The 57,671-nt window shown below is 41.7% G+C and carries 57 protein-coding genes, 1 other RNA gene and 1 other annotated feature (1 of these 59 running past the window's edge); of the genes, 18 read left to right on the forward strand and 40 right to left on the reverse strand.

Annotated elements, in window-relative coordinates; translation table 11 throughout:
* Nucleotides 1-444: 444 nt before the first annotated feature.
* The 9 genes from BET01_RS07320 to tadA all read right to left on the reverse strand — a co-directional run bounded on the left by BET01_RS07320 (nt 445) and on the right by tadA (nt 9,204).
* Entirely contained in the window at nt 445-1,164 is a 720-nt protein-coding gene (locus BET01_RS07320; RefSeq protein WP_120196291.1) for a CvpA family protein, read from the reverse strand.
* An 11-nt stretch (nt 1,165-1,175) separates the two neighbouring features.
* A complete protein-coding gene (locus BET01_RS07325; protein ID WP_120196158.1) occupies nt 1,176-2,009 on the reverse strand; it encodes a Cof-type HAD-IIB family hydrolase in 834 nt (277 codons plus the stop codon).
* Nucleotides 2,010-2,021: 12 nt separating this feature from the next.
* The gene (locus tag BET01_RS07330; protein WP_120196159.1) at nt 2,022-4,493 is read right to left on the reverse strand and encodes a tetratricopeptide repeat protein; all 2,472 of its coding nucleotides are present in this window, start codon (nt 4,491-4,493) and stop codon (nt 2,022-2,024) included.
* Nucleotides 4,494-4,522: 29 nt separating this feature from the next.
* On the reverse strand, nt 4,523-5,119 hold the full coding sequence (recR, locus tag BET01_RS07335; protein ID WP_120196160.1) for a recombination mediator RecR: 597 nt from the start codon (nt 5,117-5,119) through the stop codon (nt 4,523-4,525).
* A gap of 2 nt (nt 5,120-5,121) precedes the next feature.
* Nucleotides 5,122-5,478 (reverse strand): YbaB/EbfC family nucleoid-associated protein, encoded by a 357-nt coding sequence (locus BET01_RS07340; RefSeq protein WP_120196161.1) that lies wholly within the window; start codon nt 5,476-5,478, stop codon nt 5,122-5,124.
* A gap of 30 nt (nt 5,479-5,508) precedes the next feature.
* Nucleotides 5,509-7,077, reverse strand: coding sequence for a DNA polymerase III subunit gamma/tau (dnaX, locus tag BET01_RS07345; protein WP_120196162.1), 1,569 nt, complete (start codon nt 7,075-7,077; stop codon nt 5,509-5,511).
* A 13-nt stretch (nt 7,078-7,090) separates the two neighbouring features.
* Entirely contained in the window at nt 7,091-8,170 is a 1,080-nt protein-coding gene (locus BET01_RS07350) for a 6-phosphofructokinase (protein WP_120196163.1), read from the reverse strand.
* A gap of 215 nt (nt 8,171-8,385) precedes the next feature.
* Nucleotides 8,386-8,647, reverse strand: an RNA gene (gene ffs / locus BET01_RS07355) — signal recognition particle sRNA large type.
* A gap of 68 nt (nt 8,648-8,715) precedes the next feature.
* Nucleotides 8,716-9,204: a tRNA adenosine(34) deaminase TadA gene (tadA, locus tag BET01_RS07360; protein WP_120196164.1), complete on the reverse strand. Its 489-nt coding sequence runs from the start codon at nt 9,202-9,204 to the stop codon at nt 8,716-8,718.
* A gap of 69 nt (nt 9,205-9,273) precedes the next feature.
* Here tadA and BET01_RS07365 point away from each other — a divergent pair, with 69 nt between their 5' ends.
* On the forward strand, nt 9,274-9,969 hold the full coding sequence (locus tag BET01_RS07365) for an anaerobic ribonucleoside-triphosphate reductase activating protein (protein WP_120196292.1): 696 nt from the start codon (nt 9,274-9,276) through the stop codon (nt 9,967-9,969).
* 25 nt (nt 9,970-9,994) lie between these two features.
* Here BET01_RS07365 and BET01_RS22005 read toward each other — a convergent pair whose 3' ends face one another.
* On the reverse strand, nt 9,995-11,641 hold the full coding sequence (locus BET01_RS22005) for a hypothetical protein (RefSeq protein WP_243117150.1): 1,647 nt from the start codon (nt 11,639-11,641) through the stop codon (nt 9,995-9,997).
* A gap of 117 nt (nt 11,642-11,758) precedes the next feature.
* On the opposite strand from BET01_RS22005, the gene nagB reads away from it, so the two are divergent.
* From nagB to BET01_RS07415, 7 genes are all read left to right on the forward strand, one after another.
* Nucleotides 11,759-12,484 carry a glucosamine-6-phosphate deaminase gene (gene nagB / locus BET01_RS07385; protein WP_120196165.1) on the forward strand — a complete coding sequence of 242 codons (726 nt, stop codon included), beginning with the start codon at nt 11,759-11,761 and terminating at the stop codon, nt 12,482-12,484.
* A gap of 394 nt (nt 12,485-12,878) precedes the next feature.
* Nucleotides 12,879-13,682: a hypothetical protein gene (locus BET01_RS07390; protein ID WP_120196166.1), complete on the forward strand. Its 804-nt coding sequence runs from the start codon at nt 12,879-12,881 to the stop codon at nt 13,680-13,682.
* Nucleotides 13,675-14,532, forward strand: coding sequence for an ABC-2 family transporter protein (locus BET01_RS07395; protein WP_120196293.1), 858 nt, complete (start codon nt 13,675-13,677; stop codon nt 14,530-14,532). Before BET01_RS07390 ends, BET01_RS07395 begins: the two co-directional genes overlap by 8 nt.
* Nucleotides 14,486-15,496, forward strand: coding sequence for an ABC transporter ATP-binding protein (locus tag BET01_RS07400; protein ID WP_120196167.1), 1,011 nt, complete (start codon nt 14,486-14,488; stop codon nt 15,494-15,496). Before BET01_RS07395 ends, BET01_RS07400 begins: the two co-directional genes overlap by 47 nt.
* A 63-nt stretch (nt 15,497-15,559) precedes the next feature.
* A complete protein-coding gene (locus BET01_RS07405; protein ID WP_120196168.1) occupies nt 15,560-15,964 on the forward strand; it encodes a bacteriohemerythrin in 405 nt (134 codons plus the stop codon).
* A gap of 171 nt (nt 15,965-16,135) precedes the next feature.
* Complete coding sequence (locus BET01_RS07410) at nt 16,136-16,555, forward strand: HIT family protein (RefSeq protein WP_120196169.1); 420 nt, start codon at nt 16,136-16,138, stop codon at nt 16,553-16,555.
* 37 nt (nt 16,556-16,592) lie between these two features.
* Nucleotides 16,593-17,144, forward strand: a complete 552-nt coding sequence (locus BET01_RS07415; RefSeq protein WP_120196170.1) for a TIGR01440 family protein — start codon at nt 16,593-16,595, stop codon at nt 17,142-17,144.
* A gap of 109 nt (nt 17,145-17,253) precedes the next feature.
* Here the strand turns inward: BET01_RS07415 and BET01_RS07420 are convergent, their stop codons facing one another.
* The 6 genes from BET01_RS07420 to metG all read right to left on the reverse strand — a co-directional run bounded on the left by BET01_RS07420 (nt 17,254) and on the right by metG (nt 25,535).
* Nucleotides 17,254-18,921, reverse strand: coding sequence for a peptide ABC transporter substrate-binding protein (locus tag BET01_RS07420; protein ID WP_120196171.1), 1,668 nt, complete (start codon nt 18,919-18,921; stop codon nt 17,254-17,256).
* Between the two features lie 203 nt (nt 18,922-19,124).
* Nucleotides 19,125-20,858, reverse strand: a complete 1,734-nt coding sequence (locus tag BET01_RS07425) for an oleate hydratase (RefSeq protein WP_120196172.1) — start codon at nt 20,856-20,858, stop codon at nt 19,125-19,127.
* 144 nt (nt 20,859-21,002) lie between these two features.
* Complete coding sequence (rsmA, locus tag BET01_RS07430) at nt 21,003-21,875, reverse strand: 16S rRNA (adenine(1518)-N(6)/adenine(1519)-N(6))-dimethyltransferase RsmA (protein ID WP_120196173.1); 873 nt, start codon at nt 21,873-21,875, stop codon at nt 21,003-21,005.
* 24 nt (nt 21,876-21,899) lie between these two features.
* Nucleotides 21,900-22,667 carry a TatD family hydrolase gene (locus tag BET01_RS07435; RefSeq protein WP_120196174.1) on the reverse strand — a complete coding sequence of 256 codons (768 nt, stop codon included), beginning with the start codon at nt 22,665-22,667 and terminating at the stop codon, nt 21,900-21,902.
* Nucleotides 22,668-22,712: 45 nt separating this feature from the next.
* Nucleotides 22,713-23,468, reverse strand: a complete 756-nt coding sequence (locus BET01_RS07440) for a TraX family protein (protein WP_120196175.1) — start codon at nt 23,466-23,468, stop codon at nt 22,713-22,715.
* Nucleotides 23,469-23,558: 90 nt separating this feature from the next.
* Nucleotides 23,559-25,535, reverse strand: coding sequence for a methionine--tRNA ligase (gene metG, locus BET01_RS07445; RefSeq protein ID WP_120196176.1), 1,977 nt, complete (start codon nt 25,533-25,535; stop codon nt 23,559-23,561).
* A 61-nt stretch (nt 25,536-25,596) separates the two neighbouring features.
* Nucleotides 25,597-25,885 (reverse strand) — a binding site (T-box leader).
* A gap of 141 nt (nt 25,886-26,026) precedes the next feature.
* Between metG and BET01_RS07450 the strand changes: the two genes are divergently transcribed.
* A complete protein-coding gene (locus BET01_RS07450; protein ID WP_120196177.1) occupies nt 26,027-27,847 on the forward strand; it encodes a DUF885 domain-containing protein in 1,821 nt (606 codons plus the stop codon).
* Between the two features lie 57 nt (nt 27,848-27,904).
* Here the strand turns inward: BET01_RS07450 and BET01_RS07455 are convergent, their stop codons facing one another.
* The 3 genes from BET01_RS07455 to BET01_RS07465 form a co-directional block, all read right to left on the reverse strand.
* Nucleotides 27,905-28,441, reverse strand: coding sequence for a GerMN domain-containing protein (locus tag BET01_RS07455; RefSeq protein WP_120196178.1), 537 nt, complete (start codon nt 28,439-28,441; stop codon nt 27,905-27,907).
* Between the two features lie 27 nt (nt 28,442-28,468).
* Nucleotides 28,469-28,918, reverse strand: coding sequence for a MarR family winged helix-turn-helix transcriptional regulator (locus BET01_RS07460; RefSeq protein WP_120196179.1), 450 nt, complete (start codon nt 28,916-28,918; stop codon nt 28,469-28,471).
* A gap of 107 nt (nt 28,919-29,025) precedes the next feature.
* Nucleotides 29,026-29,553, reverse strand: coding sequence for a spore maturation protein (locus BET01_RS07465; RefSeq protein WP_120196180.1), 528 nt, complete (start codon nt 29,551-29,553; stop codon nt 29,026-29,028).
* Between the two features lie 114 nt (nt 29,554-29,667).
* On the opposite strand from BET01_RS07465, the gene BET01_RS07470 reads away from it, so the two are divergent.
* The gene (locus BET01_RS07470) at nt 29,668-30,027 is read left to right on the forward strand and encodes an arsenate reductase family protein (RefSeq protein ID WP_120196181.1); all 360 of its coding nucleotides are present in this window, start codon (nt 29,668-29,670) and stop codon (nt 30,025-30,027) included.
* Between the two features lie 113 nt (nt 30,028-30,140).
* Here the strand turns inward: BET01_RS07470 and BET01_RS21845 are convergent, their stop codons facing one another.
* Nucleotides 30,141-30,701: a hypothetical protein gene (locus BET01_RS21845; protein WP_207667582.1), complete on the reverse strand. Its 561-nt coding sequence runs from the start codon at nt 30,699-30,701 to the stop codon at nt 30,141-30,143.
* Between the two features lie 112 nt (nt 30,702-30,813).
* Here BET01_RS21845 and BET01_RS07480 point away from each other — a divergent pair, with 112 nt between their 5' ends.
* Entirely contained in the window at nt 30,814-31,881 is a 1,068-nt protein-coding gene (locus BET01_RS07480) for an undecaprenyldiphospho-muramoylpentapeptide beta-N-acetylglucosaminyltransferase (protein WP_120196182.1), read from the forward strand.
* Between the two features lies 1 nt (nt 31,882).
* Here BET01_RS07480 and BET01_RS07485 read toward each other — a convergent pair whose 3' ends face one another.
* Genes BET01_RS07485 through BET01_RS07550 form a run of 14 tightly spaced genes read right to left on the reverse strand, consistent with a single transcriptional unit; the run spans nt 31,883 to nt 43,709 of the window.
* Entirely contained in the window at nt 31,883-32,425 is a 543-nt protein-coding gene (locus tag BET01_RS07485) for an RNA polymerase sigma factor (protein WP_120196183.1), read from the reverse strand.
* 17 nt (nt 32,426-32,442) lie between these two features.
* The gene (locus BET01_RS07490; RefSeq protein ID WP_120196184.1) at nt 32,443-32,859 is read right to left on the reverse strand and encodes an HIT family protein; all 417 of its coding nucleotides are present in this window, start codon (nt 32,857-32,859) and stop codon (nt 32,443-32,445) included.
* A gap of 23 nt (nt 32,860-32,882) precedes the next feature.
* Entirely contained in the window at nt 32,883-33,503 is a 621-nt protein-coding gene (locus BET01_RS07495; protein ID WP_120196185.1) for a rhomboid family intramembrane serine protease, read from the reverse strand.
* 50 nt (nt 33,504-33,553) lie between these two features.
* Nucleotides 33,554-35,056: a DUF6382 domain-containing protein gene (locus tag BET01_RS22010; RefSeq protein ID WP_243117151.1), complete on the reverse strand. Its 1,503-nt coding sequence runs from the start codon at nt 35,054-35,056 to the stop codon at nt 33,554-33,556.
* A complete protein-coding gene (locus BET01_RS07505) occupies nt 35,022-35,447 on the reverse strand; it encodes a TadE/TadG family type IV pilus assembly protein (protein WP_120196186.1) in 426 nt (141 codons plus the stop codon). The genes BET01_RS22010 and BET01_RS07505 overlap by 35 nt, the downstream gene beginning before the upstream one ends.
* Nucleotides 35,444-35,878, reverse strand: a complete 435-nt coding sequence (locus BET01_RS07510) for a prepilin peptidase (protein ID WP_120196187.1) — start codon at nt 35,876-35,878, stop codon at nt 35,444-35,446. The genes BET01_RS07505 and BET01_RS07510 overlap by 4 nt, the downstream gene beginning before the upstream one ends.
* Nucleotides 35,879-35,889: 11 nt before the next feature.
* A complete protein-coding gene (locus BET01_RS07515) occupies nt 35,890-36,813 on the reverse strand; it encodes a hypothetical protein (protein WP_120196188.1) in 924 nt (307 codons plus the stop codon).
* A 19-nt stretch (nt 36,814-36,832) separates the two neighbouring features.
* Complete coding sequence (locus BET01_RS07520) at nt 36,833-38,719, reverse strand: DUF5702 domain-containing protein (protein WP_120196189.1); 1,887 nt, start codon at nt 38,717-38,719, stop codon at nt 36,833-36,835.
* Complete coding sequence (locus BET01_RS07525) at nt 38,719-38,904, reverse strand: Flp1 family type IVb pilin (RefSeq protein WP_120196190.1); 186 nt, start codon at nt 38,902-38,904, stop codon at nt 38,719-38,721. Before BET01_RS07525 ends, BET01_RS07520 begins: the two co-directional genes overlap by 1 nt.
* 15 nt (nt 38,905-38,919) lie before the next feature.
* Nucleotides 38,920-40,182, reverse strand: a complete 1,263-nt coding sequence (locus BET01_RS07530; RefSeq protein ID WP_120196191.1) for an immunoglobulin-like domain-containing protein — start codon at nt 40,180-40,182, stop codon at nt 38,920-38,922.
* Between the two features lie 9 nt (nt 40,183-40,191).
* Complete coding sequence (locus BET01_RS07535) at nt 40,192-40,908, reverse strand: type II secretion system F family protein (protein WP_120196192.1); 717 nt, start codon at nt 40,906-40,908, stop codon at nt 40,192-40,194.
* Nucleotides 40,909-40,918: 10 nt separating this feature from the next.
* Nucleotides 40,919-42,139, reverse strand: coding sequence for a CpaF family protein (locus tag BET01_RS07540; protein WP_120196193.1), 1,221 nt, complete (start codon nt 42,137-42,139; stop codon nt 40,919-40,921).
* Nucleotides 42,140-42,151: 12 nt separating this feature from the next.
* Complete coding sequence (locus tag BET01_RS07545; RefSeq protein ID WP_120196194.1) at nt 42,152-43,156, reverse strand: P-loop NTPase family protein; 1,005 nt, start codon at nt 43,154-43,156, stop codon at nt 42,152-42,154.
* A 16-nt stretch (nt 43,157-43,172) separates the two neighbouring features.
* Nucleotides 43,173-43,709 carry an A24 family peptidase gene (locus BET01_RS07550; protein ID WP_330512578.1) on the reverse strand — a complete coding sequence of 179 codons (537 nt, stop codon included), beginning with the start codon at nt 43,707-43,709 and terminating at the stop codon, nt 43,173-43,175.
* A gap of 382 nt (nt 43,710-44,091) precedes the next feature.
* Between BET01_RS07550 and BET01_RS07555 the strand changes: the two genes are divergently transcribed.
* The 4 genes from BET01_RS07555 to BET01_RS07570 all read left to right on the forward strand — a co-directional run bounded on the left by BET01_RS07555 (nt 44,092) and on the right by BET01_RS07570 (nt 47,609).
* On the forward strand, nt 44,092-44,493 hold the full coding sequence (locus tag BET01_RS07555) for an ArsR/SmtB family transcription factor (protein ID WP_243117152.1): 402 nt from the start codon (nt 44,092-44,094) through the stop codon (nt 44,491-44,493).
* 72 nt (nt 44,494-44,565) lie between these two features.
* On the forward strand, nt 44,566-44,784 hold the full coding sequence (locus BET01_RS07560; protein ID WP_120196196.1) for a YaaL family protein: 219 nt from the start codon (nt 44,566-44,568) through the stop codon (nt 44,782-44,784).
* A 34-nt stretch (nt 44,785-44,818) separates the two neighbouring features.
* On the forward strand, nt 44,819-46,735 hold the full coding sequence (gene glgB, locus BET01_RS07565; RefSeq protein ID WP_120196197.1) for a 1,4-alpha-glucan branching protein GlgB: 1,917 nt from the start codon (nt 44,819-44,821) through the stop codon (nt 46,733-46,735).
* A gap of 124 nt (nt 46,736-46,859) precedes the next feature.
* Entirely contained in the window at nt 46,860-47,609 is a 750-nt protein-coding gene (locus BET01_RS07570) for a phosphotransferase family protein (RefSeq protein WP_120196198.1), read from the forward strand.
* Between the two features lie 174 nt (nt 47,610-47,783).
* On the opposite strand, the gene BET01_RS07575 is transcribed toward BET01_RS07570, so the two are convergent.
* From BET01_RS07575 to BET01_RS07595, 5 genes are all read right to left on the reverse strand, one after another.
* Nucleotides 47,784-48,194, reverse strand: a complete 411-nt coding sequence (locus BET01_RS07575) for a DUF3783 domain-containing protein (protein ID WP_120196199.1) — start codon at nt 48,192-48,194, stop codon at nt 47,784-47,786.
* A gap of 22 nt (nt 48,195-48,216) precedes the next feature.
* Nucleotides 48,217-49,203, reverse strand: a complete 987-nt coding sequence (locus BET01_RS07580) for a diaminopimelate dehydrogenase (RefSeq protein WP_120196200.1) — start codon at nt 49,201-49,203, stop codon at nt 48,217-48,219.
* A gap of 133 nt (nt 49,204-49,336) precedes the next feature.
* Nucleotides 49,337-49,618, reverse strand: a complete 282-nt coding sequence (gene spoVG, locus BET01_RS07585; protein ID WP_120196201.1) for a septation regulator SpoVG — start codon at nt 49,616-49,618, stop codon at nt 49,337-49,339.
* A gap of 24 nt (nt 49,619-49,642) precedes the next feature.
* Complete coding sequence (gene glgD, locus BET01_RS07590) at nt 49,643-50,764, reverse strand: glucose-1-phosphate adenylyltransferase subunit GlgD (protein WP_120196202.1); 1,122 nt, start codon at nt 50,762-50,764, stop codon at nt 49,643-49,645.
* Entirely contained in the window at nt 50,761-52,035 is a 1,275-nt protein-coding gene (locus BET01_RS07595) for a glucose-1-phosphate adenylyltransferase (protein ID WP_120196203.1), read from the reverse strand. The genes glgD and BET01_RS07595 overlap by 4 nt, the downstream gene beginning before the upstream one ends.
* Before the next feature lie 243 nt (nt 52,036-52,278).
* On the opposite strand from BET01_RS07595, the gene asnS reads away from it, so the two are divergent.
* The 3 genes from asnS (at nt 52,279) to BET01_RS07610 (ending at nt 56,686) form a co-directional block, all read left to right on the forward strand.
* On the forward strand, nt 52,279-53,670 hold the full coding sequence (gene asnS, locus BET01_RS07600; protein WP_120196204.1) for an asparagine--tRNA ligase: 1,392 nt from the start codon (nt 52,279-52,281) through the stop codon (nt 53,668-53,670).
* Between the two features lie 78 nt (nt 53,671-53,748).
* On the forward strand, nt 53,749-54,819 hold the full coding sequence (locus BET01_RS07605; protein ID WP_120196205.1) for a metallophosphoesterase family protein: 1,071 nt from the start codon (nt 53,749-53,751) through the stop codon (nt 54,817-54,819).
* Between the two features lie 4 nt (nt 54,820-54,823).
* Nucleotides 54,824-56,686, forward strand: coding sequence for an ATP-binding protein (locus tag BET01_RS07610; protein WP_120196206.1), 1,863 nt, complete (start codon nt 54,824-54,826; stop codon nt 56,684-56,686).
* Between the two features lie 172 nt (nt 56,687-56,858).
* Here the strand turns inward: BET01_RS07610 and brnQ are convergent, their stop codons facing one another.
* A protein-coding gene (gene brnQ, locus BET01_RS07615; protein ID WP_120196207.1) for a branched-chain amino acid transport system II carrier protein crosses the window boundary here: on the reverse strand, nt 56,859-57,671 show its 3' portion. 495 nt of this gene lie beyond the right edge of the window; 813 of the gene's 1,308 nt are visible here — the last part of the coding sequence; the start codon falls outside the window, past its right edge — the gene reads right to left on this strand; its stop codon occupies nt 56,859-56,861.

A 57,671-nucleotide genomic window follows, 5' to 3' on the forward strand; every position in this document is an offset into this window, starting at 1 on the left:
CTTCTTGTATTCGTTCTGAATTACTCATTCAAAGCCACTCAAACGCGGCTTATTATTTAGAATTTTCAGGGTTTTACATACTGTTCAATCTTCTGTTTTCAAAGTGCTTTGTTGTGTCTCTCGATCAGCAACTCATGTAGTATATCACGCGGCGCTTCGTTTGTCAACAACTTTTGTTATTTTCTTCAATCGACTTTTTTCGACTGCTGATGTGAGGTGTTCTCCATCGGATCTATAATATATCATGTCCCAAAGTGGATGTCAAGGAAATTTGTTGCATTTGTTTGAACAATTTTTTAGATTGTGGTTTTTCTCTTGTATTATGGGCATATTCTGCTGTTTTCCCTTAGCGAATGGGAAAAGAAAAAATCTACAAACCAGGTTATTCCTACCTTTGTTTGTAGATTTGTTTTAATTGCATATTGGATAAATACAACTTTTTCGTTATTTGAGCCCCTGCAGGACCCCTAGAACCATAAGATTCAGGAAGTTATGATTATATAGATAGGAGAGCCACTTGCTGGCTTCGATTTGCCGAGATAACGTAAGTCCCCATGTTGTACCTGAGAATGCGGTTATGAGGATGCAGGCGAGCCAAAGAAAGACAAGACCCTGGACTCCACCTAGCAGAGCCCCTGCTATCTTATTCATTCCGGATATAATAGGAAGTCTTGCTATGATATCAAGCCAGCTTACAATTAACTTCATGGCTAAGTAGACCACCGCAAACAAAATGACAAATCCCACGGAATTCAATATCTTATTTGCAAGGAAGTTTCCAATGTAATCTGTAAACGCTTGCACTCCAAGGAGCTGATACATCTCACTGTTGTTGTTTTCAATCAGAGCACTTTTCACATTCTGAGGTAGCTCAAGCTTTTCGATGACTGTCCGTTGAATGGATGGGACCTCAGAAGTAGTCTCACCTGTGTTATCTTCTCCTTGAAGGCCCACGGATTTTTTCATACTCTCGGATATGGTCTGCTGAAGTTTTGTGTTCTCTTTTATATATCCTGTTACGGTTGGCAATGCAGCACGGACTATGGTAAGTGAAATAATCACTGCCAGCATTGATACAACCAGCCGGATAAATCCTTTGTGATGGCCGTATAAAACCATTCCCAATAGGTAAATACCAGCTAATATTGATAACCAGTTTTCCATATATAGCCTCGTCATAATTGCCTTCCAAATACCAGGCGGTAGATAGCGGCTGCTACCCCGTCCTCATCATTGGTCTCTGTAATATAATTTGCTTCTGCCTTTAGTTCCTCACTTGCATTTTTCATAGCAACTCCAACTCCTGCCATACGAATCATAGTGAAGTCATTTTCGCCGTCTCCAATAGCCATGGTCTGATTTCTAGAGATACCCAGATGATCTGCAAGACGGTAAATGGCTTCTCCTTTTGATGCACCAAGAGCGTTGAGCTCTAGGTTGTTAGGAATGGAGGAGGTAACTAAAATATTATCCCACTTATCCAAATCTGCCCTTAATCTAGCTCGTCCCTCCATATCAGGGAAGAACAGGTTGATCTTCTCTACGGGCTTACCTGATTTCTTAACATAGTCTATGATATTAGGATGTATGTCTCTGGTGTTTTTGACCATCTCCTGTAATGATTCTGATAGACAATAATGGGATAGGTTTTCGAGAAACCTTCGTTCTGTGATTCCTCTTCCTTCTATATAAGGATCATACATGACAGGATAGTCATTCACAAAATTCAGAAGTTCCATGGCCAGCTCCCAGGTGAGCATACGAGTATCAATTACGGTCTCTTTTTCCAGATCATGAATGACAGCGCCATTGGTGGCTATGGCATATCTGATACCTTCTATGCTTTTCAACTCTAACGGTATGCCGTCTGCTGTGCGTCCGGTACAGGGAACAATGATAATTCCATTCTGAATACATTCAGATAGAGCCTTGCGATTCGTGTCTGAAAGCTGTTTTTTACTGTTTAACAATGTTCCATCCAAATCTAGTGCAATAAGCTTAATGTCCAATTTTATACTCCATTAATATATGAAATGTTCTTCTTGTAATACTAGAAGTCCGTCTTTATCGTATTTGGAAGAAAATAGATTCTTAAATCTCTTACCAAAGGATGGTTTCTCAGCCCGGTCTGCAGCTTCTTCAATTAGGCCTTCTGCTGCTGATTTGCTCAGTGAGATACCGTCTTCTTCCATGATTTCAATTCTCTCGTATAGAGCGAGCATACTTTTGCCTGTAATGCTACAGTCTATTTCATTGGCGTAACGGCAGGCATATTGAGCAAACTCATCAATATCCATCTCCTCGTTAGGAGCATAAGAAGCGGCTTCTTCACGTACGGATTGGCTGACTTCCTGGGTATTGGCCCTGCTCTGGGATTCTTTTTTGTTTTTGGAAAAGAACCCTTTCCGGGGAGCTGGTTTTTCTTCTATGGGTTCCTGGGAATTGTAATCTTCTTCAGGGGGATAATTGTTTTCATCTTCGTACCCGTAGTCTTCTTGATAAGCACCTTGAGAGTCATAAGAATCATCATTTTGGCGGAATGAAGGGGCCGCGTAATCAGTCTCAGGCTGTTCTCTTAAAATCTGAGGTTGAGAGATTGGGCGCTGGGGTGATGAAACGGGAGCTGCTTCTCCGCTTCCAATGCACTCAAACTTACTGGCAAGGGCGGAATGCTCTCTGTGAAGAAGCTCCATTTGTTTGGGGTTGTCAATCAAGACGACAATCATTCCACTGGTGTCCTGATCCATGATCTGATTTAATTCAATCAGGGCATCAGAAGTAAGATCTCCAGCTTCCTCTACAATAAGATCTTTTCCTGCAAGTTTATCTGCACAAGACAGTACTCCGCGCTTTGAAAGCCTAGAACCGGTGATCTTAGCAACTGGATTATTTACACCATTTTCCTTATGAATTTGCTTTAAGGCTTCTACTGCCATAGAAAGACCCTTCTCAGGGGTTCTCGCTTCTATCATAAGATGATTTCTTACAGGAGTCTCATCTAGTTCATCTTCCTCATAAAGATCTTCAAACTGTAGATGGTCTGGCTGGGTGTAATTAGACCCTTCCCGAATGGGCTCAAAGAAACTTTCTTCTGAGAATTTCTTTTCTAAGTCGAATGATTCATAGGAAGGTTCTGCCTGGGAGAATGATTCCGACTCTTCATCTGCCGTTGCAGCGGACTGTTCTTCGGCATGCAGGTCGCCTTCTTCGTAACTGTTGGCTTCCCCATAATTGTCGTGATCTAACTCCTGAGAATCCAATGATGCGTATGGAAGAACATCTGATGATTCCTCCAAGTCATTCTGAGACAGCTCTGATTCTTCCATATTATAATGGTAAGCGTCAGATTCCTCTAAATTATACTGGGAATGATCGGATTCTCCTTCGCCATACTGGTAGTTTAATCCCTCTTCCATTACGTACTCAGATAATTCAGATCCTTCTATGTCATACTGAGACAGCTGGGACTCATCTAGTCCTGGGCCTGTCAGGTTTTCTTCTTCGATCATTGGTCCCAAATTGGCTTCCAAGGATTCCTCTTCTTGTGAGAAATAAGATCCTCTTGGCCTTTTCACAGAGGTCATAGGACTGCCGACTCTTCGGATGTCTTCTAAGACTCTTGTGTGTTCCAGCTTTGGTTCCTCCTGAAGGACTGGTTCCTCATAGGATATCTTTGACAACTCTCTTGCCAAAGTTTCCTGAACATCGGCTTCCTCAATGGAGGTTTCTAAGTTGGAGGCTATAGGATTTTCTTCATATTGGAATTCAGGTTCCTGTGGAGCTGACTCTTCGTCGTAATACTCTTCCTCAGGTTCTGATTCTTCTGAAAGCATACTACCACTTCCATATCTCTGTTCCACTGCACGAAGTCTTGCTTCGTATTTGTCCCTATTTTCTACAAGGTCCATCTGATAATGGGTGAGAGGGGCATACTTAATCTTTAAGTCCATAGCCTTATCTACATATTTGCCAAGACCGAACATAAGCATAATCCGGTCACAGGTTTCTACGCAGCGATCAGGCATACCAGCCAGGCTGTATAATTCTGCAAGCTCATATAACCATTTCTCGTCAAGCTCTACACTTGTGTAGGACTCCAGAGAATGAATGAGTTGCTGAGCTGGGGCTCCTTTTGATTTTAAAATCATGTAACGAAGTAGCTGCTGTCTGGGATCATCAGATGCCAGATCACCAAATTCTTTATAATATCCTTCCGCTTCTTCGATATTGCCTTCCTTAATTGCCAACTCTGCTAACTTATATAATAGGCGTTTTCCAATCGGTGCGCGCTCATAAGCCTGTAGGAGTATCCCTTTGGCTTCCTGATATTCTTTATTTTTCTCGTATACCATGGCTACCATGGATAGCAGATTGGTGTTGCGTACTCTTCTCCAGTCAATGGTATCGGCTATTTTCATAGCCGTCTCATAGTCATCTTTGCCGACCAGTTTTTTGATCTGTTCAACCTTTATATTAAACTCGTACTTATCCATTATTTGCATCTCCTAACAAGGCAAATGAGTTACAGTTCGATCCTGCCCTCTAGGGCCCGTAACAATGTAACCTCATCTATGTACTCTAAATCTCCTCCAACGGGTACCCCGCTGGCTATACGGGTAACTCTAATTCCAGTGGGTTTGATCAGCTTGCTGATATACATGGCTGTTGTCTCGCCTTCAAGACTTGAATTGGTGGCAATAATCACCTCTTCTACATCTCCTTGCAGCCTCTGCATCAATTCTTTCAGCTTAATGTCTCCAGGTCCGATTCCCAGCATAGGGGAAATGGCTCCGTGAAGAACATGATAAACACCTTCAAACCTCCCGGTTTTTTCATAGGCAGCTAAATCTCTAGTATCTTCCACCACCATAATTACCTTATGATTGCGTTTTTCGCTCATACAAATAGGACATCGTTCCCGATCTGTCAGGGTAAAGCATTCCTTGCAGTAACGTACATTGCGTTTTGCTTCTGTAATGGCTGAAGCAAGGCCTGACACTTGTTCCTCCGGCATGTTAATAATATGAAACGCCAGACGTTGTGCGGATTTACTGCCAATGCCCGGAAGCTTTGACAGCTCTTCGATTAATTTTGTTATCTGACTGCTATAATAATCCATAATTAGAACGGAAAGCCTCCGCCTAAACCACCGCCAAGCCCTCCGGTAAGCTTAGCCATTGCTGAACTGTTCTCTTCCTCCATCTGGCGGAAAGCTTCATTGGTGGCTGCCATAATTAAGTCCTCTAACATCTCAATGTCTTCTGGGTCAACAACTTCCTGGGATAATTTTACAGATGTCACTTCTTTTTTACCAGATACTGTGACACTCACAGCTCCGCCGCCTGAAGTTGCAGTATATGCCTTATCCTCAAGAGTTTTTGTCGTCTCTTCCATCTGACGCTGCATCTTCTGTGCCTGCTTCATTAAATTGTTCATATTACCAGGCATTGCGCCTGGAAAACCGCCACGTTTTGCCATGGGATTCGTCCTCCTGATTTTCCTGTTTTATTAGTCTTCTATTGTAACTTCCATTAAAATGTTTGTCTTTAAATCTTCCTCGCTGACGTAAATGGTATCCAGGCGTTCGCCTCCGCCGCGAAGTCTTGTCTTAAAGTCAATGGACTTTTTGTAATGATCTTCAACGTATCGTTTCAAATTAATGATAACAGCTTCCCGGCTTCCGATCATGTAATTACTCTGGTCGTCAAAAACAATGCATAACAAGCTTTCTCCGGCAGGTTCCACTACAGTATCCCGAAAACTGGCCCTGATTGGACCTCCTAATTCTCGGGTGATCTTCCCCCACTCGCTGCGGACTAAATTCAAGTCCTCTAGCTGGCCTTTTGGCAAAGTTACACGCTCCGAAGGAGTCATCTCATCTTCTGGGACTGATGCCTCTTTCGGTGTGGCACTTACCACGACTCCATGTTCCATCTGCTTTTCTATCAATTTGATTCTCTCAATGAGGGAGTCTAAGTTCTCTTCCATCTGAGGTCGGGTCAGTTTTATGAGTGCGACCTCAATGAGGACCCGTTTCTGGGAAGCATATCTAAGCTGGTTTGAGAGATCTGAAAATATCCGGATATAACGAAGCAGTGTCTCCTGGTCAACCTGGTTGCTATCCTCTTTTAAGAGGCTCTGGTTTTCCGTTGACATATCAAGTAAGTTATCTGCATCATCAACGGATTTTAGAATGAGAAGATTTCTCAAATACCAGATGAAGTCTACCACGAACTGACCGAGTTCTCTTCCCTGGATTACCATCTCCTCAAGACAGGTAATACAGTCCTTTGTCCGGTTCTCTGTAACTGCACGGAACATCGTTCCAAATACAGTTGTATCCACAGCACCTAGGACGTCTAAGACGTTATCATAAGTAAGCATCTCTCCATAATGGAACGCAATGCACTGGTCAAGCAAGCTTAAGGCATCTCTTAAGGCACCGTCAGCCGATTTTGCGATATAGGTTATGGCTTTTTCTTCTACCTGTATGTGTTCGGCGGCAATAAGTTCCTTTAAGTGATCTGCAATGGTCTCTACTGTAATTCTTTTAAAATCATATCTTTGACAGCGAGACATTACCGTTACCGGTATCTTTTGTACCTCTGTGGTAGCTAAAATAAATATAACGTAGGAGGGAGGCTCTTCTAAGGTCTTTAACAGTGCGTTAAAGGCTCCTGTAGATAACATATGAACCTCATCGATGATATAAACACGGTATTTGCCTTCTGTAGGCGGATACTGGACTTGATCTCTGATCTCCCTGATGTTCTCCACGCCATTGTTTGATGCTGCATCGATCTCTGATACATTAAGAGAGGCTCCGGCTGCGATGTTCTTACAGGTGGAGCATTCTCCGCAAGGACTTCCGTCCTTTGGTTGCTCACAGTTGACTGCTTTCGCAAAGATCTTTGCAATACTCGTCTTACCGGTTCCTCTGGTTCCGCAAAACAGATATGCATGTCCAATACGTCCGGATACGATCTGGTTTTTTAATGTTTGTACGATATGGTCCTGACCCTTTACATCCGAAAAAGACGAGGGACGCCATTTCCGATACAATGCCGTATATGACATGCTGATTGACTCCTTATTCGTCTCCAAAGCTAATGCCTATCATCTTGGCTTCCTTGACAATAGAGCATTGGGGATCGACTGTTTTTAATTTTCCTGCAACTTCGGCTAGCGGCATGCTCACAATATCATTGTTTTGTACCGCAACCATGTTTCCAAATTCTTTGTTTTTAATAAGCATCGCCGCTTCTGCTCCAAGCCTGGTAGACAGCACACGGTCATAGGGACAGGGATCTCCTCCCCTTTGCATATGACCTGGGACGGTGACCCGCACCTCTTGGCCTGTCCGCTCCGTGATCATGGCACCAATTTCGTAAGCGATGGATGGATAGACAACTCCGCTTTTCTTTTTTTCTTTCAGCTCTTTTTTGGAAAGAGCCGCATTCTCTTTTGAAATAGCTCCCTCGGCAACGGCTATGATGGAAAACTTCTTACCGTTTCTCGTTCTGGCCTTAAGGGCCTCAATTACTATATCGAGATCATAGGGAAGCTCAGGAAGGAGAATGATATCAGCTCCTCCTGCAATGCCGGCATGTAAGGTAAGCCAGCCTACCTTATGCCCCATAACCTCTACGATAAAAACTCTGCCGTGGGAAGCGGCTGTGGTATGGATGCAGTCAATGGCATTGGTTGCCACATTCATAGCGCTCTGGAATCCAAACGTCATATCAGTTCCCCATAAATCATTATCAATGGTTTTTGGGAGTGAAACTACGTTAAGCCCCTCTTCACGAAGAAGATTGGCTGTCTTCTGGCTTCCGTTGCCTCCTAATACCACGAGGCATTCCAGTTTCAGTTTTCTATATGTGTGCTTCATGGCTTCCACCTTGTCAAGGCCGTCTGCATCTGGTGTTCGCATAAGCTTAAACGGCTGTCTTGAAGTACCAAGGATGGTTCCGCCTTTTGTCAAAATTCCGGAAAATTCTTCGGGTCTCATAATACGGTAAACCGTGTAAATCAGACCTTTATAACCATCTTCAAATCCTATGATTTCTATATCTTCGAACATCCGGTAAAGTGCTTTTGCCACGCCACGCATGGTTGCGTTAAGGCTTTGGCAATCTCCTCCGCTCGTCAGCATTCCAATTCTCATCATGAAAGCACACCTCTTCTTAGATTAGATTTGTCATTATAAAATAGGTACTATTATACCCATTTTATTCTCAATTATAATACAAAGGGGAATGGCGAGCAAGGGAAAACTTCATTATAATAGAAAAATAAGAAAAATTTAAACTAGATATCATGGAAATGTAAAAGACACCGCAAAACAGAATCTGTTTTCGGCGTCCGATGAACTTTATATTTAATCCGTGCGTCTCACTTTGAACCGCTACCACAGGCGTTACCCTGATAGTTAACTCAGTCCAGGCACCCTCACGGCACACAGTAACATTCATTTAGTGCTGCTGCATTCCTGCCCTGACACGGTTCACGAAGTACTGTTGCGTAAGACCCAAACGTCATCGCCACTTTTCAGGGGCAGCCCTACAGTAGCCGGCCCTGGGTGAGACATCACCCCTGCTAGAGCGGATTGCAGGTACAGGGCACCGCTATCTCCCCGGCTGCACGGAAACTTTATGACATTTTAATGTATAACCGCTGTTAAGTATACATGGTAACATAAATATTGTCAAGGTTTTACAGAGCATTTGCCACTTCCAGTTTCTGTTTTTTCTTTTCCCTTAATTCCCTAAAAAACTGTTTCATGGTCTGGGAACAATCTTCCTCAAGAATTCCAATCTCTGTCTCAACCTGATGATTGAACCGCTCCTCGTGAAGCATGTCCAAAATGGAGCCAGCACAACCTGCCTTTGGATTCATGCAGCCAATCACTACTCTGGGAATTCTGGCCTGAACAATGGCCCCTGCGCACATAGGACATGGCTCTAAGGTTACATACATGGTGCAGCCTTCTAATCTCCAGTCTCCCATATATTTACACGCTTTTTTTATGGCATTGATCTCAGCATGTGATAGGACATTTTGATCGATGGTGCGGCGGTTGTAGCCACGGGCAATGATTTTATCTTCATAAACAATCACGCAGCCAATTGGGACCTCTCCGATGGCACTTGCTTTTTTCGCTTGTAAGAGAGCTGCCCTCATATATTTTTCATCACTGGTCATGGTAATTCCTCTTTGCTTTTTATTATGGTATAATGAAAGTATATCATGAAACAAAGGAATGGTGAAGACATGAAACTTTGCGGTCTCCAAAAAACCACTCTTCTGGACTATCCTGGCCATGTAGCCGCAACCATATTCCTTGGCGGCTGTAATTTCTTATGTCCCTTCTGCCATAACAGCAGTCTGATTGGCGGGGATGTAACGCCTTCTTTTTCAGAAGATGATATTATGGATTTTCTTAAAAAAAGAAAGGGCATCCTGGAGGGAGTCTGCATCACGGGCGGTGAACCTACCCTAAATGGAGATTTAGAACCTTTTATTGAGACAATCAAGGACTTGGGATATCTTGTGAAGCTGGATACCAATGGGCATCAGCCTGAGGTATTAAAAACCCTGGTTTCTCATGGGCTTCTTGATTATGTGGCAATGGATATCAAAGCGGGAAAAGAAAACTATAAAAAGGCTTCTGGTATTGCCAGTATCCGTATGGAGCAAATAGAAAAAAGTGCTGCATTTCTAATGGAGGGACATGTTCCATGGGAATTTCGTACCACCACAGTAAAGGGAATCCACACCAAAGAGGACTTTTTTGCAATCGGGCAGTGGCTTCAAGGATCTTCCCATTATTACCTTCAAAATTATGTGGAATCCGAGGATGTTTTATGCCCTGGATATGAATCTTTTAGCAGAAGAGAATTAGAGGATTTTATTGACATTTTAACGCCATATCTTCCAAATGCATCGCTTCGGGGTGTAACAGAGTAAGGATAGTAAAAAATAGGGAGCTGAATCAGCTCCCTATTTTTATATCCGTGTACCAGAAACCAAACCTTCCATCTTCCACCGGCTGTTCTTTTGACAAAACGAAGCTAGGGAAACCGAACATGGAAGCCATGTATTGTTCATTGCTGTAATAATGACCGGGAACGCCCAAAAGGTAGCGAGGGGATCCGTTGGCATTGAATAGTTTTGCTAAAATTAAGTAACGGTAATTGTAAAATCCATGAAGTAAGAAACTGTTGTTGCCATATACCCAAGAGTCTCTTGGCAAAAGACCGATGTCCTGGGGCTTGATGGTTAGGATCTCACAACCTTCTTCGTAGTCAAACGCAAGTATTCTGGTATGCTCTCGTCTTAGTTTATCCCAGACAACATCATGAGAACTCTCTTCCTGGCCTTCGTTTTTAAGAAGACGTTCCAGGTCTGCCGGGTTTCCAAGGGTCGGTAAAACAGGTTCTTTTACTGGTTCCTCATTTACTAGTTCTTCTTTTAACGGGGCATCGGAACGATAGAGCAAGGTCTTACCGGGTGAAACGGACTCTTCATAGGATATTGCTTCTGCCGGAAGTGCTTCTGCTTCTACCTGACCGGTGGCTCCAGGTCTGTTTGGCTGTGGTACGCCTGGCATTGGGCCTGTAGAAGAAGGTGCTGGCTGTTGCCACCAGCCTGGAATTGGACCCGTGTTAACGGGAGGAGTTCCCTCTTTCCAGCCAGCAGTGGGACCTGTAATTGTGGGGCCTGGAACCGTGGGACCTGTAATTGTGGAGCCAGGAACCGTAGGACCTGTAATTGTGGGGCCTGGAACCGTAGGACCTGTAGTCCTTGGATTAGTTCCTGGAATCGGGCCTATGAATACAGGGCTCGTATTGGGAGTTGGACCTGTGGGTGTTGGACGCGTTATGTTCATTGGTCCTGTCAAAGTCGGGATTGGTTCACCAGGGGGTATTGGCGACGGGCCTGTTGCACCTGGACCTGTCATTCCAGGCATAGTTCCCTGTTGCTGTGCGTCCAATAATGATTCCAAAGGATCTGCTTCTGCAAAAGCACCTTTTGTAATGGCGTCATCCAGAATATCCTTTTTTGCATCACTTTCCAGGGAGGCAACCAGGTTCTCCTCCCGAACTCCTTCCTCAGCGTACTGCTGAGACGTTTCTTGATTTTCTGAAGCTTCGTTGGACTGCAATGGAAATTCTTCTTCAATTTCCTGGACAGCCTTTTTTATCTGCTCCTCTGAAATTGCGGGTCGGTCATCGTCATGATTAGCCTGAGATGCCTTCTGTAATTCCAACTCTGCTGCATGAGCAACTGCGTCTTCCCATATGGTTGTATAAGAGCGCCATGTATTTTTCACGTCGTGGATGGTCAGTCCAAAGCACTGATCCACGGCAATGCCGGAATGCTCGATATCACTTGCTGATACTGCGGCCCTGAATTCTCCAGAACCACCACGTATGAAAATATTACCGAGGTAAATTTCCTGTTCTCCAGCTAATAAGTAAACCCCTATATCATTGCCACCCACATATACCCGTTTAACATTTACCGTAATCTTGCATTGGATTCCTCTAGTCTCTATCTTGGCAAATCCGATGTTTTTTCCTTTGACTCCGCCTTCGTAGGCATAAATATATGAGATTAGTCTTCGATAGTTAGACATGCCACCACTCCTTTATAATTATTTTATGCCGAATGCCATTGCATCTATGACATAAAAATGTTATCCTGTTGAAAGAAATAAATAAAAATTTTTTCCAATTCTACGGAGGAATAAAAAATGAAGCTTTATCGCGCGATGGATTATAACGATATGAGCCGCAAAGCTGCCAATATTATCTCAGCTCAGGTTATCATGAAACCAAACTGTGTACTGGGTCTGGCAACAGGTTCTACACCAGTTGGTATCTACAAACAATTGATTGAATGGTACAGTAAGGGCGATCTTGATTTTTCCAGAGTAAAAACTGCAAACCTTGATGAATACAAAGGCCTTACCAAGGAAAATGATCAAAGCTATTATCATTTCATGCGTGAGAATCTGTTTCGCCATGTAAATATCAACGAAGCATATACCAACATACCTGATGGAACTGAAACAGATGCGAACAAGGAAGCGGCCCGCTATGAGGAGACCATAAAAGAGCTTGGGGGCATTGACTTACAGCTCTTAGGACTGGGACACAACGGACATATCGGCTTTAATGAGCCTTCTGATATCTTTACAAGAGATACTCACATCGTGGATCTTCAGGAAAGCACCATCGAGGCCAATAAGCGGTTTTTTGATACCATTGAAGAGGTCCCAAAGCAAGCTTATACCATGGGAATCGGCACCATTATGAGTGCCAAAAAGATTCTTCTTGTAGTAAGCGGCGAGGATAAAGCTGAAATCCTTCATGATGTCATCACTGGACCTGTAAGTCCACGTGTACCTGCATCCATTTTGCAACTTCACCCAGATGTGATTATTGTTGCCGATGAGGCTGCATTAACTAAGTTTTGATCCCAAAAGGACCATACTACTATACTATGATTGACTTTGTAATATTTGAATGATATGATAACATAAGTTATTTTAAGAGGAGGTGAGACGCATGCAAACGATTTCTATAAGATTAACTTCATTATGGCAAAATCTTCTGTTTATTACTGTGATTTTCTGTAATATCGCACAGTCCGTGTATCAGTGCGCCTTTTTTTACGAAAATCGCAGCGTCTCACCTCAGATTCTGTCTATCGACCGGTAGCTAATTTTGCTGATCCTTGACTGATATTCTGCCCGGACGCGATTCGTACCGGGTTTTTTTGTGCGTTTTTTCGGGAAATAAGGGTACAAAGCGGACATCACTTTGTGTCAATGCGACTTATTTCAGCCACAAATTGGAGGAATTTCAATCATGAATCAGAACAAAAATGTTCTTACCGGCTATGGCTCCCTTCTAAAAGCCATACGCTCCACTATGTCTATTTGTGCAAAACAGATCTTTGACGGCGGCTTCCTGTTCGTAGCAGGAGGTTATATGATTCAGGCCGTCCAGTTTGTTATGCTTATTTTTATCTGGAAGTCTCTAAAGCAAGGGGAAGAATTGATGACCTATACCCTTATGGCTACCATATTACATCAGGAATTAAACATCATTTCTCCTGCCACAGCTTCCCTTTGGGAGGGCTCTGTCATTGGGCGCTTCTTAAGGCCTATACCGGTGGAAGTCAGCTTTTTTGCTGAAACCGTTGGGAAGTGGTGGATCCCTCATTTCCTGTTTTTCGGGCTTCCCTTATGGCTTTTAGCACCGGCTTTTGGCATAAGTCCATTGCCGGCTTCCGCTATGCATGGGCTTTTGGCTTTGATAAGTCTTATCCTGGCGGCATCCCTGGGATTTGCTCTGGATCTTATTTTTGCTTCTTTTGCCATGCATTTAAAAAATGGCTGTTTTGCGGCTTTGGCCATAAGAGAGGCAATTTTCGCATTGTTATCTGGGGAAATGATTCCGTTTTCCCTGTTTCCTAAGGCGGTGGGGAGGTTATTTTCCTTGATGCCCCTTGGGTCTATTGCTCACGGGCCCTTGACCATTTATACAGGTCTTGCAAACAACCCGCTATGGGTACTGGGACTTCAGCTATTTTGGAATCTTGTGTTATGGACCGTGGCAATTTTGTTTTTTAGAAAAAGCAAAGAAAGGATGATATCTTTTGGTGGATAATTTAAAAACGGTTTTTCGATTGTATCGACGGTATGCGGTTATGGATCTTTTATGGCTTCTTCGTGATACCAGATATTTTTTCATACAAGTTTTATCAGATGGGATAAGTGGAGGGTGTACGGTTGCTGGAGTTTATCTCCTGTCACTGAATTTTGATCATTTTGCAGGTATGAAACAGAGTGAGATATTATTTATGATGGGCTACGCTCTTTTTGTAGACGGGATCTTTAATTTATTTTTCATTGGAAATAATTCAGGTTTTATTAGCAGGATCGTGGGCAGAGGTCAGCTTGACCACCTGATCATACAGCCTGTTCCTTTATGGGCAGAGCTTTTGGCACAAGGATTTTCACCCTTTTCTGGTTCCCCACTCTTTTTGTTCGGGACTGGTCTTGCTATTTACGGAGCCATAAAGGCAGGAATTATTATAAATGCAGTATGGCTTTCCATATTCCTTTTCTATGGAATCTGCTCCTGTCTTTTAATTATGTCATTTTTGTATATTATCTCTTGCATGGCCTTTTATGCGCCGGCGGCTGCAGAGGAGATTTCCATGGTGGGAAGGGATCTGTTCTCCACCTTAAAGACGTATCCTTTAGGAAGTATGAATCCGGTAGTGAAACGATTGTTTCTCACGGTTCTTCCCATTGGACTCTCCGCCTGGTTCCCCTCTCTTTTGCTGTTAAAGGCTGGGACAGAAGGAATTACTGCGCTAGCATTTTTGCCGTCTCTGTATCTCCCGGGGGTGACCTTGGTATTTATGCTGACCGTATTATTATTATTTAAGAAAGGTATGAAACATTATGAACGATATGGCTCGCCAAGATACACCGGCTTTGGTTTTAGATAAAGTAACAAAAGAATATTCACAGTGGCAAAGAAGCGGAGAAACAAAAGATATTATAAGGAATCTCTTGCGACCAGAAAAAAGAGTGGTGACTGCCTTAGATCAGGTTTCCCTGGTTATTAATTCCGGAGAATTTGTGGCATATGCCGGGGCAAACGGTGCCGGGAAAAGCACAACCATTAAAATCTTATCCGGCATCCTTACGCCAACGAAAGGAGGGGTGACCGTACTGGGACTTAATCCTTTAAAAGACCGGATTCCCCTTATGCACCGGGTCGGAGTTCTTTTTGGTCAAAGAACCGAATTATGGTGGGATCACCCGGTGATTACAAGTTTCCAATGGAAAAAGGATGTGTGGAATATCCCTGACCAGGTATATGAGAAAAATCTTCAAATGGTTACGGAGCTTTTAGACCTGCCTGATATCTTAAAAACGTTTGCAAGAGAGCTAAGTCTTGGACAGAGAATGCGGGCAGATATTGCCATGCTTTTATTACACGGACCAGAACTGATTTTTCTAGATGAGCCGACTCTTGGCCTTGATGTATTAGCAAAACAGCAGATGATTGGCTTCTTAAAAAAGCTTAACAAGGAGTATGGAACGACTGTAGTGGTCACCAGCCACGACATGGATGATCTAGAGGAGATGGCTCAGAGAGTGGTCTTTATTAACAAGGGGAAAATTGCTTTTGATGGAGATTTCGATTCCCTAAGAAGCGTAATGGGTGGCTTCTATCGAATCTTAGTCACCACACAACCAGGAGTACCTGCTCTCTCTCTGCCAGAGATGAAACTGTTGCATTCAGAAAATGATGTTCATGAATATGAATTTGACCGCACAAAGGTCCCAATCCATGAGGTTTTGGGTAATCTATCTAATTACAGTCAGATTCTTGATTTAGAAATCAAAAAAGCTCCCATTGAAGACGTTGTTGCTAGTCTTTATTTAAGCTGGAAGGAAAATTAGTAGTTGGATTTTTATGGGAAATAGTGTAGAATATCAGTAAAAGATGGGAAACGGAGACGAATTATGGCATATACGTTTACGAAAGATTTAGAAACAGGGAACCAGTTAATTGATACGGAACATCGTCAGCTTATCGACGCAATTAACAACCTATTAACGGCATGTTCTACTGGAAAGGGACGTGCTGAACTGGCGAATACCACAAAGTTTTTGCAGGATTATACTGCAAAACATTTTGGTGATGAGGAGAAATTACAGCTTCAGAGCCAGTATCCTGATTATGCAAACCACAAACGATATCATGAAGAATTTAAGAAGGTAGTTGCTGGCATCTGCCAGAAGCTTGAAAAAGACGGTCCTACTGTTGCATTGGTTGGAGAAGTAAATGGTGCAATCGCAGGTTGGCTGATCAATCACATCAAACGTGAAGATGTTAAGGTAGCAAACCACTTAAAGAGCAAATCCTAATTAAAACTTATTAAAAACAGCAGACTCCTCTTATGTTGCATTGAGGAATCTGCTGTTTTTTTGCATTTTGGAGAAATTCTTTTTCTCTTCTCTTTTAATCCTGATTACTTTTTGATAGAATAAACATTATGTATAAACTACTACACACTCTCAGAAAGAAGGTACATGATTATGAAGGATCCAAACTGCGCATACTGCATGAAGGGTGACCTGGTTGCTAAATTCGGTTATCCCATCTGTGAGATGGAAACAGGCTTTTTATATTTATTTAAGGAGCAAAGCAAAAAGGGCAGAGTTATTCTTGCCTATAAAGATCATGTAAGCGAAATGATCGATATCAGCGAAGAAGAAAGAAATGCATTCTTTGGTGAGGTCTCCAAAGTTGCAAAAGCCATTCATACTGTATTTCACCCAGATAAGGTTAATTATGGAGCATACGGAGACACAGGCTGCCATCTTCACATGCATATTGTTCCCAAGTATAACGGGGGAGACGAATGGGGCGGTACCTTTACCATGAACCCGGACAAGGTTTATCTTACGGATAAGGAATATGAGGAAATGGCTGCTGCCATTCGGGAAGCATTATAAAGAGCAACACATGTTTTTTTAAAGGAAGGGCTAAGTCATGTTAGAAGAACTCAGATTACAGGCATCAAGCGCTGCCAGGGAGCTTTTGGAGGCCGCACATTTAAAAAAGGGTGACTTGGTTGTCATCGGCTGTTCTTCTAGCGAGATCGCCGATCACCAGATAGGCTCTCACTCCAGTGAAGAGATTGGCCAGGAAGTGTATTCTGCCATCTATCAGGTGTTTCACGAGCAGGGAATCTATGTTGCTGCTCAGTGTTGTGAGCATCTTAACCGGGCTTTAATCCTGGAACAGGAAGCCGCTGAGCGTTACAATTACGAATTAGTTAATGTAATGCCCCAGCTCAAGGCAGGCGGATCCTTTGCAACGGCAGCGTATAAGACTCTCTCTCACCCTGTAGCGGTGGAGTGGATTAAAGCTCATGCAGGGATTGATATTGGAGATACCCTCATCGGTATGCACTTACGTGCCGTTGCCGTTCCCATACGAATTGAAACAAAGTATATTGGCTCCGCCCGTGTGGTTGCCGCTCGTACCAGACCAAAATACATTGGCGGAATGCGTGCCTGCTATGATGACACAATTGGATAGAATATAGGAATATGGGTGTTAAAAAAGCTTTAAATGGCGCATGGAATTGCCATTTAAAGCTTTTTTCTTCTCTCAATATGCCATTGCTGTAATTATGATATGACTGAAATTATTTAGTCGCGTACATAAAGAACCAGTATCCATATGGAGAATGCCATGTTCCTTTTATGTCTTCATTCTGCAGATAATAATCATTTGAATAAATAAGAGGACAAACTGCTGCATCTTCCATGATCATTTTTTCTGCCTGATGAAGCTTTTCATAATGTTCTTTCTTATCAGCCGTATCACGAGACTGAGCTAAAACAGCATCCACTTCAGGATTGGAATACTTTCCGTCATTGTTACCACTTGTGGAATGAAGCAATGTTAACATGTTGGAAGGATCATCGTAATCGTATACCCAGCCGCCACGACAGATCTGGAAATCTCCTGCACGACGGGTTGGGGTGAAGGTGGACCATTCTACAATCTTAATATCCATCTTTACGCCAAGCTCGCTCCAGGCATTCTGCAAATACTCTGCAACTGGCTTATTATATCCTGCATCGTTTGTCATGTATTCGATAAATGGAAGGCCTTCCCCATTGGGATAACCTGCTTCAGTTAAAAGCTCTTTTGCTTTTTGAACATCTGCCTCATGATCATCGATGTTGAAGTAATCTCCACCGTTGTTTTTGCGAGTTACTTCTTCAAAAGAAGAATTTTCTTCCACATCTGAAATACCAGGTCCTACAAAATTAGATGCAGGGGTTGCTGTTTCCATCATCAGTGTGTTTGCAATATAACTACGGTCAATTGCAAGGCTTAATGCACGGCGAACTTTCACATTATCAAAAGGTGCCTTCTGAACGTTGAAAATTGCATAGGTTGTCGCCATACGTGGTTCTAGGTGGAAATCAGGATTGCCCTTAACACTTGGAATCTCTTCCGTAGGTACATCACGAATCATCTGTACTTCACCTGTACGGTATGCACTGTAAGCCGCATTGGAATCTTCCATCAGTACGAATTTTATGGTGTTTACTGTGATTTTATCTGCATTCCAGTAATTTTCATTCTTTGCAAATGTAATATGAGAGCCTGGAACCCATTCGATCATCTTTAATGGACCATTAGAAATATAGGTTTCAGGAGTTAAAGACCACTGGTCTCCCTTCGCTTCCACTACATCTTTCTTTACTGGTACCATACTTGCATGGGTAATAATTTTATCAAAATAAACGCATGGAGCGGAAAGCTGTACGACAAAGGTCTTAGGGTCTGTTGCAGAAACACCAAGTGCATCAAGATTTCCTTTGGCTGCCTCCTCATATCCTTTTACCATAGAAAGCATATCGGCTCCATATGGTGCTGCAGTCTTAGGATCTGCCAGATGCTTAAAGGAATATACATAATCTTCCGCAGTCAATTCGGAACCATCACTCCATTTTAAGCCATCTCTCAAATGGAAGGTATAGGTCATTCCGTCATCACTTATATCAAACTTTTCTGCTTGTCCAGGGATAATGTTGTTGTCCTTATCAACCATCATTAAGGTCTCAAATGCGTGCAGAATCATATTCGCACCATCCATGGAAGAGTTTAAAGCTGGATCAATGGTTTCTGGGTCAGGTCCAATCTGTACAGCCAGATCAAGGCCGCCTGATGTGGTGTTTCCTGCTGCCACTGTGCTCTGGGTATTGTTTTGAGCGCCGGATTTACCGGAACCGCCACATGCTGTTAAAACAACACTAGAAGCAAGGACAGCCGCTAAAACGAGTGCCGTTTTCTTCATATTTCTTTCCTCCAAATTTTCTTCTTACGTCCGTCGAACGCAGACAACGCAAATATTAGCATATCACAGAAAATGACATCTTGCAATGTAGGAATTTTGCCCAAACCCCTTTGTTTGGTAGCGTATTAGAGTGATAACGTATCAAAGGGCCAGACAATTTCAACAAGGAACTGTCTGGCCCAAGAGGACACATTGACTTATAATTAACGATATGAGGTTTTTAATGCTTTTACAAGGACCTTAGGATCCATGGCATATGGGGTAACCGGGCATATCTTTTTCTTCACTCCCATCAGGGTATATACTGCTATCCTGGCGGCTCGAACGGAGTATTCTTCGGTAAATACCATGTCGTCTGGTATTTCCACAAATTGACTGACCATGGCAAAGTTAGTGGAACCTTTTGGTACCACATTGGGCCGGTCGGCCATCTTCCTTGGCTGGAACTGAGCGTCGATATAAGGCATCATGCATGGTATGACGTCCACCACATCATGAAGGAGCTCGTCTTTTTTATCCTCCATATGAAGGTGATGAAGAAGTTCAGTAAAAATCTCTTCCCCAGTGCAGTCCTTCATAGGCTTTTTCACATAGTCGCCTTCCTCACTGGTATATAGACCATATCCCCAGAAAATAGTCTGATCCATGGGCTGATTGATAAAATGAGGCTGAGCAGCTACCACAATGCTTAAGAGCCAGTTAGAATCCTTAAAGGTCATTAGCGCACCGCTTCCTGGAACATTGCCAGAGTATCGTTCAATCATTTTAAGAAGCTTATTCCCCTTACTTGTTACCGTAAAGCTTTCCCAGTTCGTTTCATGAACATCTCCAAAGAATGGATACGGATTTCCAAGTCCCGGTTTCTTTACCGCAATCTTGCTCCACAGTTCCCCGGAGATTGGCCTTAATTGCGGGGCAGGCGCAGGCGTGTTTAAATCTCCCAAGGTTGCACTGTCAGTCATACAGGCATTAGTCATAATACAGATATCCTGATCTGTCAGCTCCACTTTTCTTTCCACTCCATAATCCTTTAAGTGAAGAGCTTCTACCGTAATTCCATCACCTTGTGAGAAATCAATATCTTTGACAATACAATTCTCCGAAAATACAACGCCTTGCTTTCTTAAATATAGTTCCAAGGGACGAATCACACTGTCATATTGATTGTATTGGGTTCTCGTCACACCTTCCAAAGTGTCAATTCTTGAAAATTCCAAAATCATCCGACGCATATAGCGACGAAATTCAAACAGACTGCTCCATTTTTGGAACGCAAAGGTTGTCTGCCACATATACCAAAAATTCGTAGTAAAGAAATGAGGCATATCAGCAAACCATTCCTCTATGGTCAAATCATCAAGTTTATGTTCCGGTGTATTCATGAGCCGAAACAATGCCATACGCTCCTTTTGAGTAAATCCCATGGATGAAACATTCAAAATCTTACCATCTTTATCGATGAGCCTGGCCTTTGCAAAGGTAGGGTGAGCATGATCAAAACTTAAGATTTCTTCAGTCACGCTGCGGCCTGAGTGTTCCTGGGATGGGATGGTGCGAAACAGCTCCCAAAAGTTTTCATAGGTCTCTTCATTCAGCATTCGGCCTCCCCGGCAGACAAAACCTTTCTCTGGAGTTCCGATTCCGTCATTGCTTCCTCCAAGTATGTGCATGCCTTCAAAGATGGTGATCTGTTCTCCTGGCATATTACAGTCTCTGATGAGATAGGCTGCACCTGCCAGATTCCCAAGACCTCCCCCTATAAAATATGCTTTTTGATTCTCCCTTTGATTACACTCCTTAGGCTGTCCTTTTGAAAACAACTCTTTTTGATCCTTACGGCTCTTATAATAGTCGTAAGTTTTTTTGGCGGCGATCCCTGCGGCGGCGGTCGCAGCGCCCCATGCGAGTATTTTACCGAGATTCTTTTTTTCACTCATAAGCCATCACTCCATTCTCTAAAATAATTTATCTAATGAGATTATATTATCATACTTCATTTCATCCGTCACCATACATACTTTTACACCGTACAAAAAAACGGCACCATGAATATGGCGCCGAATATAAGGTTTACTAACCTTTTAATTGTTTATTAACTGGGTGAAAAAATTGCTTAAGCCTGCGAATTCTTTCAGGGTTAAGGTTTCTCCACGGACGGAAGGGTTAAGGCCCATGTGTTCAATCGCTTCAATGATCTGCTCTTTTGTAAAGGAGATCTCTGAAGAATTGTTTAACCCATTTTGCAGGGTTTTTCTTCTCTGATTAAAGGAGGCCCTGATCAGGCGAAACATAAGCTTGGGATCTACAACGTCTACTGGAGGAGTCTTGTATCTTGTCAGCCGAATGACGGCAGAACCCACTCCCGGGCGAGGGATAAAGCAGTTAGGTGGTACATTGGCCACAATATAAGGCTCTGCATAATACTGTACAGCCAGGGAAAGGGCACCATAATCCTTGGATCCTGGTCCTACCTGCATCCGATCTGCCACTTCCTTTTGTACCATTACAGTTATATTGTCAATGGGAACTCCTCCCTCGAACAGTCCCATAATAATCGGGGTGGTGATGTAGTAAGGAAGATTTGCTACTACCTTAATAGGACGTCCTTGGTTGTAATCTTGAGTAATTTGATTGATGTCAACTTTAAGGATGTCTTGGTTAATTATGGTTACATTATCATAATCGGCTAGCGTCTCATTTAAAATCGGGATCAGCTTTGTATCGATCTCTACCGCAATTACATGACCTGCTTCTTCTGCTAGATATTGTGTCATGGTTCCGATTCCCGGTCCAATCTCCAGAACACAATCTTCTTTTGTCATTCCCGCTGAATTTATAATCTTCTCCAGCACATGGGTATCAATTAAGAAATTCTGACCGAATTTCTTCTGGATTGTAAAGTCGTGTTTTTTTATGATTTCAATGGTTTTTTGGGGTTGTCCCAGTGTTGCCATGTTTGTCCTCCGTTTTCTATACTATTACTTGATTCGGTACATGTTTTTTGCATTTTCGTTGGTAATTCTTATAACCTCTTCTTCAGAAATGTTTTTAATTGAACTGATTTCTGATACTACATAGGAGAGGTTTAAGGAGGAATTTCGTTTTCCTCTGTTTGGTACTGGTGCAAGATAAGGGCAGTCTGTTTCTAAAACCAACTGTTCTATTGGCATGTACTCAACTACTTCTTTCAGTTTTTTGGCATTTTTAAAGGTTAAAACACCTCCAATGCCCAGATAGAAGCCCATGTTTAAGTATTCCCTTGCCATCTCTTTTCCATAGGAAAAACAGTGAATGACCCCACCTAGCTCCTGGGACTTTTCTGCCTTCATGATATCTAGGGTATCCTTCGCCGCATCTCGGCTGTGGATAATAATTGGAAGATTCACCTCCCTTGCCAGTGTGAGCTGACGGATAAACCATTTCTTTTGTGTCTCACGGTCAGGCTCGTCCCAGTAATAGTCAAGTCCAATTTCTCCAATGGCTACGACCTTTGGATGAGAGGACTGTTCCTTTAGCCAAGTAATTCCCTCTTCATCAAGTTCTGCCGTCTCGTTTGGATGCACGCCAATGGCACCGTATACATTGGGATATTGGTCTATCATTTTCATGGTGTTTTGAGAGGTCTTGATGCTGGCACCTACATTGGTCACCGCCTCTATGCCATGGTGAAAAAGACTTTTTAATAATTCTTCTCTATCTTCTTCAAATGCCTCATCGTCATAATGGGCGTGTGTATCAAAAATCATCATATCTCCTTTAAAAGGATTCCCTAAGTCATAGAAATCCATTTATCATTTTAAAATTAAAAGGGAAAGAATATAGAGCAAGAGTAGGTGAACGGGATAAAACCAGTAAAATAATTTACTTAAGCAATTCTTTCCTCTTTCTCCGTTATAATTACGAATTGCGAACAGGGACAATGCCCCGGCTCCTAAACAGTAGGCACTCTCTAATGCTGCTAAAAAGCCAGCTAAAAGACTTTGTATCTTGTGGTTATCCCGGTAAATATAAAAAATCAAGATTAGAGCAATACCAATAATATTATAATCACATCTCAAAAATACAGCCGCTCCACAACCTGCTATAATGGCCAGGGCTTGCTTTAAGGGATCCCCATAAGCCTTTTTATAAGCAGAAAGGACCCAAAGTCCCAAAAGCAGGGTGAATAATACGTTCTGATATTCCGGGTGAAACCATTCTCCAGAAAGAGCCAGGTCAAAGGGAACTTCAGAAACCAACGCAAATATTAAAAGCCTCATGCTGTAGTGTTTTAGATTTCTAGTATGAACAAAGCCTTGCACCAAAAGGAAACAAAAGATGGGAAAGGAAAGTCTTCCTACTGTTCGAAGGGCAAAGTCAATGTACCCCCAAAACCGCACTTGAGTGATTCCCAATATGGTCGTGGTAAGGTCTATGTTCGGGTTCCTTAATATGCCATTTTCAATGACAACTGCACCAATGTGGTCAATGAACATAGTGACAATGGCAATAAGCTTTAGGGTATATCCGGTGAATCCTTTTCTTTCGGGGCTTGTTGTCTCCTGCATGGAATTCTCCTTTTTATTACAACAGACCGGATTTAATAAACCCGGCCTGCCTTACTTGTTTCTCTCATAGCGTCTGATATTCCCTTACTATTAGCAGATTTCTGCTCCTGCCGGCATAGATTTCTCCGGTACCATAAGGGATAAATTACCTTCTGCATCTTCCGCACACAAAAGCATGCCTTCTGATACAACACCAGCCAATTTAGCCGGTTTTAAGTTTACCACAACCATTACCTTTTTGCCAACCATTTCTTCTGGAGAATAGTGAGCCTTAATCCCGCTTACAATCTGTTTTACCTGACTTCCTATTCGCACCTGGGAACAAAGAAGCTTCTTGGACTTTGCCACGGCTTCGCAGGCAATGATCTCTCCTACCTGAAATTGAAGCTTCGCAAAATCATCGTATTCGATCTCAGCTTTTGGTTCAATGTCAATCACATCTAAGGCTTCTTCCTTCTCTGCCTCAGCCGCATCTACGGATGGAGCAAACATAACTTCCACCTTCTCTAGCACTTCTTTTATGTCCATACGGGCAAATAAGATCTCTGGCTGACCTGTAACTTTATTGCCGGACGGATAGAGACCAAATTCGTTCATCTGGGACAGCTCTCTCTTTTCGGTACAAAGCTGGGTTAAAATCTTTTTGGAGGTTTCTGGCATAAAGGAATCAAGAAGAGATGCTCCGATGGTAATGGCTTCTGTTAAATGATAAAGAACGGTTTCCAAACGAGCCTTCTTTGATTCATCCTTTGCAAGGGTCCAAGGTGCTGTTTCATCAATATACTTATTGCTTCTTCTGAAAATATTAAAGATAGATGTCATGGCATCTGCCACGCGAAGTTTCTCCATCTTCTCCTGAACTTTCTTAACCTCTTCTAGTACCACTGCCTTTAAATCTTCATCAAAAGCATCGGTATCGTTTCCATTATTTACCACGCCTTCAAAGTACTTATTGGACATGGAAATCGTACGATTTACAAGGTTGCCAAGAATGTTAGCAAGATCAGAATTCATGCGCTCTACCATAAGCTCCCATGAAATAACTCCGTCATTTTCAAATGGCATTTCATGAAGCACAAAGTAACGGACTGCATCTACCCCAAAGAAATCCACTAAGGTATCTGCATAAAGTACATTGCCCTTTGACTTACTCATCTTTCCATCGCCCTGAAGCAGCCATGGATGACCAAATACCTGCTTAGGAAGAGGTACTTCTAATGCCATCAAAAAGATTGGCCAGTAAATGGTATGGAACCGGATGATGTCCTTACCAATAAGGTGTAAGTCTGCAGGCCAAAGCTTCTGATACTGCTCACTGCTATTTCCATCACAGTCATAGCCAATTCCAGTAATATAGTTTGTCAAAGCATCAAGCCAAACATAGGTTACATGTTTTGGATCAAAGCTAACCGGAATTCCCCAGGTAAAGGTGGTTCTGGATACGCAAAGGTCCTGAAGACCAGGAAGAAGGAAGTTGTTCATCATCTCATTCTTTCTAGAAACTGGCTGGATGAATTCTGGATTCTCATTGATATGAGCAATGAGACGGTCTGCATATTTGCTCATACGGAAGAAGTAAGCCTCTTCTTTGGCTGGCTGTACTTCACCGCCGCAGTCCGGACATTTGCCATCGACTAGCTGGGACTCCGTAAAAAAGGATTCGCAAGGAGTACAGTAAAGGCCTTCATAATGTCCTTTATAAATATCGCCTTGGTCATACAGCTTTTTAAATATCTTCTGGACTTGTTTCTCATGATACTCATCTGTGGTTCTCATAAACTTATCATAGGATGTATTCATTAAATCCCAGATTCCTTTGATTCCATCGGCAGCACTGTCTACAAATTCCTTTGGAGAAACTCCTGCTGCTTTTGCCTTTTCTTCAATCTTCTGGCCGTGTTCATCGGTTCCTGTCTGGAAAAATACATCATAGCCTTCCGCTCTTTTATAACGAGCAATGGCATCTGCCAATACCGCTTCATAGGTATTACCAATATGTGGCTTTCCTGATGCATAGGCAATGGCGGTTGTAATATAATAAGGTTTTTTGTTAGAATCTTTGCACATGTTATTTCCTCCTGGTTCTATTTTCCAAAGAAAAACCCGTCTTAAAAAATCCTCTCGGAAATTTAAAGACGGGCAGTTATCCCGTGATACCACTTTAATTTATCTATGCCTTACAGCATAGACCTCGCCGACTGCACGCCTATATGAGATTTTTATTCCCATCCTAAGGCTGTTTATACAGTCTGACACGATAACGGGTGTAACCGTCGAAATCTAAAAGCACATAAAATGCCAGTTCGATCTCGCTGCTCCAAGGCCATATTCGGAAATAAGTTCAAGCTTCCTTTTTCACCATGGGGAAGTCTCTGCACATGAATCTTATCTCTTACTCTTCTTTTCTCAGCATTCTCATATAGATCAATTGTTAGTACTCCTAGTGTAATGGTTCAAAGAAAGTTTGTCAAGCAGGCAACCCTCTTATTCCCAGTTTAGTCATGACTTTTTTCTTTTCATCATATAAATATTAATAGTGAATTACGGAGGAATCATATATGACAAACAATTTTTTTAAAAAAGGTCGATGGCTGCTTTCCATTTTCCTTGTGGTCTCCCTGTTATGTTCGTGCACGCCGCCGCCAAAATCAGCCGCTACCCCCACCAGTGCGGGATATGAACAATACAAGGCTGCTGATTTATCCATGCAGAAAAATTTCAATCTGTTTACGGAAGATTTATTTCGAAACGAGATCAGCAACTCTGGGATAAGCTTTCACTTCTCTATTGCAGATCCTGCCTCTCGGGGACTTAAAACGGTCCCTCTGACTCTGGGCGACTTTTCCCTGGATAACATGAAACAAAACTCAAAAGATCTTTTAGAATTAAAGACAAAACTAATGCAGTTTAATCCACGAAAATTGACAAAGGATCAACGCCTGACTTATCAAATTCTTTACTCCTACATAGAAACCGAGCTGACTTCCGATGGTATGGAGCTTTATACAGAGCCTCTTACCTCAACCATAGGGGTTCAGGCACAGCTTCCGGTTCTGTTTGCAGAGTATGCCTTTTACAACCGGGATGACGTGGAAAACTATTTGTCACTGCTTTCTACCATTGATGATTATTATTCACAGATTTTAGAGTATGAAAAAGAGAAATCAAAAGCCGGGCTTTTTATGTCAGATTCCGCCGCCGATCATGTCTTAAAGTCATGTGAAGCTTATTTAATTCAACCGGACCACAGCTTTTTAGCGGAGACATTCAATACCAGAATTGATGCATTAAATGATTTAACTCCAGAAGAAAAAGCTGCCTATAAAGAAAAAAACTTAAAGGTCCTTGAAGAAAATTTTGTTCCAGCTTATAAAAATCTTATTAATGGAATTACCGCCCTTATGGGAACCGGAACCAACGAAAAGGGGCTTGCCGCATTTCCAGACGGAAAAAAATATTTTGAATACCTGGTCAACTCAAACACCGGAACTTCCTATGATTCCGTAGAAAGTCTTAAAAAAGCCATCGAAAAGCAAATTTCATCAGAAATCAAAGCTCTTGGACAGATCACCAAGGATAATCCAAAGATTCTTGATCAGCTTGATACCTATTCCTTCCGTTACACGAAACCAGATGAGATTTTGGACTCCTTAAAGTCCCAGATCAATAAGGATTTCCCAGAGCTTCCTCCATGTCAGTACACGGTTAAATATGTGCCTGTTGCCTTAGAATCTTCCTTAAGCCCTGCCTTTTATCTGGTCCCGCCCATTGACCGGTACGAGGATAATATTATCTATATCAATGGAAATAAACGGTTTCAAAACGATGATCTTTATACCACATTGGCTCATGAAGGTTATCCTGGGCATCTCTATCAAAATGTATACTTCCTAAGCAAGAGTCAAAACGACTTAAGAAGCATCTTATCCTTTGCCGCCTATTCGGAAGGCTGGGCAACCTATGTTGAAAATTACTCATACACCCTAGACAATGGCCTCGACCCGGATCTTGGAAAACTGCTGGCACACAATTCAGCTATAACCCTTGGCATTTATGCTTATCTTGATATCTGCATTAACTATGAGGGTTGGGATAAAGAACAGACAGCAAAGTATCTTGGAACCTTTTATAACGTGGATAAAACTGATATCGTTGATACCATCTATAACAGCCTGGTGGAAAATCCCACCAATTATATGAAATACTATGTTGGGTATCTAGAAATTATGGAAATGAAAAGCGCCGCTCAGAAGATTTTAAAAGATAAATTTGACTTAAAAGAATTTCATACCTTTTTACTGGATACTGGTCCTGCGCCATTCTCAGTTATACTGCCGGAATTTCGTAACTGGCTTGGCAAAGAACTTAGAACCAACTAAAATAAATAGGCAGGAGCAATAGTGATATCTGCTCCTGCCTATTTTGTATTCTAGAATTTATGAACTTATCTTTTTATAATCTTTTACATATTCCATCATATCACTATCGCCCTGCTTAACCTTTTCACCGGAATAATTCTTGCCATTAACCAAAACCTTTAATTTATCCAATGAAAAATTCTCGATAAAAGTGTTGCCAATTGCTGTAAGAGAGATCTTATCGTTCACTCCTTTTGCTGGCATCTTAGACAGATCTAATGTACCTGTTCCATCCTTGGATTCATATTTAACAACGGTGGTTCCTTCTTCTAAAACACCGTATTCAACCAATTTTTCTACCAATGCCTCTGCGGTAAGTTTGTCCACGGCATCCATCGCCTGATTTAGGCCAGTCCCATCGTCGTTCTTGCTATATACAGAAATGATTTCCATTGGTTCCACGTTAGGATCCGGAACCTTATCACTGGCGCCACCTGTAGAAGCCGCCACCTCTGGATTTGGTGCAGTAGTCTCCATCTTAGGCTGTGTTGGTGTACACGCTGCCAGGGACATCATCATTATAACACTCATTAAAATCACGATGAATTTTCTCATAATTGCGTATTGCCTCCTTAAACTCTCTTAAAGGCTCCGAAACCAGTAATTTAGATTGTTCAGAGCTTTGATCAAAACTTCTACCTCATCTTCACCTAATGTCTTAATAACACCTTTAATCATATCTTCATGAAATTTGGCATGGTGCTCATAGGCTTGTCTTCCTTTATCTGAAAGAGAAATGTAAACTACTCGCCGGTCCTCTTTTCCTCTTTGGCGGGTCACATACCCTTTTTTTACAAGGCTGTTCATGGCTATGGTCAAGGTTCCAACTGTAACAGACAGCTCTCTGGCAATGGTCGACATATTTTTAGGTTCTCCGACGCCAATGGCTTCTATTACATGCATATCATTATTGGTTATATTATCAAATTCTTGGGTAATGATAGCCTGTTGTTCAATATCCATAATATCCCGAAACAGTCTTACCAATACTTCGTTAAGAGTTCCGTAAGTGTCCACGTTTATCCCTTTCATATCGTTATGACAATAAAAGCTTCCTCGTAATTATACATGATTATGTATTTATAGACAACCACTTGAATTCTTATGAAATTCTTAAAATCAAGATGAAATAATCCCTTTTATACCAAAATACGGCTCAAAACGACACTGGCTGCGATTCCTGCAAATGTTGCAATGAGAGAACCAGTAAGTGCATACCTAGTTTTTCGAATTTTAACGGTTCCAAAATAAACACTCAGGCAATAAAATAAGGTCTCCGTGCAGCTCATAATAATAGAAGTAACCATACCAATGTAAGAATCAGTTCCATATCTTTTAAAAATATCTAATACCAGCCCAATTGCTGCTGAGTTTGAGATTAGCCGTATAAGAATGACAGGCACGACTGGAGCCGGCAAAAATAAAAGCCCCGCTGGCTTTGTCAAAAGCTTTGATAAAACATCCAAAAAACCAGAAGCTCGCAGCACACCAACTGCAGTCATAAGACCAATGAGTGTTGGAAGGATTCCTGCTACTGTCTTCATCCCATCTTTTGCACCATTTATGAAATCATCAAAAACTGGACGTTTTGATAAGACACCAAAGCCAACAATATAAAAGATTACAAGAGGCACCAAAGCCTCAGATAAAAACATTAAAAACTTCATTGATTCACCCAATCACTCTTATTATTACAGTCTATTCCAAAACTTTCCTTTTCATTCAAAGGGATTCAAGGTAAACTATAAGGGAAAGCATGCAAATATGGAAAGGAGAAAAATATGAGTTTATTATTTTTACAGTATCCACCCTGCAGTACCTGCAAAAATGCAAAGAAATGGCTGGATTCACGTGAAATATCATATGAATTAAGAAATATAAAAGAAGAAAATCCCAATGAAATCGAGCTTGCCGCCTGGATCAAAAAAAGCGGACTTCCCTTAAAAAGGTTCTTTAATACGAGTGGAAACATCTATAAGGAACAAAATCTAAAAGATCTCCTTCCTGGCATGAGCGAAGAAGAACAGATCAAACTTTTGGCAACCAATGGTATGTTGGTTAAGAGACCGTTAATTATTGGAGAAGATTTTATTCTTACAGGTTTTAAAGAAGAAGAATGGATAAAAGCATTTACTCCATAAATAAAAATAAGAACCTGGCCAAACGGGGATATTATCAGCTTCCGTTTGGTCAGGTTTTACACGTTACATCTTGTCTTTTGCCTTTTGCATACAGCTTAGTCAATACACAACCGTCAATAACTTGGCATGGGATATAATGGATCATGGGTATTCTTCCATTTGTTTTCCAAATGACTTTTATTTTTATGATTTAAAAACACATTTTTCATGATCAATTCATCTGAGGAAGAACGGCGTGTCTCTTCGATAATTAGATCGGCTCTAGTTATACAAAGAGCATCGTCATCGTGCCAGATCTTCGTCTCAATGTTTTTCACTCTGCCCATTGGGAATCGACCTGATTTGTTGGCACAAACTCCTATGGAGGTTACTGACAAAATGACACAAATCACCATGGATACCATAAAAGGCTTGTGCAGATAATAAACTATTCTACGATACTTGTCTATCAATTTAAGTTGCTTGGTTAAAACAGTGGTTGAGCCTCGACGATTCATTTCCTCCATGATCATCTGAAATTCACCAGGTGGAGGAGACGGAGGCTCGGGTGTTATTTCCGGGTGCTTCTGCATATACTCAAGCAGATATGCTTCTAATTTTTCCTCGGAAGCCTTATTCTTTTTTAATCGTTTGAAAATGGAACATATATTATGATAGTCTCTTCCCTGCTCCATGTATGCACCTCTTAAATACAAGTTATCCTTAAGTTCCCCCATTCTTTGGGGTTGACTTTTCACCGTCAGCGTTTACTATTAGTAGTATATCGAATTTGGGAGGCAACGCTTTATGAAAAAAATCGTCTTAACCGGCGGCGGTACTGCTGGTCATGTTACCCCGAACCTGGCTCTGATTCCCTCTCTAAAAGAGAGGCATTATGACATTCACTATATGGGTTCCTATCATGGAATCGAGCGAAAACTCATAGAAGGAGCCGGCATTGCCTATATCGGCATCTCGTCTGGTAAATTCCGCCGATACTTTGACTTAAAAAATTTTACTGACCCCTTCCGCGTAGTAAAAGGGTATGGGGAAGCTTTGAAATTCTTAAAAAAATACAAACCCGATGTAGTTTTCTCAAAAGGAGGTTTTGTAGCCGTTCCTGTGGTACTTGCTGCAAAACACTTAAAGATTCCTGTTATAATCCACGAGTCCGATATGACTCCAGGACTTGCAAACAAGATGTGTATTCCTGCAGCGACAAATGTATGTTGCAATTTCCCGGAGACCCTTTTCTATCTTCCAAAAGATAAAGCCGTCCTTACAGGCTCTCCTATACGAAAAGAGCTGTTAAAGGGTGATAAACAAAAGGGGTTAAGCTTTGCGGGGCTTGTAGCAAATTGCCCTGTGATCTTAATCATTGGAGGAAGTCTCGGATCCGTAACGGTTAACAATGCCGTAAGAGAAGTACTTCCAAAACTTTTAAAGGATTTCCAGATCATACATATCTGCGGGAAAGGCAATCTGGATGAGAGCCTAATGGATACCCAGGGATATGTACAATACGAGTATGTAGATGCTCCCTTAAAGCATTTGTTTGCTGCTGCGGACTTAATGATATCGAGAGCAGGGGCAAACGCGATCTGCGAGATTCTTGCCCTCAGGAAGCCTAATATCCTCATTCCACTTTCTGCTGCTGCCAGCAGAGGAGATCAGATCTTAAATGCCAGATCTTTTCATAAGCAGGGATTTAGCTTTCTCTTAGAAGAGGAGAACCTATCAGGAGACTCCCTGCTTAAGGCTGTATCTGAAACGTATCAGAACAGAAATTCTTACATTTCAAATATGGAACAGAGCGAACAGCACAATGCCATCGACGCCATAATAGAAATGGTTGAAACTCTGACTGAAAAGTAATTTATGTCTCAAAGCCAGGTCCAAGAATCTTCTTTAAGCAGACTCTTGTCCGATATATCCGGGAGCGGCATACCGTTCCCGGAATTTCTAGTAATTCACAAATCTCTGGAATCGTAAGCTGTTTTAAGAAATAAAGGACAGCCATTTCCTTCCATTCTTCCCTCATAGTCGAAATCTCACTTGTAATCATTAAAACAGCTTCCTCTTCAAGTATCACATCAAGAGGGTCTGTAATTACATAATTAGCAAGTAATGCCACCTCATTGGCTGCATCTTCCTGGCTTAAACTCACTTTTTCATAATGTCCATTCTTACGGAGACAGTCGATGGATTTACTCTTTAGTATTTTAATCAGCATACCCTTTTTCCGCGTATCGGTCCAGGTCAGCGAATAATTTTCGAAGTATGCAATAAATGTTTCTTGTACGACATCATCCAGTTCCATATCTGGCACATGGAGTGTCTTTGCAATCCTTCGGAGCAGACCCTGATACTCTCCGTAAATAGATTGCAACAACATATTTTCATCTTTTAGTATGCTCATTTATAATGCCCCTCTGATTACAGGGCGCTCCTAATAGCGGCTCCTGTCTGTGCTAAGTCTTCCGGACTTACTTTGCCCGATACCCATGAAATCATAACAGGGCCTTCCTCATAACGAGGAATCAAATGTACGTGAAAATGAAAAACGGTCTGGCCTGCTTCTTTTCCATTATTCTGCACAACATTGAATCCGGCACAGCCTAATGTGGTTTTCATGGCGTTCCCTATCTTTGCAGCCAACGGAAGAACTTTTGATGCTGTCTCACCGTCAAGTTCACAAAGATCTTTATAATGATGCTTTGGAAGTATCAGGGCATGCCCTTTTGATGCCGGTCCTAAATCCATAATTACGCGAAAAACTTCATCCTCATATAATGTCTCAGAAGGTATGTCCCCGTTTGCAATTTTGCAGAAAATGCAATCATCTTCTCTCACACTCTCACCTCCTTCCTCGTGTATTATTCCCATATCTCCATGTTAGTAGGTCTTTTAGGCTTACGATACAGAATGATTCCCATGATGATACCTACGAAAAGTCCTGCAATGTGAGCTGCATTATCTACACCTGTGCTGGAAAAACCAAAATACAGGGAACACACGATCACTACTACAAGCTGCCGGGTACTTAGATCTTCTAACTTTCCCCGGTTTATTAATACTGCATACAAAAGACCGCCAATGACTCCAAATATCGCACCAGAAGCGCCTGCAGAAACGATGAGGCGATAATCTCCAAGGTTTACTATCATGGAAATTATATTTGCACCAATCCCGCAGAACAGATAAAAGAGGAAATACTTCACATGCCCCAACGCTCTCTCTAAATTATCTCCTAAAATAAACAAAATGAGCATATTGTTCATAATATGATTGATTCCAAAATGCATGAAAATAGAGGTTAGTAAGCGGTAATACTCTCCGTGCTCTAAAACAAGAGGCGCATACATCGCCCCGTGGTTAACCATAAACTGAGTATTCTCTGTGGAGCCTGTTATTTCCAGATACAGAAAATAAATGACATTCAGTATAATAAATCCCATATTGACAAATGCCTTTTTTCGACTGGATACGTCTTCCATCACAGATCTCCTTCTAAAATAATATAATTATTTTAGCACAAATTAACATATTATGTAAATATAAACGCGAAATTTGCGATAAAAACTTCATCCCCTTTTTTTAATGTCACTGTTTCATTGGTTTCTAGTATCCTACCGTTTATCGATGTTCCGTTTGTGGAGTTTAAATCACATAGCTGATATTCCTCACCTGCACGGTCAATTCTTGCATGGATTCTGCTTATGGCCTCACCCTCAAGAACATAGTCCACCAGACCTTCCTGCTTCCCAATTAGGTACGGTACATAAGAGATTGTAATATCAGGGACTTCACTCCCTACCGCCCTAAGATACCTGGCATTACGGTCCGCAGTTGTATCTGTCAGAAGAACCGTTTGCAGTATCTCCTCTTCTTTTTCTTCCTCTGGCTGATGGGCTGGATCGTTCGCTTCCTCAACAAATGCCATCTGCCAATCATACCGTTCTTCTTTCAGGCTTGATTTATCTCCTCTTTTTATATTCTCTTTTAGAGATCGTTCCTCTTTGAAAGACCGTTCCTCTTTAAAAGATTGTTCGTCTTTAAAAGATCGTTCGTCTTTAAAAGATCGTTCGTCTTTAAAAGATCGTTCGTCCTTAAAAGATCGTTCGTCCTTAAAAGATCGTTCGTCCTTGAAAGGTCGTTCGTCTTTATATGGCTTACGCTCTTTGCCCTGGCTTTTTCTACCGCCAGATAGGATTAAGGAGACCATTACCACTGCTCCTATGATAAGAGGTCCATACCAGAACCGAACAATTGCGCTGATTCCAAAAAGCAGCCATAAGATGGCTGCCGACCCGGACATAGTTACAACCATAAGAAACAGGACTTTTGATGGGCTGATCCCAGCCTTTACCGTATCATTATTCTCAGGATTTCTACTTTCATACTTCTCTTCTTCTCTAGTTACTATTTGGGTAGGAATGTCTGCGTGGAAACCTCTTATATTTTCCTCTTTCGCATTTTTCTTTTCAAACGCTTCTTTTTCTCTATCATTTGATTTGTTTTCGATGATCTCAATCAAGTCATTTATGCCATAGTTTTCTTTTAGACTCTCATGATAAAGCCCATAGGCCTTAACCACGCACTCCTTATCCTGATGATTGACTTTACCTAGTAGATACCGCAAAAGTCCGGTCATCTCCTGCGAGAAATTTCCTTTCCTCCCTGGTATCAGGCATAGGAAAACTTTAAAACGCTCAGGCTCTACGTAGATATATTCTGGATCCAATAAAATCTGGTCTTCCTTTAAGAGATATGCCTCAAGCCTGGAAAGGGTGCCGGCAATTCCACCAATTAATTTTTTTAGCTCCTCTTCTCCAAGATTTCGATACTCCAAAATCCTGCTTAAGGATTGCTTTGAGGTGATTTCATAGTAACAGGAACTTTGACCATCCAGATTTTTCAAATGGAACTTCAAAAGCCCCTCTATTTTATTCTTCTCCAGCATGGGAAGCTCGAATCCCTTATAATTTGGCTCTTCCGGGTCTATTATTAAATAATTACTTTTCATTTCTCGTCTGTATGCTATTTTCATCTTTTTCCTCCTGATCCAAAAGAGTCATCATCCGTATAAAATTTTCCGGGTCAAAGACATCTTGCTCCAGGGACAGCTTCCACTTTCCTCCTGTCGCTACAGCTTTCACCTTCTTTCCGGTTATGGGATTTCCTGAAAGTTTAAGATCAAACTCGTACCTCTCCCAGTAAAACGGTTTACCCGCCCTTTTCTGTGCCCACGTAACAGCCTCATCGAATGGCTCGGACTCATTGTGTCTTAATCTCTGGACCGCCTCTTGTACCGCCATGGTACCTGCAGTCTTATCTCTGACGCGATATGCCGCCTGAATGGAAACCAAGAGTGCCCATAGAACAACCGCCATTACAATGGCAGCTTCCACTGTAAAACTTCCTGGTACACGCCTCTTCATAAGATTACCAGACAGATCCAAGCAGGAATCAAAAAAGGAAGAAAGGGAACGGAAGCCTTTTTAATATCTTTTCCTTTTATAAGGAAATAGAGGTATAGACCGCCACAAAGAAATCCGCTTAAAAACACACTATAAACCAATAATCTTAAATTCATAAAAAAGCCCAAAAAGAGACCGCTGACTGCAAAAAACCACCCGTCTCCCTCTCCTAGCGCACCGTCCGTAAAACGACTAATCACTACCATGACTATTCCTATAAGGCTTCCTAACAACCTGTCACTTACTTCCTGACCAGTAAAAAAAGCGAGGATGGCACCCGCTACCCCGGCGACAATTAACAACCTGATACTTATGGTTTTGGTTTTCCCATCCTGAAAAGCAGAGATAACAAGAAAGATGGTAAATACGATTTTATCTATGCCTACTGGCATGATGACACCTCCTAATGCGAACAATATGAACACGCTCCTAAGTGACGCACCGTTTCAATAGAAACAGCAGAAGCATAAGAAATAATGGAAGAGCAGCTTTGGTCCGAATGATACTTTTCTCCTGACGGCATGATATAAACTCGGCCGCCCCCTTCTTCTTTAGGCTTACACCGGCTGCATGGCTTGTATGTACTACCGGACAAGTTGCGCATATTCTTCACTTCATCTTGGGTTACTGACTTTAAATCGTTAAATAGATAATGACATGTTCTTGACATGTGATATCTTGTACTGTTCTTTCCCACATAGACGATTTCCTCTGACTCCATTTCTTGTTCTCCTTTTCCTCCCTCCTTACCAATCCAGGCTCTGCGAGTAGATCTGGCTGTCATAGGTACACTTTTTAATCCAAAAACAGAAAAAGGAAGCTTGACTTTGTAATTCATAATGAGATCAATTGTCTTATCATCTCTAAGAATTGATGATCTGGAGAAAGAGATCCCTTCAATCCGCCTCATATCTACTTTGTCTTCCACCCTTTTTCTGGTATAAAAAAGCACCCCTTCGCCTGCAAGACTCTTTAATATTTCTTTTTGAATCCCAGTCATTTTAGAAGTGCTCTCTGGATTGTCCTCTTTTCCCTTTTGGAGTAAGTATGCATATTGGCTTAAATCTTCCCCTACCCCTTCAAGAGCCGTCTGAACCTGTCGATCAATATTCATAATTTCCATTGGCATCATCATTAGAATCATGAAAAACACAAACAAGGGCAGAGCCATGGCGGCCTCAATGGTCAAACTTCCTTCTTTTTTAATCCGAAAGACAGATGATAATACCCTTTTTACAGTGGGCCTAATATCATTTATGGGGACTTGTACCTGGAGAGTTACAATTTTTTTATTATTTATTCCTTTAGGCTCCCTGAAAAAGGGCATGATCATCTGCCTCCTTCCTTTAATACGCTTTTTCTGTTTTCACATCCAACGAATAAAAGGGATTGCTTCCTCCAAAAAACATATGTTTCGTTTTTACTTTCCCTTTGATTTCAGCCTGATAGACGCAGTCTTCCATAAGAAAATCTTCCTGCTTTTTGCTAAGATTCCATTGAATGATATCCATGAGACGATAGGTTTGCACCTGTTGTTGTCCAAGAATAAGTAAAAGCTTTAAATAACCGGTATAGTCTAGTCCCTTATCGCCTCCCTTACCACCATCCGCTTTTCCCTTTTTTCCAAGTTCCAGCAAATTAGATAAGGTCAGATTCCAGGTATCCTTCGATTTTACAAAGGCTACTTTTTTTCCTTCCAGAAGCATTCTAACGTCCACAATTGCTTCTCCTAAGGCCCACACTCCCATAATAAAAAATGCTACCACTCCCGCAAGAGGGGCCACTCCGGTAACACCAGTAATCACACCTGCCAAAGCATTGGCTTCTTCCCTTTTTTCAGGATCCGAAAGAATATGAATGAGATTCATTCCTTCTCTAATGGCGACAATATCAGTAATTACCGTTTTTAAATTATCTTCATCCTGTTTCTTTCCCCCAATCAGATACTCCATTTCATACTTATAATCTTTTTCTTCCTCGGAACAAAAGTTTGTCAAAAACCGGCTGCTATACTCTTCAAATATAATTCGCTCCAATAGATTTAACTTGCTTGCTTCCCCCTCTTGCATGGAGGCGGACGGAAATGAATTCCCGTTTAGGACTCCCTTTGATACTTCACTTCCTTCTGGAAGCACCAGGGTCAGAAGTCCTTTTTGAGCAAATCCTACGACCTGTTCTAAGATCTTTTGTTTTTCCGGATCCTTTACACCATTGGAATACGACAAAGCTGGAATTTGAATCCGATCCCAGATATCATCAACAGACCCCCATAACTCGGACAAATTTGGTCCTTCGTCCTCCTCGTCGACATAAACCCAATTATCAATGATATCTTCCACTTCATCGGCTCGTTCTATTGCCTGTTCTATAATGGGTTGTTGAAGATTCATCTTCTCTGTAAGAGCCTCAACTTGTTTTCTACGAGCTCCGTCCTGGTTTACATAAGAATCATAACTGTTAGCCTCTTCAGAGATTGCCTTTTGCATATTGGAGCTAATATCTTTTGTTAGAGCTTTCTTTTTACGGTTGGTCTCTTCCAGATTCTTTTTTAATTCATCTGCCAGTTTCCCGTATTTACTAACGAGGGAGGGAATCCGTTCCATCTCTCGTTTCAGCTTCTTAGCCTTCTCCTTAAATCCACTTCCGTCGTAATCGCTTATCTCATTTTGTGCTTCCTGCCAGCATTCCTTTTGTGCTCTTAAACAGTCATTGATATCTTCAAGCGCCCGCTCCAGGCGAACTGCTTCCTTTGTGTGCTCGGTATAAGACTGAGACAAGCTATCGACAGAAGAAGCCTCTTTTATATTTTTTAATATGTCCTCAGCGCCTTGCGTATCAGGCATATCCTTTATAATGCCATATTTCATATAATCAAGAATTTCCTGATTGAGATGTGCGCCACCGTCATCCGTTATAGACACTTTATCAAGGATCTCCGACGATTCCACATCCATGGAATACCAGCCAGAGCTGTCCATATATGGCTCCATATATTGATTCCAGGAATCTAAAATATCACTTTCATCCCCCGCTTCAAGAAGAAACAGCCGGTACTCATCCCACGCCTCTCTATGGTATTCACTAAACACGGAATCCATAGCAGAATCTGCTGCAAGCTTTAAATAGCATCTTGCCCCAGCCGTACGTGCGGACTCTATAAGTCCGCACATGAGACTGAAGATGCACAAAAGAGCTAGACTTAAAAATACGGTGATCTGCCCGCTTTTCTGCATTAGTACACCTCTTTTGACTGATTATCAATCTGTTTAAAAGTAAGCTCTAAAAGCGCGTTGATTCTATCCTTAAAAATAATAACAAGGCCGATTAATACCACTAGAATCAATACGATTTCAATTACGCCTACGCCATCTTCTTCTCTCATAAAGTCCATAAACTGAGTCTTTAAATATGCGATCATTTTCTCACCTCCCTTCTAATAAAATGACAGAAACGCTGGAAGTACTATCATGGCCATAACCACGCCCAGCATAAGAAACAACGGAAACAAAAGTTTGGTTCCTGCCTCTTCTCCCAGCCTTTTAGCCATATTTTTTCTTTGCTCAAAAGCGGAGATCATCTCAAGCTCAAGCGCGTGGCGAAGCTGCCTGCTTCCATTTTTCTGGCTCTGTTCCAATAGCGCAGAAAGTTTTAAATAGGGCTGAAGGCTACAGCGCCTACCAAACTCACCAAATGCCCTGCTCTCTGATACCCCACTTCCAAGCTGAGAAGCCGTCTTCTTCATCTCTTCGTATACTGGCCTGATTTTTCTTTTTCCTTCTTTGACACTAGAATCGTAACCTGCTACAATTCGTTCCCACGCCCCTCTTACCGTAAGACCAGCACCAATATAGACCAACAGCTTTGAAATCACTTCAGAATAATCAAGAAGTAACTGTTGTTCTCTCTTTTTTTCCTGATTTTGCTTATCTGTACTTACTTTTACATGAAGCAGAAGTGCCATGAATACTCCAAGAAAAGGAAACAATCGATGGCTATTATCCTCTTGAAAAGAATAAGTTAGAGAATGTCCTTCATAATCATTAGGCAATTGTAGATAATCGTCCGTCTGCTGCTTTTGGTCTTCTTTTTCCGCCCAGGTTAAAAATTCATTCTCCGCTTTTTCTTGTGCCGTACGTATTGGAGGATAAACCATTAAGTGAAAACGATATGTAAACTCCTCGGTACCATCTGAAGCTCGTGCAATGATTGTGACCGGCTCTCCTGCTTCATTTATCTGCTCATTATGTACAGTTCCAAGAGAATCCACCAGCTCTGCATTGTCTGTCTCCCAATTAATCTTGATTCCATAATTACTGAGTTTGCTTATAAGGTTTAGATTTTTCCTTATTTCTAAAAGGGAAGCGTTTTCTCCAAGCATCTGGATCTCTAGCTGGGGTTTGATTTTTTCAAATATCTTTTTTGCTTCTTCCTTGGTATAGCGCTTCTCGCGGACTGGTATCTTAACTGGTATCTTTTTATTTTCCTCGTCTTTATTTAGGCCGGTTATTTGAAGCTCATAAGTGGTCTCCCCCTGGCCTGGCGCTGCCCTTTTTAATCCGGCACCACTTAAGCCGCTACCAAATCCCATAGCAGAAGAAATTTCTATTAAGGCATACAAGAGGAAACCTGCTGCCACACAAGCTACCTGAGTCTTTGTAAAGGTAATATTCCATTTCCCACTAAATCTTTTAAACATGGCTTCTCCTTATATCTCAATACTCATAATCTTCCTTGAAATGAAAAATGCCAATACATAAAGTACCATGCAGACAGTCATTACAACTTTACCGATCGCTGTGGTATACATAAGCTGAAAGAACCCTGGAGATGTCAAATCAATATAAATCACTATAAAAAATGGAATCATGTTCATAACCTTTTGCTCAAACTGCTTCGAGGCTGACATGGTTATTATCTCCTGTCGAACGGATATCTTGTCCCGTATAATATTGGCTGAATGACTGATAATGGAGACCAACTCCCCACCGCTGCGCTTTGCAGCTACAAAGACTTCAGCAAAATTTTTCACATCATCTAGACCGCTTCTAGTTGCAAACTCCATCAAAGCCTGTTCCACAGAACGGTTGATTTTTATTTGATTTTCGATATGTTTAAACTCTATGGTAATCAGCCCATCTTCTCCAAAGAGCAACTTGAGCTCTCTCACCGAAGAGGAAAAGGCATTTTCAACGGAGTAACCAGCACTTAAAAAGGAAGATAACAATGAAATTCCTTCTTTGAATTCAACATTAAGCTGTTCAAGCCTTTTTTCTCTTAATTCTTTTCTTTTTAAAATGGGATAAAGGATTCCGAATGGAATGAGAATAAGAAAAACCACGATACTTCGATAAAACACATAAGCAAAAACTCCAGAAAGAGCCAGCCCCTGACCGCCGTATAGGCACCACTGAATGGGTGTCATAACATAAATATCATATCTCAACGCCTGCGGCTTTGAGCTTTTCGGTGTTTTGAATGTCACCCACTTTTTTAAGGCTTCCCTGTACCAACTTGTTGCCGTCTCTTTTTTGATAATCTTCTTCAAAGTGGTATAAAGGGTTAAGCCTGATTTCTCCATTTTCATAATCAGCCACCTCCACAATAGACAGGACCCGCCTGCTTTTATCTCTTAACCTTCCAAGATGTATTATAATATCAATGGCCGCCGCAATCTGACTCCTCACCGCAGGTAGAGGGATATCCGCACCCATGAGCACCATGGTTTCTAACCTTGATAACATATCTTTGGGACTATTGCCATGACCCGTGCTAAGGCTTCCGTCATGCCCTGTATTCATGGCTGAAATCATATCAAGCGCTTCTTTTCCTCTTACTTCTCCAATGATAATGCGGTCTGGGTTCATTCGCAGGGAGGCTTTTATCAGGTCACCTATGGTCACCTCTCCTTCCCCTTCTCCATTTGCCCCTCTCGTCTCAAGCCTTACCAGATTCTTTATCTGGGTGATTTTAAGCTCCGCGGAATCTTCAATGGTCACAATTCTTTCATCCTTTGGGATATAAGAAGAAAGTGCATTTAAAAATGTACTTTTTCCCGAATTGGTACCTCCACAGACAAAGATGTTATACCCGGCCTCTACAATTGCCTTCAAAAAGTCCGCCGATTCGCGGGTAACGGAACCATATGCTAAAAGCTTTGCCATGGTAATAGGCTCTGGGAATTTTCGAATGGTAACAGCAGGTCCATCTAGGGCAATGGGAGGAAGCACTACATGAACTCTAGAGCCGTCCAAAAGCCTGGCATCTGCAATGGGCCTGGATACATTCACCGTACGGTTGACTCGGCTTACAATTTGCTGAATGGTATCTTCAAGCTGTTCCTGACTTTCAAACGTCCTGTTCCACAGCTCCATGCTTCCATTTCTCTCTAGAAAAACACAATCGGCTCCATTGACCATAATCTCTGTCACCTGTCTGTCATCCACCAATTCCTGGAGTGCTCCCAACCGCCGGAAGGAATCAAAAAGCCTGCTGCGAAGCTCTATCTTTTCTTTTAAGGGAAGAAAGTGATTCTGACCGTATTCGAGAATCTTACGGTCTATTATGGCATACAGCTCTTCATCGGTGATCTGCTGCTGCTCATTTAACTCTCTCATGATCTCTTCCCGCATCTTCCTTCGCATCTCTTCTTCCATGCTTACCTCTCCTTACGGCTGCTTTCTTAAAAGCTGCCTTGTATAGTCTCCCAGCTCACTCCATAGAAGTTGTTCCACATAAGATTCCCTTCTTCCGAAATTGCAGTGATATGGAAGTTTAATTTTTTGGATTCGTTTTTTTACAGACTCTTGACCGGAGGTTGTAAGATACTCTTCAAACTCCTCAATCTTAGAGACTGAGACGCAGTCATCCATAACTGGCATATAGATGATGTCACAAACGTCCAACACCTCTACCGCTTTTTTCCCAAACTGCCCCAGGTCCAAAATTATAGTTTCGTAAGGACTTTCTCTGGCAATACGTCTTACCAGTTCAGCCACTTCAAGCGTTCCTATCTGGTTTAAATCCTCTGGATACTGGACAGGAGGCACATAATCAAGCTCTCCCCAGGTATAAACAAGAGATCCAAGCCTGATCCAGCTATACTTTTCCTGACTGTAATAATAGAAAAGATCCGATAGCCCTCCTTTTAATTCCTCACCAAATAGCTTACCTAGTCCAGAACAATCTTCAAAGTTTAAGTAAAGAACCTTTAGATCCCTGGATAATAGCTGTCCCATAGTAAGAGAAAAGGAAGTCTTTAGACATCGGTTAATGGGAGAGTAAATCCCAATCACCTTACCAGTCCTTGATATCATGCTGCTTAAACCATCATCATGATCACCGGTTAAATAAGCCTCCATCACATCCCTTAAAATCCCATCTGCCGCTTGATACTTATAAATACCCTTCGAGGACTCTTCCAACGAACTGCCTTCCCCGTCACATAGATAAAATACCTGTTCTGTACGGATACTTGTAATTTCTTCTTTGGAGACACCTGCCTGGATTAACAACAAATCAATCTCATGGTCTTTCCCATAGCCTTTTAGCTTTTCCAAAGCAGTAAAGGCAAGAGCCTTAAAGGGAGCCTGTTTCCTATGGTTTATAAATTCTGCAAGCCTTTCCGCATAGAAAGAATCCTCGTCATATATTGCCATCACTCGTTCTGCCAAATATAATCCTCCTTTGTTACTGTAACACCCCTAAGGTAATAAGCGTCCCTAGAAAAAGACAAAATCCAAAGGGAATTACCATGTCATACCCATCCCGCTCGGGGCGGTAATAAGCAGTTATTTTACCTGTTTGAAATACATACCTGATATAGGTTAGAAGACAGGAGAAACGGTGTATCAAAATCCCATTTCCTATCATTTTGATTAGAGACCAGATAGCCCCAATAAGAAAACCAGAAAAAATAGCCATTGCACCGGTTTGAAGACCCATATATCCACAGATGAGAGCTGCCATCTTAATATCTCCTGCTCCAATCATCCGGCATAAAAACAAAACAAAAAACAAGGCTGTCACAAGAACAATTCGTAAAAGAAAAAAAACAGGTTCCTTTAAAATGTTCATGTCACTTGTTAATACCCATGCTTCAAGCCCGGTAAGTAACAAGCCATTTCCTATGCCAAAAAGCATCAACCAGTTCGGAATCTTGTGCTCTTTGACATCAAAATAAGCTCCTACCCCTAAGTGAAGCAGTAATATAATACCCCCTATGATACACTCCCCCCTCTTTTAAAAAATCAACACCTTTACTTTGGAATTCATGCTGGAATATCAGCTTTTAAATGATGGAATCAAGTTCCATCTCTCATTGAAAATCTAGGAATCAGCATACAGAATGTACACTGGAATATATTCCCATTATGCACAAGGTTGCGTTAAATGTCAACTCTTTTTTAAAGAAATTTAGAATCCGATTCTTGTTCCTGGTTTAACTTCATATTATAAGTGTATTATTATGTTTTTAACAATTTTGTCGAACGATTTCTTTATTTTATAGTGAATTTTTATACTTTTCAAGGCCAAAGCATTGACCTTTCCCCCCTAAAATGGTAAAATAATTTTAGTTTATATTTTTAAACCAAAGGAGGAATTGCCCATGGAAGGGCATAATTTTCACCTGCTTTTTAAGGACTGTATGCCCATTTTTATCGCCCTTGGAGATGAAGTCAGACTCACAATTATTGAGGCATTGGCCCGTAATGGTCTTTATGACAGCATGGGGAATGATGTTTCAGTTACAAGCGGCTCCACAGCTTCTAACATTGGGATGAATGTAAAAGACATCACGGAGAAAACCAATCTCTCCCGTCCGGCAGTCTCCCATCATTTAAAAATATTAAAAGAAGCCGGCCTCATCGATGTCAGACAAGAGGGCACCGCAAATTTTTATTACCTGACCATCGGAGACACCACAAAAAAACTGTGTTCCCTGGGACAGCATATGCAGATGTTGTTAGACCGTGTCCCACAACTTACGGACAATTCAGGTAAAATATGAATAAAAAGCCATTTTCTAGTTATAATTAATATAACAGATATTTTGTAAATATTATGAAATGGAGATGGCAAAATGAAGCATGCAACACTAAAACAACGTCTGACTGCATCAGAAGAAGAGCGTAAATTACGGTATGAGATCGAATGTTCCAAAACAGCGATTGACGCCGCCAGGAACCACTTTGAACACGTAGTGGATCCAACCCTTATTGACTGTTATATCTATGAACTGAATGCAGCACAGCTACGTTATCAGTTCCTCCTACGCAGTTTTAAAAGCTGGGAGGTTTAAAGTGCTATTTTAAAGATCACGGAGGAGTGAGCAAATGGCTGAAGAAAAAATGGAAGTCGGGATAGGTTTTATTACAGAGGTAGACCGCTATCTCTTTAACAATGGCAAACATTACGAAATCTACGAGAAGCTGGGCGCTCACCCATGGACCTACCAGGAAGAGGAAGGAATGTATTTTGCAGTATGGGCGCCCCATGCAATTCAAATTGGTGTGGTGGGTGATTTCAATGGCTGGAATCCAGATTTAAATCCTATGACCTGCTTGGCTAAGTCAGGACTCTGGGAGGCCTTTATACCAAACCTTGGTGCCGGGGCGCTTTATAAATATGCAATTACAACAGAAACCGGGAAGCTTCTCTTTAAAGCGGATCCTTATGCCTTTGAAGCAGAATACCGGCCTCAGACCGCTTCTGTAACTACCGATCTTTCCGGTTTTGTCTGGAACGATAAAAAGTGGATGGAGAAACGAAAAAAACAAGATCCTATGGACGGACCTGTTAGCATCTATGAGGTTCATATAGGCTCATGGCGTAAGAAAAACCGGGAAGAAAAGGATGGCTTTTATACCTATGTGGAGGCTGCCCACGAGCTCTCGGAATACATAATCGAGATGGGATATACCCATGTGGAGCTACTGGGTATTGCAGAACATCCTTACGACGGTTCCTGGGGCTATCAGGTAACCGGGTATTTTGCTCCAACTTCACGGTACGGCACTCCAAAAGAATTTATGTATTTCATCGATTACATGCATCAAAAAGGAATTGGTGTTATCTTAGACTGGGTTCCGGCACATTTCCCAAAGGATGCCCATGGGCTTTCGGATTTTGACGGAAAACCTTGCTACCAATATGCGGACCCCGGAAAAGGGGAGCATCCGGACTGGGGCACTAAGGTCTTTGATTACAGCAAGTATGAAGTGGATAATTTCCTCATTGCCAATGCTCTTTACTGGGTGGAGAAATATCACGTAGACGGACTTAGGGTAGATGCAGTTGCTTCTATGCTTTATCTTGACTACGGAAGAGCTGACGGTGAATGGATTCCCAATAAGAACGGTGGAAATGAAAATCTAGAAGCCATTGAATTTTTCAAGCATCTAAACAGTGTGGTGAAAAAAAGAGGCGACAATGCCATGATAATTGCCGAAGAATCCACCGCATGGCCTAAGGTTACAGACAGTCCAGAACACGGGGGACTGGGTTTTACCTCCAAATGGAATATGGGCTGGATGCATGATTTTCTAGAATACATGAAGCTGGATCCCTATTTTAGAAAATACAATCACCATAAGATGACGTTTGGTCTTACATATTTTACCAGTGAAAAATATATACTTGTATTATCCCATGATGAAGTGGTTCATTTGAAAAGCTCTATGATTGAAAAGATGCCCGGACTTCTTGAGGATAAGTTTTCCAATTTAAAGGTGGGATACACCTTTATGCTAGGCCATCCAGGCAAAAAACTTTTGTTTATGGGACAGGATTTCGGACAGTTTCATGAATGGGATGAAAAAGTGGCCTTGGACTGGCATCTGGCTGATGAGCCTCTTGGAGAAGAGCTTAAAAACTATGTCAAAGACCTGTTGCACCTCTATCAAGAATATCCTGCGCTATACGAGAAGGACTATGACTGGGAGGGCTTTTCCTGGATCAATGCCAATGACAACGAGCATAGTATCTTTAGCTTTATAAGGTACAGTGCTGATAAGAAAAATAATCTTTTGTTCGTGCTTAACTTTACACCTGTAGAACGTAAGGACTACCGGGCAGGCGTTCCAAAAAAAGGAAGCTATCAGCTGGTTTTTGATGAAACTCACGGCCTTTATGAATCAGGAAAAAAAGCGAATACCGTTCTTTCTGAGGAAATAAAATGGGATGGACAAAACAATTCTATCTCCTGCCCACTCAAACCTTACGGAGTTGCTGTATACCATTTCAAAGGATAACTTTTTAGATATTTCATCTAATATACCACTGTTTTTTCTATACTTTTTATCTATATTGTAGTAAAATAATACTATATAATTTTAACGTATTTTGGGGATTCAAAGATGGAAGGAGAGGTATTTTATGGGAGCAGAGCTAATAGCTACGACCGCAACAAAGATGGTGTATCGGGATGGGGATAAAGCGATCAAGGTTTTTAATGCTGATTTTCCAAAAGCTGAGGTGCTAAATGAAGCGTTAATTACCGCGAGAGTTGAGGAAACCGGCGGAATCAATGTTCCTAAGGTGCAAGAAGTCAGTGTTTTTGAAGGCAAGTGGTCCATTACCTATGACTTTATTGAAGGGAAGACATTAAAGCAACTTATGGATGAGAATCCGGAGAAGCTACCAGAATATATGGATATGATGGTGGATCTTCATCTGAGCATTATGTCAAAACATTGTCCTCTGTTAAATAAGCTAAAGGATAAGATGAATAGACAAGTGGCTGATATGGATGAATTCGGAGAAGCCAGCAGATACGATATGCAGACTCGTCTTGATGGCATGCCAAAGCACACCAAACTGTGCCACGGTGACTTTAATCCAAGTAATATTATTGTGACCGACGATCAGACCATGTACGTTCTTGACTGGGTTCACGCCACCCAAGGCAATGCCAGTGCTGATGTGGCAAGAACATACCTCCTCTTCTCTTTGCAGGATAAGAAAAAAGCTGATATGTACATTGATGTATTTTGTAAGAAGACCGGAACCGCTAAAAAATACGTTCAATCCTGGCTTCCAATCGTGGCAGCTGCACAGCTATCCAAAAAACGACCTGAGGAAGTTGAGCTTTTGAATCAGTGGGCTAATGTATTTGAATATCAATAAGAGTAAAGAATCAAAGAGACTGCCACAACATAGTCTTGTCAAAAACAATACATAAAGAACAATACATAAAACGTCTTGGACGGCTTATAAAAGCCCCACCAAGACGTTTTTTCACGTTATCCATACGTATTTTGTATAAACTACTATCTCAAATTAATTTACAACGGCTTCTAATCATGATTTAGGAATGTTAGACATGGCTTCGTGTTCCTGTTTCAGTTCCTCATACAAATCGTAAAATCTCCATTTACAATTGGTATCTGTAATAACCGCTTTTAACTGAACCTTTGGAACCCCTGCACGCCTTATATTTAAAAGCAGCTCGTCCACTCTGCGGTTAGAAAAGTTCTTCATGACTAAAATCTCTTCTTCCACCGGAGGACAGGCTTCAAGAGCAGTTTCGTCAAACCCTTCCATTCCAGCAAGATAACCCACCGTCTGGTTTATCTGGTCACTGGAGATATTGCGGATTCGAATGCCCATGCGAATTAGAACTGCTTTTAGCTTCGCTGCCTTTGAATCATTCCCACTCTTTTTTTCTTCTTCCGGCTGATAATATAAAACTAATTCCTTTGTTATTGCCATGTTCTATCCCTCCTGCTGTTTTTTATAACAGGTGTTTTCTTAATTCTTCCCCGCTTAAGGAGCTTAAATACGCTGGAGCGATATCAAATACAGTCTTACAACCTTTTTGTCCCTCCTGGTTTAAGCGATAAGCTGCGCGTGCATAGGAAGTCAATACAGAAGCTGTGAATTCTGGATTTGAATCCAGCTTTAAGCTATATTCAATCACGTGGTTATTCTCATTCTCCCAGCCAGTGCTTCCAGTTCTGATTACAAAACCGCCGTGAGGAATGCCTTTATGATCCTTCATCAGTTCCTCTTCACTAATAAAATGAACTGTAGTATCATAGTCAGAAAAATAATTAGGCATGGTCACGATTTCTTCTTTGATCCGATCTAAATCAGCGCCCTCTTCTGCCACAACAAAACATTCTCTTGTATGTTTTTCTCTCACAGACAGTTCTGGATTTTTACCGTCTCGAACTTCCTGCAGCGCTTCTTCTACAGGGATGGTATACTGTCTGGCATCCTTAACTCCAGTAATCCTTCTAATAGCATCTGAATGGCCCTGGCTCACGCCTCTGCCCCAGAATGTATAGTCATGTCCACCTGGAAGAACGGCTCCGGCATACAAGCGGTTTAAGGAAAACATACCTGGATCCCAGCCAACGGAAATGATTCCTACGTTACCACCCAAAAGGGCAGCCTCATCAACCACCTTAAAATGATCTGGAATCTTCGCATGAGTATCAAAGCTGTCAACCACATTAAAGGCTTTTGCAAGCTCTGGTGTCTGTACTGGAAGGTCTGTGGCACTACCGCCGCATAAAATTAAAACATCTATGGTTCCCTTTTTCGTCATAATCTCATCATAAGGGTAAACCTTGACCCCTTCAGTCAAAAGCTTAACTGATTCTGGGGCTCTTCTTGTAAATACAGCAGCCAGCTCCATGTCCTTATTATGCTTAATGGCACACTCGACTCCTCTGCCAAGATTTCCATATCCTACGATTCCTATTTTTATTGTCATACGCTCCACAACCTTTCTGAAAATTTGTAATTTATTATAACCTTAAAATCCCTCAGTGTAAATAAAGGATTGGAATGCGGACAACAAAAAACGCAGACAGTACAAACGCCTGCCTGCGGATCTTTTAAGTTAATTAAGCAAATACTGCCTCTGGCACTTCCATTGTAGTGGTCTCATATTTGTCCAGAATCACCTTCTGGATGGTATCTCTTGTACCGGAATTGATTGGATGTGCAATATCCCGATACTCTCCATCTGCTGCCTTACGGCTTGGCATTGCAATAAATAGTCCTTTTTCACCTTCAATAACTTTAATGTCATGAATAACGAATTCGTTATCCAATGTGATTGATACTATGGCCTTCATCTTTCCCTCTTTTTCAATACGTCGTACTCGTACGTCTGTAATCTGCATGTTCTTCCCCTCTCGTCACTTACACTATAATGTGTATCTTTCGTTTTTCTCCAAGACAATCTTTACATTGTCCGGCGTTCCTATGTAGGTGGTATTGGCCCGAATCGTATCACGACTTTCCACGATACAATTTTCAATGACCGTATTATCGCCTATATAGACGTCATTTAAAATAATGGAATTTTTAATGACGCAGTTGTTGCCGACATAAGCTTTTTTATAAAGGACTGAATTTTCGACAACTCCGTTGACAATGCTACCGCTAGACACCAGGCTGTTCTTTACTGATGCGCCTGGGTTGTATTTCGCAGGCGGCAGGTCATCGATCTTTGAGTAAACATCCGGATACTGACGGAAAAAATAATTTCTAACTTCCGGCTTTAAGAAATCCATATTGGTTTTATAATAGGATTCCACGGATGCGATATTTCTCCAGTAATCGTTCATTTTATATGCATATATTCGTTTCAAATTCCGATATCGTACCAGAATGTCACTCACAAAATCATAGCGGTCTTCCATGGCGCACTGCTCAATCAACTCAATCAACTGCCGCCTTCGAATTACATAAATGCCGCAGGAAACAGTATTGGAGGAAACCACCATAGGCTTCTCTTCAAAATCTGTAATCCTGCCGTCCTGATTGGTCTTTACCAGTCCAAAACGTGTGGTATCTTCTCCCATTGGGAGATCTGTACATACCACGGTGATATCTGCCTTCTTCTCTATATGATACTCTAGCACTTTTCCGTAGTCCAATTTGTAAATGCCGTCCCCTGCGGCTATGACTACGTAAGGCTCATGACTGTTTTTTAAAAATGTCAGGTTTTGAAACAGTGCATCTGCAGTCCCCCTATACCAGTCACTGCTTTCTGCGGTTATGGTAGGGGTGAAGACAAATAGTCCGCCCTGCTTTCTTCCAAAATCCCACCATTTGGATGAACTCAAATGAAGATGCAGGGATCTGGAATTATACTGTGTCAAAACTGCCACATTCTGAATGTGTGAATTGGTCATATTGCTTAGGGCAAAATCTATGCTCCTATAGTTACCTGCTATAGGCATAGCTGCAATGGCTCTTCTGTTGGACAGTTCCCGCATTCGCTTACTGTTTCCACCTGCTAATACAATTCCGATTGCTCTCATCGCATGCCACCTGCCTTTATAATATAATCTCCGCTGAGTAGCTCTCCGTCTTTATAATCTTCCGGAACGGTTATTCCAACAATTGCTGTATTCTTGCCGATTGTCACCTGGTCAGGTATCACAGAATTTTCCCCTACCGTAACCAAATCAAACTGATAGACTTTTGGATCGTACTTGCTTTTTTCATATTCCCCAGCTCCTAATACAGCACCGGTTCCTACCGTAACATTCTCCGCTAGAATGGCCTTACTAATCTTAACATCTTCTCCGATGACGCATTCCCTCATAATAATGGAATCTTTTACTACTGCACCCTTCTTAATAACGACTCCAGAACCAATTACGGAATTTCTTACTTCTCCGTAAATTTCCGTTCCTTCTCCCACAATACTTCTGTCTATGATCGCTTCTTCCGAGACGTATTGAGGCGGAATTATGTCGCTTTTTGTATAAATTTTCCAGTACTCTTCGTAAAGATTAAACTCAGGAATGATGTCAATTAACTCCATATTGGCCTCCCAATAAGAAGCAAGAGTACCTACATCCTTCCAATAACCGTTGTATTCATATGCAAATACCCGTTTACCCTCCTCAAAACAGTAAGGTATGATGTGCTTTCCAAAATCACATCCCGGAACATCAGACATACGGAGCAGGGCCTCTTTTAATGCTTTAAAGCTAAATATGTAAATTCCCATGGATGCCAGATTGCTTCTTGGATTCACAGGTTTTTCTTCAAATTCCGTAATTCGATTGCCTTCGTCTGTGATTAGTATCCCGAACCGGCTCGCCTCTTCAATGGGCACCGGCATAGCAGCAATGGTGATATCAGCATTATTTGCTTTGTGATATTCCAGCATTACCTCATAATCCATCTTATAGATATGGTCCCCTGATAATATGAGAACATAGTCCGGATTATAGGTCTCCATGTATTCCAAGTTCTGATAAATGGCATTAGCAGTACCGGTATACCAGTCACTTCCCTTGCTCCTTTCATAAGGAGGGAGGATGGTAACGCCGCCCACATTCCGGTCAAGATCCCAAGGAATCCCAATGCCGATATGGGTATTCAGACGCAATGGCTGATACTGGGTCAGAACTCCCACTGTATCAACTCCTGAATTAATGCAGTTGCTAAGCGGAAAATCAATGATACGGTATTTGCCGCCAAAGGACACTGCAGGTTTGGCAACTTTTTGGGTTAGCACTCCTAACCGGCTGCCTTGTCCGCCTGCCAAAAGCATGGCAATCATCTCTTTTTTAATCACGTTATCACCTCTTGCTGTAATTTATTGTGACCATATTATACCATACTTTCAATCAATAGTGAACAAATATTTGTATTTATCACATAGTTTTTTGTGCATTTTCCGACATTTTTCGTGCTTTTTACAAATTTTTGACATTTTTAGCTCTATCTGGTGTTTTTACTGTCAGCCCCCCTTGAATAGAAACTCAAAATACAGTATAATCTTAATTAAGTATGCGAACATATAAAAGGAGAATCTATTATGGATTTAATTACGGTAAGAGAGATATATAAAAAGCAGGATACACTTCTTAATTCCCAGGTTACTATCGGAGGCTGGGTAAGAAGTCTGCGAGACTCCAAATCATTTGGATTCATCGTATTAAACGACGGATCTTACTTTGAGACGCTTCAGGTCGTTTATCACGATACCATGGAGAACTTTTCTGAAATCAGCAAGTTAAACGTTGGCGCTGCCGTAATCGTGACTGGAACCCTAGTTCCTACCCCAGATGCCAAACAGCCCTTTGAGATACAGGCGACTGAAGTAACGGTAGAAGGAACTTCTTCTTCCGATTATCCACTTCAAAAGAAGCGTCATACCTTTGAGTATTTAAGAACTATTTCCCATCTCCGTCCTAGAACCAACACCTTCCAGGCCGTATTTCGGGTACGTTCCCTGATCGCTTATGCCATTCACCAGTTTTTCCAGGAGAGAGATTTTGTTTACGTTCATACTCCACTTATCACAGGAAGCGACTGCGAAGGCGCCGGTGAGATGTTCCAGGTAACTACTATGGATTTAAACAACATTCCAAAGACAGAAGAAGGAACGATTGATTTTTCCCAGGATTTCTTTGGCAAGCCTACCAACTTAACCGTAAGCGGTCAGTTAAATGGTGAGTCCTATGCTATGGCATTCCGCAACATCTATACCTTTGGCCCTACCTTCCGTGCAGAGAATTCTAACACCACAAGACATGCGGCTGAGTTTTGGATGATTGAGCCTGAGATGGCGTTTGCAGATTTAAATGACAATATGGCACTGGCAGAATCCATGCTAAAGTATGTAATTCGTTATGTACTTGAGCACGCACCAGAAGAGATGAATTTCTTTAACCAGTTCGTGGACAAGGATCTTTTAAATCGTTTAAACCATGTATTAAACTCTGACTTTGCCCATGTTACTTATACAGAGGCTGTAGAGCTTCTTACGAAGCATAACGATGAGTTTGATTATAAAGTGTTCTGGGGATGCGATCTGCAGACCGAGCATGAGCGCTATCTCACCGAGCAGCTTTATAAAAAACCTGTATTCGTTACAGATTATCCAAAGGAAATCAAGGCATTTTATATGAAGCTTAACCCGGACAACAAAACCGTAGCAGCCGTAGACTGTCTGGTTCCTGGAATTGGTGAAATCATCGGAGGAAGCCAGAGAGAGGATAACTACGACAAACTGGTAGCACGTATGGACGAGCTTGAACTGAACAAAGAGGATTATGACTTCTATCTTGATTTAAGAAAATACGGCTCCGCACGCCATGCTGGCTTTGGTTTAGGCTTTGAGCGCTGCGTAATGTATTTAACCGGAATGTCCAATATCCGTGACGTGGTTCCGTTCCCAAGAACCGTTAACAACTGCGAACTTTAATCCTGTACCACAGATTCCCTACCAAAGAGGCAGGGAATTTGTGGTATCTTTTAAAATAGGACCAGCGAGGTAACGAGAATGAAATTTATACATATTGCAGATGTTCACTGGGGTATGAGCCCTGACAGCGACAAGCCCTGGAGCAAGGAACGGTGCCAAGATATTAAGGACACATTTGCAAAGGCAGTGAATCAGGCAAAAGTCTTAGAAGCCGATTGCCTTTTCATTTCTGGAGATTTATTCCATAGACAGCCCCTTGCCAGGGATTTAAAAGAGGTCAATTACCTCTTTTCCACCATACCTTCCGTGCACGTAGTCATTATCGCAGGAAATCATGACAGAATCCGCAAAAATTCAGCTATCTTAAGCTTTACCTGGTCACCTAATGTAACGTATCTTCTGGGGGAAGAGCTGGAAAGCGTTTATTTCAAAGAGATCAATACAGAGGTCTACGGATTTAGTTACCACTCAGTGGAAATCCCAGAGAACCGTCTGGATCACTTAAAGGTGCCAAACAACGGACGAATCCATGTGCTTTTGGGACATGGAGGAGATGCCAACCACATCCCATTTGACAAGGGAGCCATGTCAAACCTTGACTTTTCCTACATTGCCATGGGACACATTCACAGACCAGAAGTTCTTTTAGAAAACCGTATGGCCTTTTCTGGTTCCCTAGAGCCTCTTGATAAGACAGAGTCCGGGCCTCACGGCTTGATTATGGGTGAAATTAACGAAGTAACTCGCATGGTTTCTTCCTTAAAGTTTATTCCCATCGCAAAACTCCAATACGTATCTCTGGCTGTTAATGTCACTGCTGCCACCACCAATACGGAGCTTGCTATGAAGATCACTCAGGAGATTCAAAGCCGTGGAACCGAAAACATCTTTCGCTTTCGCATACGGGGAATGAGGGATCCTGATATCTCCTTTGATTTGAATATGCTTTCCACCCGGTTTAAGATCATGGAGATCATAGACGAATCCGAACCACAATATGATTTTTCCGCTCTCTTTGCTGAACATTCCAGTGATATGATCGGCTTTTATATTCAGGCTCTTCAAAAACCTGAGATGAGCCCTATGGAGAAAAAGGCCCTCTATTACGGCATCAACGCACTGCTTCGCACCACGGATGAAAGGAGCTGATCCCATGAGAATACTAGATATTTATATCAATGGCTTTGGAAAATTCCATGGCAGGAATCTGACTTTCAGTAATGGGCTTAACATCGTCTATGGAAAGAACGAAGCAGGTAAATCAACCATACATACTTTTATCCGCGGCATGCTTTTTGGAATCGAACGTCAAAGGGGAAGAGCTTCTAGGAACGATCTCTACACCAAGTTCGAGCCCTGGGAAAACAGCGGTACTTATGAAGGTCAGATTCGGCTGGAGCACAAGGAACATATCTACCGAATAGAGAGAACTTTCCAGAAGAACAAAAAAGAATTCAAGATTGTGGATGAAACGGCTGGCCGTGAAATTGAACCGACTAAAGCGTTTCTAGACGATCTTTTAAGTGGACTGAGTGAAACAACTTATATTAATACTGTAAGTATAAGCCAGTTAAAGAGTGCCACCGATGAAGGCATGGTTTCTGAACTTAAAAACTACATAGCCAATCTAAACAACACAGGAAGCCTTGCATTAAACGTCACCAAAGCTACCACATTTTTAAAGTCTCAGAAAAAAGAGCTGGAATCCCAGATGGTTCCTGAGGCCGCCCGCACTTATACCTCTTTACTAAGCGAGATTCGCAATACGGAAAAAGAAATTTCATCACCGGAATTTGAAAACCAGATTAATGAATTTCAGAAACTTCGTGAAGATGTAAAAACTTCTTTGGAAGAACATCAAAAAGAAAAAGAAGAGCTGATTAAAAAAGTAGCCAGAGGAAAACAGGTTTTAAGCAGCAATCAGTTCACAGACCAGGATTCCATCAACACCTATACCCAAAAGGCTCAGGACAACTTTGATGATTACACAAACGCCAAGGAAGTCTCCAGTAAAAAGCCAAGAAAGGTCTTTTCTGTCCTTTCCCTCATCCTTGCCACAGCACTGTTATGCGGAGTGGGAGGCCTTTACTATCTGGGTGAATCCAATTACTTCACTGCTAATTACGGTTTGGACCTGCTGTTTCTTATGAGCATATTTATGGGCGCTGCCATTATCTTTTACCTTATCGGCCTTCTTCTCTTTCTGAAACTAAAGCAGAGCCAGAAGGACATGGAGATGAGCGCAAAGGTATTACAGGAGATCCTTTCCAGACATCTTGGAAGTGGAGATATCTCTACGGAGGCAATGCGAGCATTTCAGTCAAGAATGGCAGAGTTTACCCGCCTTTGTTCTGCTGTTATCAAATCAGAAGCCGCTGTCATTCAAAAGCAAACGGAGCTTACGGAACTTCAGCAAAAACAAGAAAACTGTGGGAGCACCATTGAAAAACAGCAAAAAAGCCAGTGGGAACTGGAACGAAAGCTGGAACACCTTTCAAGCTGTAAAACCCAGGCTGAAGGTCTGAAACACATATTAGAGGAAAATGATAGAATCCGGGAAGAAGTTTCTGCCATTGACTTAGCTCTTGAGACCATGACAAACTTATCTTCCTCTATCCGGGATTCCTTCGGACTTTATTTAAACCGAGCAGCATCAGACCTAATTAAAGGAATCACAGGAGGCATCTATACCAGTATGAGTGTGGATGAGAACCTAAATGTCTTCCTCAATACAAAAACCAAACTGGTGCCACTGGAGCAGGTCAGCAGCGGTACTATGGACCAGGTTTATCTGGCCCTTCGCCTTGCCGCAGCCACTTTGATCCAGGAGGGGGAAGAGCGTATGCCTATGATCTTTGACGACAGCTTTGTACTCTACGATGACGATCGTCTACGCACCGCTTTAAAATGGCTGATTAATGCCTATTCCGACCAGATTATTATATTTACCTGTCATCAGAGAGAGGCTCAGCTCTTGACAGCAAACTTAATTCCTTATCATCTGATTGAGATTTAAGAAAAAATATAAGAAGAGATATTAGAAGATACATTAAGAAGAGATATAAAAAGATACATAAAAAGACTGTGATACGAGATAAGATGCGTATCACAGTCTTTTTTGTTCTTATACTTTTTTGTTCTTATACTTTTTTATTCTTACGCAACTTTGCTATTATGCTTTTATGCTTTTATACTTCCCTACTTTCCCTGCCTGTGGCAAGAAACATGCCAAAGAAAACACCAACTAGCGCTGGAACGATCCAGCCGAGTCCAATGGCATAGAGAGGAAGTTTTAATAGCAGTTGATGAAGAATCTTAGCTCCTGCCTGCTCCAGAGACAAAAGAACACTGACTACGCCTGTAATGCCTATGGAACTGACGTATACCATCCGCCAACGCTCTCCATCTTGAAAGGCAAAGGAAAGCAAAATAAGTACGATGGCGACTGGATAGATGGTATTTAATACGGGAACTGATATTTCCAGAATCTTTGTCAATCCTATATTTGAGATAACGAAGCTTGAGAGAGCAAATATGAACGCCCAAGTCCGATATCCAATACCAGGAATTATGGTACAGAAATATTTGCTACAGCAACTAATTAAACCAATACAGGTATTTAAACAGGCAATAAAAAATACGACTGCCAACATTACAAGACCTACCTTCCCATATAGAAAGCTTACGGCCTGATTTAACGTCTGAGCTCCATTTGATGCAGAGCCAAAGGCACCGCCTGTTGTGGATCCTACGTGAGCCAGAGCGCCGTATACAAGGAGTAAAATCCCTCCTGCCACAAATCCTGCATGAATGGTCTCTTTTACCACCACAGCGTCCTTTTTCATTCCCATAGCCTTAATGTTAAGGGAAATCACGATTCCAAAATTCAGTGCCGCAATGGTATCCATGGTGAGATAGCCGTCTAAAAAGCCTTTTACAAAGGGGGCCGATGCATATTCCTTTACCGGCGCTCCATATAGGCCAGGAGGCTTAATCAGACA

This window comes from Lacrimispora algidixylanolytica (assembly GCF_003609635.1).
GTDB lineage: Bacteria > Bacillota > Clostridia > Lachnospirales > Lachnospiraceae > Lacrimispora > Lacrimispora algidixylanolytica.

Bases quoted from the DNA above. Each gene is read 5' to 3' on its own strand.
- BET01_RS07425 (WP_120196172.1), bottom strand. From the start codon at position 20,858: ATGAGTGAAAAAAAGAATCTCGGTAAAATACTCGCATGGGGCGCTGCG.
- metG (WP_120196176.1), bottom strand. From the start codon at position 25,535: ATGTGCAAAGATTCTAACAAAAAACCTTATTATATTACAACCGCCATT.
- rsmA (WP_120196173.1), bottom strand. From the start codon at position 21,875: ATGGCAACACTGGGACAACCCCAAAAAACCATTGAAATCATAAAAAAA.
- BET01_RS07450 (WP_120196177.1), top strand. From the start codon at position 26,027: ATGACAAACAATTTTTTTAAAAAAGGTCGATGGCTGCTTTCCATTTTC.
- BET01_RS07525 (WP_120196190.1), bottom strand. From the start codon at position 38,904: ATGATCGCATATTTAAAGACTCAGTTTATGGACTTTATGAGAGAAGAA.
- BET01_RS22005 (WP_243117150.1), bottom strand. From the start codon at position 11,641: ATGTCTAACTATCGAAGACTAATCTCATATATTTATGCCTACGAAGGC.
- BET01_RS07435 (WP_120196174.1), bottom strand. From the start codon at position 22,667: ATGATTTTTGATACACACGCCCATTATGACGATGAGGCATTTGAAGAA.
- tadA (WP_120196164.1), bottom strand. From the start codon at position 9,204: ATGACCAGTGATGAAAAATATATGAGGGCAGCTCTCTTACAAGCGAAA.
- BET01_RS07510 (WP_120196187.1), bottom strand. From the start codon at position 35,878: ATGCCAGTAGGCATAGATAAAATCGTATTTACCATCTTTCTTGTTATC.
- BET01_RS07570 (WP_120196198.1), top strand. From the start codon at position 46,860: ATGGGAGCAGAGCTAATAGCTACGACCGCAACAAAGATGGTGTATCGG.
- BET01_RS07400 (WP_120196167.1), top strand. From the start codon at position 14,486: ATGAACGATATGGCTCGCCAAGATACACCGGCTTTGGTTTTAGATAAA.
- BET01_RS07605 (WP_120196205.1), top strand. From the start codon at position 53,749: ATGAAATTTATACATATTGCAGATGTTCACTGGGGTATGAGCCCTGAC.
- glgD (WP_120196202.1), bottom strand. From the start codon at position 50,764: ATGAGAGCAATCGGAATTGTATTAGCAGGTGGAAACAGTAAGCGAATG.
- BET01_RS22010 (WP_243117151.1), bottom strand. From the start codon at position 35,056: ATGAAAATAGCATACAGACGAGAAATGAAAAGTAATTATTTAATAATA.
- BET01_RS07505 (WP_120196186.1), bottom strand. From the start codon at position 35,447: ATGAAGAGGCGTGTACCAGGAAGTTTTACAGTGGAAGCTGCCATTGTA.
- BET01_RS07535 (WP_120196192.1), bottom strand. From the start codon at position 40,908: ATGACACCCATTCAGTGGTGCCTATACGGCGGTCAGGGGCTGGCTCTT.
- BET01_RS07330 (WP_120196159.1), bottom strand. From the start codon at position 4,493: ATGGATAAGTACGAGTTTAATATAAAGGTTGAACAGATCAAAAAACTG.
- BET01_RS07440 (WP_120196175.1), bottom strand. From the start codon at position 23,468: ATGCAGGAGACAACAAGCCCCGAAAGAAAAGGATTCACCGGATATACC.
- nagB (WP_120196165.1), top strand. From the start codon at position 11,759: ATGAAGCTTTATCGCGCGATGGATTATAACGATATGAGCCGCAAAGCT.
- BET01_RS07405 (WP_120196168.1), top strand. From the start codon at position 15,560: ATGGCATATACGTTTACGAAAGATTTAGAAACAGGGAACCAGTTAATT.
- BET01_RS07610 (WP_120196206.1), top strand. From the start codon at position 54,824: ATGAGAATACTAGATATTTATATCAATGGCTTTGGAAAATTCCATGGC.
- BET01_RS07520 (WP_120196189.1), bottom strand. From the start codon at position 38,719: ATGCAGAAAAGCGGGCAGATCACCGTATTTTTAAGTCTAGCTCTTTTG.
- dnaX (WP_120196162.1), bottom strand. From the start codon at position 7,077: ATGTCATATACGGCATTGTATCGGAAATGGCGTCCCTCGTCTTTTTCG.
- BET01_RS07350 (WP_120196163.1), bottom strand. From the start codon at position 8,170: ATGATGAGAATTGGAATGCTGACGAGCGGAGGAGATTGCCAAAGCCTT.
- BET01_RS07340 (WP_120196161.1), bottom strand. From the start codon at position 5,478: ATGGCAAAACGTGGCGGTTTTCCAGGCGCAATGCCTGGTAATATGAAC.
- BET01_RS07365 (WP_120196292.1), top strand. From the start codon at position 9,274: ATGAAACTTTGCGGTCTCCAAAAAACCACTCTTCTGGACTATCCTGGC.
- BET01_RS07515 (WP_120196188.1), bottom strand. From the start codon at position 36,813: ATGCCCTTTTTCAGGGAGCCTAAAGGAATAAATAATAAAAAAATTGTA.
- spoVG (WP_120196201.1), bottom strand. From the start codon at position 49,618: ATGCAGATTACAGACGTACGAGTACGACGTATTGAAAAAGAGGGAAAG.
- BET01_RS07575 (WP_120196199.1), bottom strand. From the start codon at position 48,194: ATGGCAATAACAAAGGAATTAGTTTTATATTATCAGCCGGAAGAAGAA.
- BET01_RS07415 (WP_120196170.1), top strand. From the start codon at position 16,593: ATGTTAGAAGAACTCAGATTACAGGCATCAAGCGCTGCCAGGGAGCTT.
- BET01_RS07455 (WP_120196178.1), bottom strand. From the start codon at position 28,441: ATGAGAAAATTCATCGTGATTTTAATGAGTGTTATAATGATGATGTCC.
- BET01_RS07465 (WP_120196180.1), bottom strand. From the start codon at position 29,553: ATGAAGTTTTTAATGTTTTTATCTGAGGCTTTGGTGCCTCTTGTAATC.
- BET01_RS07410 (WP_120196169.1), top strand. From the start codon at position 16,136: ATGAAGGATCCAAACTGCGCATACTGCATGAAGGGTGACCTGGTTGCT.
- BET01_RS21845 (WP_207667582.1), bottom strand. From the start codon at position 30,701: ATGGAGCAGGGAAGAGACTATCATAATATATGTTCCATTTTCAAACGA.
- BET01_RS07460 (WP_120196179.1), bottom strand. From the start codon at position 28,918: ATGAAAGGGATAAACGTGGACACTTACGGAACTCTTAACGAAGTATTG.
- BET01_RS07485 (WP_120196183.1), bottom strand. From the start codon at position 32,425: ATGAGCATACTAAAAGATGAAAATATGTTGTTGCAATCTATTTACGGA.
- BET01_RS07470 (WP_120196181.1), top strand. From the start codon at position 29,668: ATGAGTTTATTATTTTTACAGTATCCACCCTGCAGTACCTGCAAAAAT.
- BET01_RS07540 (WP_120196193.1), bottom strand. From the start codon at position 42,139: ATGGAAGAAGAGATGCGAAGGAAGATGCGGGAAGAGATCATGAGAGAG.
- BET01_RS07580 (WP_120196200.1), bottom strand. From the start codon at position 49,203: ATGACAATAAAAATAGGAATCGTAGGATATGGAAATCTTGGCAGAGGA.
- glgB (WP_120196197.1), top strand. From the start codon at position 44,819: ATGGCTGAAGAAAAAATGGAAGTCGGGATAGGTTTTATTACAGAGGTA.
- BET01_RS07530 (WP_120196191.1), bottom strand. From the start codon at position 40,182: ATGTTTAAAAGATTTAGTGGGAAATGGAATATTACCTTTACAAAGACT.
- BET01_RS07555 (WP_243117152.1), top strand. From the start codon at position 44,092: ATGGAAGGGCATAATTTTCACCTGCTTTTTAAGGACTGTATGCCCATT.
- asnS (WP_120196204.1), top strand. From the start codon at position 52,279: ATGGATTTAATTACGGTAAGAGAGATATATAAAAAGCAGGATACACTT.
- BET01_RS07480 (WP_120196182.1), top strand. From the start codon at position 30,814: ATGAAAAAAATCGTCTTAACCGGCGGCGGTACTGCTGGTCATGTTACC.
- BET01_RS07420 (WP_120196171.1), bottom strand. From the start codon at position 18,921: ATGAAGAAAACGGCACTCGTTTTAGCGGCTGTCCTTGCTTCTAGTGTT.
- recR (WP_120196160.1), bottom strand. From the start codon at position 5,119: ATGGATTATTATAGCAGTCAGATAACAAAATTAATCGAAGAGCTGTCA.
- BET01_RS07495 (WP_120196185.1), bottom strand. From the start codon at position 33,503: ATGGAAGACGTATCCAGTCGAAAAAAGGCATTTGTCAATATGGGATTT.
- BET01_RS07320 (WP_120196291.1), bottom strand. From the start codon at position 1,164: ATGGAAAACTGGTTATCAATATTAGCTGGTATTTACCTATTGGGAATG.
- BET01_RS07390 (WP_120196166.1), top strand. From the start codon at position 12,879: ATGAATCAGAACAAAAATGTTCTTACCGGCTATGGCTCCCTTCTAAAA.
- BET01_RS07560 (WP_120196196.1), top strand. From the start codon at position 44,566: ATGAAGCATGCAACACTAAAACAACGTCTGACTGCATCAGAAGAAGAG.